This is a genomic window from Thermomonas sp. (genome assembly GCF_046293095.1).
Lineage (GTDB): Bacteria > Pseudomonadota > Gammaproteobacteria > Xanthomonadales > Xanthomonadaceae > Thermomonas.
In genome coordinates this window covers 504,027-547,403 of the sequence record NZ_JBKBPN010000002.1, presented here as the reverse complement: position 1 = coordinate 547,403, position 43,377 = coordinate 504,027, and the positions used below count along the sequence as shown (strand labels likewise).

The 43,377-nt window shown below is 70.1% G+C and carries 50 protein-coding genes and 1 pseudogene (1 of these 51 cut by a window edge); 27 read left to right on the top strand and 24 right to left on the bottom strand.

The window, feature by feature from the left end:
• The first annotated feature begins 121 nt into the window (after window positions 1-121).
• Window positions 122-673, top strand: coding sequence for a peroxiredoxin (locus ACK4SG_RS06015; RefSeq protein WP_409600685.1), 552 nt, complete (start codon window positions 122-124; stop codon window positions 671-673).
• Window positions 674-691: 18 nt separating this feature from the next.
• Here ACK4SG_RS06015 and ACK4SG_RS06010 read toward each other — a convergent pair whose 3' ends face one another.
• Both ACK4SG_RS06010 and ACK4SG_RS06005 read right to left on the bottom strand, forming a co-directional pair.
• A complete protein-coding gene (locus tag ACK4SG_RS06010; RefSeq protein ID WP_409600683.1) occupies window positions 692-1,159 on the bottom strand; it encodes a YciI family protein in 468 nt (155 codons plus the stop codon).
• A 105-nt stretch (window positions 1,160-1,264) separates the two neighbouring features.
• Window positions 1,265-3,331 (bottom strand): M13 family metallopeptidase, encoded by a 2,067-nt coding sequence (locus tag ACK4SG_RS06005; RefSeq protein WP_409600681.1) that lies wholly within the window; start codon window positions 3,329-3,331, stop codon window positions 1,265-1,267.
• A 156-nt stretch (window positions 3,332-3,487) separates the two neighbouring features.
• Here ACK4SG_RS06005 and ACK4SG_RS06000 point away from each other — a divergent pair, with 156 nt between their 5' ends.
• Entirely contained in the window at window positions 3,488-5,290 is a 1,803-nt protein-coding gene (locus ACK4SG_RS06000; protein ID WP_409600679.1) for a DUF885 domain-containing protein, read from the top strand.
• Between the two features lie 63 nt (window positions 5,291-5,353).
• Here ACK4SG_RS06000 and ACK4SG_RS05995 read toward each other — a convergent pair whose 3' ends face one another.
• The 3 genes from ACK4SG_RS05995 to ACK4SG_RS05985 all read right to left on the bottom strand — a co-directional run bounded on the left by ACK4SG_RS05995 (window position 5,354) and on the right by ACK4SG_RS05985 (window position 6,504).
• On the bottom strand, window positions 5,354-5,698 hold the full coding sequence (locus tag ACK4SG_RS05995) for a RidA family protein (RefSeq protein WP_409600677.1): 345 nt from the start codon (window positions 5,696-5,698) through the stop codon (window positions 5,354-5,356).
• A gap of 66 nt (window positions 5,699-5,764) precedes the next feature.
• Window positions 5,765-6,016, bottom strand: coding sequence for a helix-turn-helix domain-containing protein (locus ACK4SG_RS05990; RefSeq protein ID WP_409600675.1), 252 nt, complete (start codon window positions 6,014-6,016; stop codon window positions 5,765-5,767).
• Window positions 6,016-6,504 carry a DUF2975 domain-containing protein gene (locus tag ACK4SG_RS05985; RefSeq protein WP_409600673.1) on the bottom strand — a complete coding sequence of 163 codons (489 nt, stop codon included), beginning with the start codon at window positions 6,502-6,504 and terminating at the stop codon, window positions 6,016-6,018. The genes ACK4SG_RS05990 and ACK4SG_RS05985 overlap by 1 nt, the downstream gene beginning before the upstream one ends.
• Window positions 6,505-6,612: 108 nt before the next feature.
• Between ACK4SG_RS05985 and ACK4SG_RS05980 the strand changes: the two genes are divergently transcribed.
• A complete protein-coding gene (locus tag ACK4SG_RS05980; RefSeq protein WP_409600671.1) occupies window positions 6,613-7,560 on the top strand; it encodes an ABC transporter ATP-binding protein in 948 nt (315 codons plus the stop codon).
• Window positions 7,561-7,574: 14 nt separating this feature from the next.
• A complete protein-coding gene (locus ACK4SG_RS05975) occupies window positions 7,575-8,339 on the top strand; it encodes an ABC transporter permease (RefSeq protein ID WP_409600669.1) in 765 nt (254 codons plus the stop codon).
• Window positions 8,340-8,351: 12 nt separating this feature from the next.
• On the opposite strand, the gene ACK4SG_RS05970 is transcribed toward ACK4SG_RS05975, so the two are convergent.
• From ACK4SG_RS05970 to ACK4SG_RS05960, 3 genes are all read right to left on the bottom strand, one after another.
• Window positions 8,352-9,272 (bottom strand): M14 family metallocarboxypeptidase, encoded by a 921-nt coding sequence (locus ACK4SG_RS05970; RefSeq protein ID WP_409600667.1) that lies wholly within the window; start codon window positions 9,270-9,272, stop codon window positions 8,352-8,354.
• 99 nt (window positions 9,273-9,371) lie between these two features.
• On the bottom strand, window positions 9,372-9,605 hold the full coding sequence (locus tag ACK4SG_RS05965; RefSeq protein ID WP_409600665.1) for a hypothetical protein: 234 nt from the start codon (window positions 9,603-9,605) through the stop codon (window positions 9,372-9,374).
• Window positions 9,606-9,712: 107 nt separating this feature from the next.
• Window positions 9,713-10,195 (bottom strand): cytochrome b, encoded by a 483-nt coding sequence (locus tag ACK4SG_RS05960; protein ID WP_409600663.1) that lies wholly within the window; start codon window positions 10,193-10,195, stop codon window positions 9,713-9,715.
• Between the two features lie 12 nt (window positions 10,196-10,207).
• On the opposite strand from ACK4SG_RS05960, the gene ACK4SG_RS05955 reads away from it, so the two are divergent.
• Complete coding sequence (locus ACK4SG_RS05955) at window positions 10,208-11,467, top strand: NAD(P)-binding protein (protein ID WP_409600737.1); 1,260 nt, start codon at window positions 10,208-10,210, stop codon at window positions 11,465-11,467.
• 35 nt (window positions 11,468-11,502) lie between these two features.
• On the opposite strand, the gene ACK4SG_RS05950 is transcribed toward ACK4SG_RS05955, so the two are convergent.
• Complete coding sequence (locus ACK4SG_RS05950) at window positions 11,503-12,384, bottom strand: acyltransferase (RefSeq protein ID WP_409600661.1); 882 nt, start codon at window positions 12,382-12,384, stop codon at window positions 11,503-11,505.
• Between the two features lie 78 nt (window positions 12,385-12,462).
• Here ACK4SG_RS05950 and ACK4SG_RS05945 point away from each other — a divergent pair, with 78 nt between their 5' ends.
• Together ACK4SG_RS05945 and ACK4SG_RS05940 are read left to right on the top strand one after the other, a co-directional pair.
• On the top strand, window positions 12,463-13,299 hold the full coding sequence (locus ACK4SG_RS05945) for a class I SAM-dependent methyltransferase (protein WP_409600659.1): 837 nt from the start codon (window positions 12,463-12,465) through the stop codon (window positions 13,297-13,299).
• A 102-nt stretch (window positions 13,300-13,401) separates the two neighbouring features.
• A complete protein-coding gene (locus ACK4SG_RS05940) occupies window positions 13,402-14,238 on the top strand; it encodes a hypothetical protein (protein ID WP_409600657.1) in 837 nt (278 codons plus the stop codon).
• A gap of 10 nt (window positions 14,239-14,248) precedes the next feature.
• Here ACK4SG_RS05940 and ACK4SG_RS05935 read toward each other — a convergent pair whose 3' ends face one another.
• On the bottom strand, window positions 14,249-14,863 hold the full coding sequence (locus ACK4SG_RS05935; RefSeq protein WP_409600655.1) for an FmdE family protein: 615 nt from the start codon (window positions 14,861-14,863) through the stop codon (window positions 14,249-14,251).
• 270 nt (window positions 14,864-15,133) lie between these two features.
• Between ACK4SG_RS05935 and ACK4SG_RS05930 the strand changes: the two genes are divergently transcribed.
• Window positions 15,134-15,976 carry a diguanylate cyclase domain-containing protein gene (locus ACK4SG_RS05930; protein ID WP_409600653.1) on the top strand — a complete coding sequence of 281 codons (843 nt, stop codon included), beginning with the start codon at window positions 15,134-15,136 and terminating at the stop codon, window positions 15,974-15,976.
• A 9-nt stretch (window positions 15,977-15,985) separates the two neighbouring features.
• Here the strand turns inward: ACK4SG_RS05930 and ACK4SG_RS05925 are convergent, their stop codons facing one another.
• Window positions 15,986-16,705: a hypothetical protein gene (locus ACK4SG_RS05925; RefSeq protein WP_409600651.1), complete on the bottom strand. Its 720-nt coding sequence runs from the start codon at window positions 16,703-16,705 to the stop codon at window positions 15,986-15,988.
• A 316-nt stretch (window positions 16,706-17,021) separates the two neighbouring features.
• Here ACK4SG_RS05925 and ACK4SG_RS05920 point away from each other — a divergent pair, with 316 nt between their 5' ends.
• Entirely contained in the window at window positions 17,022-17,300 is a 279-nt protein-coding gene (locus ACK4SG_RS05920; protein WP_409600649.1) for a hypothetical protein, read from the top strand.
• A 15-nt stretch (window positions 17,301-17,315) separates the two neighbouring features.
• Entirely contained in the window at window positions 17,316-17,510 is a 195-nt protein-coding gene (locus tag ACK4SG_RS05915) for a hypothetical protein (protein ID WP_409600647.1), read from the top strand.
• Between the two features lie 22 nt (window positions 17,511-17,532).
• Here ACK4SG_RS05915 and ACK4SG_RS05910 read toward each other — a convergent pair whose 3' ends face one another.
• Window positions 17,533-18,090, bottom strand: a complete 558-nt coding sequence (locus ACK4SG_RS05910; protein ID WP_409600645.1) for a hypothetical protein — start codon at window positions 18,088-18,090, stop codon at window positions 17,533-17,535.
• 98 nt (window positions 18,091-18,188) lie between these two features.
• A pseudogene (locus ACK4SG_RS05905) lies at window positions 18,189-19,430 on the bottom strand (CynX/NimT family MFS transporter).
• A gap of 189 nt (window positions 19,431-19,619) precedes the next feature.
• Here ACK4SG_RS05905 and ACK4SG_RS05900 point away from each other — a divergent pair.
• Window positions 19,620-20,672: a hypothetical protein gene (locus tag ACK4SG_RS05900; protein ID WP_409600643.1), complete on the top strand. Its 1,053-nt coding sequence runs from the start codon at window positions 19,620-19,622 to the stop codon at window positions 20,670-20,672.
• Between the two features lie 14 nt (window positions 20,673-20,686).
• Here the strand turns inward: ACK4SG_RS05900 and ACK4SG_RS05895 are convergent, their stop codons facing one another.
• The 3 genes from ACK4SG_RS05895 to ACK4SG_RS05885 are packed head-to-tail and all read right to left on the bottom strand — an operon-like array spanning window position 20,687 to window position 23,260.
• Window positions 20,687-21,616, bottom strand: a complete 930-nt coding sequence (locus ACK4SG_RS05895; RefSeq protein WP_409600641.1) for a TIGR03915 family putative DNA repair protein — start codon at window positions 21,614-21,616, stop codon at window positions 20,687-20,689.
• Window positions 21,616-22,845: a putative DNA modification/repair radical SAM protein gene (locus tag ACK4SG_RS05890; RefSeq protein WP_409600639.1), complete on the bottom strand. Its 1,230-nt coding sequence runs from the start codon at window positions 22,843-22,845 to the stop codon at window positions 21,616-21,618. The genes ACK4SG_RS05895 and ACK4SG_RS05890 overlap by 1 nt, the downstream gene beginning before the upstream one ends.
• A gap of 58 nt (window positions 22,846-22,903) precedes the next feature.
• The gene (locus tag ACK4SG_RS05885) at window positions 22,904-23,260 is read right to left on the bottom strand and encodes a helix-turn-helix transcriptional regulator (protein ID WP_409600637.1); all 357 of its coding nucleotides are present in this window, start codon (window positions 23,258-23,260) and stop codon (window positions 22,904-22,906) included.
• A gap of 37 nt (window positions 23,261-23,297) precedes the next feature.
• Between ACK4SG_RS05885 and ACK4SG_RS05880 the strand changes: the two genes are divergently transcribed.
• From ACK4SG_RS05880 to ACK4SG_RS05840, 9 genes are all read left to right on the top strand, one after another.
• Window positions 23,298-24,800, top strand: a complete 1,503-nt coding sequence (locus ACK4SG_RS05880; protein WP_409600635.1) for an NADP-dependent isocitrate dehydrogenase — start codon at window positions 23,298-23,300, stop codon at window positions 24,798-24,800.
• Window positions 24,801-24,826: 26 nt separating this feature from the next.
• The gene (locus ACK4SG_RS05875; RefSeq protein WP_409600633.1) at window positions 24,827-25,822 is read left to right on the top strand and encodes an L-threonylcarbamoyladenylate synthase; all 996 of its coding nucleotides are present in this window, start codon (window positions 24,827-24,829) and stop codon (window positions 25,820-25,822) included.
• A 10-nt stretch (window positions 25,823-25,832) separates the two neighbouring features.
• Window positions 25,833-26,699 (top strand): DUF6671 family protein, encoded by an 867-nt coding sequence (locus ACK4SG_RS05870; RefSeq protein ID WP_409600631.1) that lies wholly within the window; start codon window positions 25,833-25,835, stop codon window positions 26,697-26,699.
• Window positions 26,700-26,750: 51 nt separating this feature from the next.
• Window positions 26,751-27,191 carry a hypothetical protein gene (locus ACK4SG_RS05865; protein ID WP_409600629.1) on the top strand — a complete coding sequence of 147 codons (441 nt, stop codon included), beginning with the start codon at window positions 26,751-26,753 and terminating at the stop codon, window positions 27,189-27,191.
• Window positions 27,192-27,283: 92 nt separating this feature from the next.
• Window positions 27,284-27,838: a BLUF domain-containing protein gene (locus tag ACK4SG_RS05860; RefSeq protein ID WP_409600627.1), complete on the top strand. Its 555-nt coding sequence runs from the start codon at window positions 27,284-27,286 to the stop codon at window positions 27,836-27,838.
• A gap of 189 nt (window positions 27,839-28,027) precedes the next feature.
• Entirely contained in the window at window positions 28,028-28,273 is a 246-nt protein-coding gene (locus ACK4SG_RS05855) for a hypothetical protein (RefSeq protein ID WP_409600625.1), read from the top strand.
• Window positions 28,274-28,335: 62 nt separating this feature from the next.
• The gene (locus ACK4SG_RS05850) at window positions 28,336-28,548 is read left to right on the top strand and encodes a hypothetical protein (protein WP_409600623.1); all 213 of its coding nucleotides are present in this window, start codon (window positions 28,336-28,338) and stop codon (window positions 28,546-28,548) included.
• A gap of 128 nt (window positions 28,549-28,676) precedes the next feature.
• Entirely contained in the window at window positions 28,677-29,174 is a 498-nt protein-coding gene (locus ACK4SG_RS05845) for a hypothetical protein (protein WP_409600621.1), read from the top strand.
• The gene (locus tag ACK4SG_RS05840; protein WP_409600619.1) at window positions 29,171-30,511 is read left to right on the top strand and encodes a GAF domain-containing protein; all 1,341 of its coding nucleotides are present in this window, start codon (window positions 29,171-29,173) and stop codon (window positions 30,509-30,511) included. Before ACK4SG_RS05845 ends, ACK4SG_RS05840 begins: the two co-directional genes overlap by 4 nt.
• A 7-nt stretch (window positions 30,512-30,518) precedes the next feature.
• On the opposite strand, the gene ACK4SG_RS05835 is transcribed toward ACK4SG_RS05840, so the two are convergent.
• Window positions 30,519-31,214 (bottom strand): hypothetical protein, encoded by a 696-nt coding sequence (locus ACK4SG_RS05835; RefSeq protein ID WP_409600617.1) that lies wholly within the window; start codon window positions 31,212-31,214, stop codon window positions 30,519-30,521.
• A gap of 218 nt (window positions 31,215-31,432) precedes the next feature.
• Here ACK4SG_RS05835 and ACK4SG_RS05830 point away from each other — a divergent pair, with 218 nt between their 5' ends.
• The 3 genes from ACK4SG_RS05830 to ACK4SG_RS05820 are packed head-to-tail and all read left to right on the top strand — an operon-like array spanning window position 31,433 to window position 34,598.
• Window positions 31,433-32,674 carry an efflux RND transporter periplasmic adaptor subunit gene (locus tag ACK4SG_RS05830; protein WP_409600615.1) on the top strand — a complete coding sequence of 414 codons (1,242 nt, stop codon included), beginning with the start codon at window positions 31,433-31,435 and terminating at the stop codon, window positions 32,672-32,674.
• A 3-nt stretch (window positions 32,675-32,677) separates the two neighbouring features.
• The gene (locus tag ACK4SG_RS05825) at window positions 32,678-33,880 is read left to right on the top strand and encodes an ABC transporter permease (protein WP_409600613.1); all 1,203 of its coding nucleotides are present in this window, start codon (window positions 32,678-32,680) and stop codon (window positions 33,878-33,880) included.
• Entirely contained in the window at window positions 33,873-34,598 is a 726-nt protein-coding gene (locus ACK4SG_RS05820; protein ID WP_409600611.1) for an ABC transporter ATP-binding protein, read from the top strand. Before ACK4SG_RS05825 ends, ACK4SG_RS05820 begins: the two co-directional genes overlap by 8 nt.
• A 114-nt stretch (window positions 34,599-34,712) precedes the next feature.
• Here the strand turns inward: ACK4SG_RS05820 and ACK4SG_RS05815 are convergent, their stop codons facing one another.
• Window positions 34,713-35,132 carry an Lrp/AsnC family transcriptional regulator gene (locus tag ACK4SG_RS05815; RefSeq protein WP_409600609.1) on the bottom strand — a complete coding sequence of 140 codons (420 nt, stop codon included), beginning with the start codon at window positions 35,130-35,132 and terminating at the stop codon, window positions 34,713-34,715.
• 129 nt (window positions 35,133-35,261) lie between these two features.
• On the opposite strand from ACK4SG_RS05815, the gene ACK4SG_RS05810 reads away from it, so the two are divergent.
• Window positions 35,262-36,305 carry an ornithine cyclodeaminase gene (locus ACK4SG_RS05810; RefSeq protein WP_409600607.1) on the top strand — a complete coding sequence of 348 codons (1,044 nt, stop codon included), beginning with the start codon at window positions 35,262-35,264 and terminating at the stop codon, window positions 36,303-36,305.
• A 236-nt stretch (window positions 36,306-36,541) separates the two neighbouring features.
• Here ACK4SG_RS05810 and ACK4SG_RS05805 read toward each other — a convergent pair whose 3' ends face one another.
• The 5 genes from ACK4SG_RS05805 to ACK4SG_RS05785 form a co-directional block, all read right to left on the bottom strand.
• The gene (locus tag ACK4SG_RS05805; RefSeq protein WP_409600605.1) at window positions 36,542-36,826 is read right to left on the bottom strand and encodes a hypothetical protein; all 285 of its coding nucleotides are present in this window, start codon (window positions 36,824-36,826) and stop codon (window positions 36,542-36,544) included.
• A 71-nt stretch (window positions 36,827-36,897) separates the two neighbouring features.
• Window positions 36,898-37,980, bottom strand: coding sequence for a dihydroorotase (gene pyrC / locus ACK4SG_RS05800; protein WP_409600603.1), 1,083 nt, complete (start codon window positions 37,978-37,980; stop codon window positions 36,898-36,900).
• 164 nt (window positions 37,981-38,144) lie between these two features.
• Window positions 38,145-38,612 carry a hypothetical protein gene (locus ACK4SG_RS05795; RefSeq protein WP_409600601.1) on the bottom strand — a complete coding sequence of 156 codons (468 nt, stop codon included), beginning with the start codon at window positions 38,610-38,612 and terminating at the stop codon, window positions 38,145-38,147.
• A 199-nt stretch (window positions 38,613-38,811) separates the two neighbouring features.
• Window positions 38,812-38,994: a DUF2892 domain-containing protein gene (locus ACK4SG_RS05790; protein WP_409600599.1), complete on the bottom strand. Its 183-nt coding sequence runs from the start codon at window positions 38,992-38,994 to the stop codon at window positions 38,812-38,814.
• A 198-nt stretch (window positions 38,995-39,192) separates the two neighbouring features.
• Entirely contained in the window at window positions 39,193-40,050 is an 858-nt protein-coding gene (locus ACK4SG_RS05785) for a PA4780 family RIO1-like protein kinase (protein WP_409600597.1), read from the bottom strand.
• Between the two features lie 103 nt (window positions 40,051-40,153).
• Between ACK4SG_RS05785 and ACK4SG_RS05780 the strand changes: the two genes are divergently transcribed.
• The 3 genes from ACK4SG_RS05780 to ACK4SG_RS05770 all read left to right on the top strand — a co-directional run bounded on the left by ACK4SG_RS05780 (window position 40,154) and on the right by ACK4SG_RS05770 (window position 43,144).
• Window positions 40,154-40,876 (top strand): rRNA pseudouridine synthase, encoded by a 723-nt coding sequence (locus ACK4SG_RS05780; RefSeq protein WP_409600595.1) that lies wholly within the window; start codon window positions 40,154-40,156, stop codon window positions 40,874-40,876.
• A 424-nt stretch (window positions 40,877-41,300) separates the two neighbouring features.
• Window positions 41,301-42,395, top strand: a complete 1,095-nt coding sequence (locus ACK4SG_RS05775; RefSeq protein ID WP_409600593.1) for an esterase/lipase family protein — start codon at window positions 41,301-41,303, stop codon at window positions 42,393-42,395.
• Window positions 42,396-42,583: 188 nt separating this feature from the next.
• Entirely contained in the window at window positions 42,584-43,144 is a 561-nt protein-coding gene (locus ACK4SG_RS05770) for an SOUL family heme-binding protein (RefSeq protein WP_409600591.1), read from the top strand.
• 36 nt (window positions 43,145-43,180) lie between these two features.
• Here the strand turns inward: ACK4SG_RS05770 and ACK4SG_RS05765 are convergent, their stop codons facing one another.
• Window positions 43,181-43,377, bottom strand: partial view of a PAS domain-containing protein gene (locus ACK4SG_RS05765; RefSeq protein ID WP_409600589.1) — the end only. The gene runs 1,438 nt beyond the window's last position; 197 of the gene's 1,635 nt are visible here — the last part of the coding sequence; the start codon falls outside the window, past its right edge; it ends in the stop codon at window positions 43,181-43,183.

Genomic DNA, 43,377 nt, shown 5'->3' with positions numbered 1-43,377 from the left:
GCTACCAGACCGCGCCGTGCCCCGCACCGGCAGCGGCGATCACGGGACGGTGCCGGCGCCTGCATCCAGTCGCAACGCTTCGTGCGTACCATGAGCATCCACCCGTCCCCCGGAGTCCGCCATGCGCCGTCTTGCCACCGCCTCGCTGCTCACCCTCGCCCTGCTGCCGGCGATCGCCCTGGCCGCCCTGAAACCGGGCGCCGCCGCGCCGGCGTTCACCGCGCCCGCCTACCTCGCCGGCAAACCGTTCACCTTCGACCTGAAGGCCGCGCTGGCGAAGGGCCCGGTGGTGCTGTACTTCTTCCCGGCCGCGTTCACGCCGGGCTGCAACGCCGAGGCCGCCGCCTTCTCGCAGGCCATCGACAAGTTCAAGGCGCAGGGCGCCAGCGTGGTCGGCGTCACCGCCGGCAATACCGAGCGGCTGGCGGAGTTCTCCAAGGACACCGAGAAGTGCGCCGGCAAGTTCCCGGTTGCCGCCGATGATGGCGCCAAAATCGCCAAGTCCTACGACGCCACCATGATGATGAAGCCGGACCTGTCCAGCCGCACGTCCTACCTGATCGGCAAGGACGGCCGCATTGTGGCGGAGTTCGACTCCATGAACCCCAACCAGCACGTCAAGCAGATGCTGGACGCCCTGGCGGCGCTGCAGGCCAAGCCTGCCCAGCGTTGACCGCCCCGCGCACCGGGCTCAGAGCGCCTTGCGTGCCAAGGTCTCGTGCAGCCCCGCCACCAGCAAGGTGGCGGCCGAGCCGTACCAGCGGTGGTACTCGGCCACCATCTCGCCGCTGGCGATGACCGGATCGGTGGCCACCAGTGCGCGGGCCTGGTCGATGTCGTCCACCGCGAAGACGAACAGCCCGCGCCAGTCGCCACCGGTGTCGTCGAACGGGCCCGCCAGCGCCAGCTGGCCGGACTTCGACAATCGCTGGATGTTGGCCATGTGGCCCGCGAACATCGCCTTGCGGGCCTCCGGATCCATCACCGGCGTCGGGCCGGTCCGCAGGATCACCAGCACGTAGCGGCGCATGCCGTAATCGTCCGCACCGGTGCGCTGCGCCAGCGCGGCATCGAAGCCCGGCTTGTCGGGCGCCGTGGCCGGCTCGCCGGCGCTCGCCAGCGTGGTGCAGGCCAGCAGGAACAGGGACAACAGGCGCATGGTCGCTCTCCGCGAGGCTGTTTCCCGCGGAGCCTAACGCAGGCCGAGGGGCAACGGAGATCCGTCCTGCAGGCGCCTGACGACGCCTACCGGACATTACGAGCTTTACCAGATGCGCACGCGCTGCTCCGGCGGCAGGTACATGGCGTCGCCCGGCTTCACGTCGAACGCGCGGTACCAGGCATCCAGGTTGCGCAGCGGGCCGTTGGCGCGGTACATCACCGGCGAGTGCGGGTCGGTCTTGATCAGGCGCAGCAGGCTCTCGTCACGGTACTTGCCCTTCCACACCTGCGCCCACGCCAGATAGAAGCGCTGATCGCCGGTCAGGCCGTCGATCACCGGCGCCGGCTTGCCGCCCAGGCTGAGCTGGTAGGCGGTGTAGGCCATGGACAGGCCGCCAAGGTCGCCGATGTTCTCGCCCATGGTCAGGCCGCCGTTGACGCACTGGCCCTCCAGCGGGCAGTAGGCGTCGTACTGGGCGCCCAGCGCCTTGGTGCGCTGCTCGAAGCGGGCGCGGTCCTCGTCGGTCCACCAATTGCGCTGGATGCCGTCGGCATCGGACTTGCTGCCCTGGTCGTCGAAACCGTGGCCCATTTCGTGGCCGATCACCGCGCCGATGCCACCGTAGTTCACCGCCGGGTCGGCATTCACGTCGAAGAACGGCGGCTGCAGGATGGCGGCCGGGAACACGATCTCGTTGAACGCGGAGTTGTAGTAGGCGTTCACCGTCTGTGGGGTCATGCCCCACTCCTCGCGGTCGGTCTTCTTGCCGACGCGGCTGTTCTGGTCGGCGCGGTTGAATTCGCGCAGGGCGATGGCGTTGCCCAGCAGGTCGTCGGCCTTGATGGTGACGCTGGAATAGTCCTTCCACTTCGACGGATAGCCGATCTTCGGGCGGAAGGTGGACAGCTTGCGGAAGGCCTCGGCCTTGGTGGCATCGCCCATCCAGTCCAGCTGCTCGATGTTCTTGCGCAGCGCGGTGCGCAGGTTCTCGACCAGCTGGTCCATCGCCGCCTTGGCTTCCGGCTTGAAATAGCGGGCGACGTACAGCTCGCCCAGCGCCTCGCCCAGCCCGTTGCGCGCACCCACCATGCCCAGCGCGCGCTTCCAGTCCTCGCGCTGCGCCTTCTGGCCGGCCAGCACCTTGCCGTTGAACTCGAAGGACGCCTGGTCGATCTCGGTGCTCAGCAGGTCGGCGTTGCCGTCGATGGCGTGGAAGGTCAGGTAATCGCGCCAGGTCGTAAGCGGGGTCGCCGCGATTACGTCGATGACCGGCTGGATCACGTCCGGGGTGGACACGTTGAGCTTGTCCGGCAGCGGCATGCCCTGCGCGCGCAGCTGGCCGGCCCAGTCGTAGCCCGGGAACTTCTGCTGCAGCTCGGCGAAGGTGTAGACGTTGTAGGTCTTGTCGCGGTCGCGCAGCTTCACGCGGTCCCACTGCGGCTTGGCCAGCGCGGTCTCCAGCGCCAGCACCGCCTCGGCACGCGCCTTGGCATCGGCGCCGGACACGCCGGCGAACCCCAGCATGCGCTGGATGTGGGCGACGTAGGCCTCGCGGATCTTGGCGAAGCGCGCATCCGGGTTGAGGTAGTAGTCACGGTCCGGCAGGCCCAGCCCACCGACGCCCAGGCCCACCTGGTAGCTGTCCGGATCCTTGCGGTCCACACCGAGGTAAAGGCCGAACGGTGCGTTGCTGCCGTCGATGCCGGCGTTGCCGAACGCGGCGACCAGCTTGTCGCGGGAGTCGATCGCGGCGATGCGATCCAGCACCGGCTTGAGCGGCTTGATGCCGGCGGCGTCGCGGGCGGCGCGATTGGTGAAGCTGAGATAGTAGTCGCGTAGCTTCTGGGCATTGCTGCCCGGCGCCAGATCCTTGCGGGCCAGCAGCTCGTCCATCAGGGCGCGGGTCTGCTCCTCGGCGCGGTCGCGCAGCTGGTTGAACGAGCCGTAGTTGGTCTCGTAGTCCTTGAGGACGTAGGTGTCGATCCAGTGGCCGCTGGCGTAGCGGTTGAAGTCGTCGCCCGGCTTGACCGACAGGTCGCGCGCGGACAGGTCCACGCCAAAGCTGCCCAGCTGGGCCTTGCCCTTGGTGGCGGGAGTGGCGGCGATGGCGGAGGAAATGGCGACGGACAGCAGGCCGGCGGCACCGAGGACGAGCAAAGAACGCTTCATGTGGAGGCTTTCATGGCGGCGATGGGAACCCCGAGCCTACCCTGCCCACCCTCCCGGCGCCCGTGACTTTGGTTGGCCCGGCTGCCGCCCTTCGGCACTGTCGGCAAGCGGCCTTCGCCCGTATCGTCTGCGCTTTCCTGTTTCCGGACCCTGCCGATGCGCCCCACCCTGCTCGCCATCACCCTGACCGCCCTGCTTGCCGGTTGCAGCGACGGGCAGGCGCCTGCTGCGTCCCAAGCCACGGCCCCGGCCGCCAGCGACGCCGCGGCCGACGCCATCTTCGCCGCGCTGTCCAAGGAAGCGCTGGACACCTGGATGCGGCTGTCGCCCGTGTCCGCCACCCAGATCGGCGACCACCGCTACGACGACCAGCTGGACGACCTCAGTGCCGAAGGCCGCCAGCGCCGGATCGACGCCAACAAGGCGCTGCTGGCCAAGCTTGACGCCCTCGACGCCAGCCGTCTGTCGCGTGCCAACCAGGTGGACGCCGCGATCCTGCACAACCAGCTGCAGGCGGACCTGTGGACCGCGGAAGTGCTGCAGGACTGGGCCTGGGACCCGCAGATCTACGGCGGGCTTGCCGGCAGTGCGATCTACGGCCTGATGGCGCGCGAGTTCGCGCCGCTGCCGGACCGCATCCGCGCCGCCACCGCCCGCATGGAGAAGCTGCCCGCGCTGTTCGCCCAGGCGCGCGCGAACCTGGACCCGGCGCGGGTACCGAAGATCCACGCCGAAACCGTGGCCAAGCAGAACGCCGGCATCCTTTCGATCGTCGAAACCTTCATCACCCCGCATCTGGGCGAGCTGCCCGCGGCCGACGCCGCGCGCACCCGCGCCGCGATCGATGGCCTCCAGCAGGCGGTGGCCGGGCAACAGGCGTGGCTGGACAAGACGCTGGTGCCGAACGCCAAGGGCGACTTCCGCATCGGCACCGACAAATACGACCAGAAGCTCAAGTTCGCGCTGTCCTCCTCGCTGTCACGCGCCGAGATCAAACAGCGCGCCGAGGCCGAGATGCAGCGCGTGCGCGGGCAGATGTACGGCATCGCCCGCACCGTGCTGGCGGGCAAGGCCGGCGCGCCGCCGCTGCCGGAACAGCCGACCGAGGCGCAGCGGCAGGTGGCGATCGAAGCCGCACTGGAACTGGCCTATGCCGATCACCCGGCGCGCGACAAGGTGGTGGACGCTGCCAAGGCTTCGCTGCAGGCGGCCACCGGTTTCGTGCGTGAAAAGAAACTTGTCACCCTGCCGGATGCCCCGGTGGACGTGATCCTGATGCCGGAGTTCCAGCGCGGTGTCGCCGTGGCCTATTGCGATTCGCCGGGCCCCCTCGACAAGGGCCTCAAGACCTTCTACGCGATCTCGCCGATCCCGGACGACTGGAGCCAGGCGCAGGCGGATTCGTTCCTGCGCGAATACAACGGCCGGATGATCCACCTGCTGTCCATCCACGAAGGGATCCCGGGCCACTACCTGGAGGGCGGCCACTCGGCGAAGTACCCGTCGGTGCTGCGGGGCGTGCTGCGCTCCGGCCTGTTCGCCGAGGGGTGGGCGGTCTATACCGAGCGGATGATGCAGGAACAGGGCTATCTGGGCGGCGACCCGCTGTTCCAGCTGGTGCAGCTGAAGTTCTACCTGCGCACCATTGCCAACGCGCTGCTGGACCAGGGGGTGCACGTGGACGGCTGGAGCCGCGAGCAGGCCATGCGCCTGATGACGCATGATGCCTTCCAGCAGGAGAGCGAGGCCGCCGGCAAGTGGGTGCGCGCCCAGCTCACGTCCGCCCAGCTGCCCACCTACTTCGTCGGCGCGCAGGAACATTTCGACCTGCGCAAGGCCATGCAGGACAAGCTGGGCGACCGCTTCGACCTGAAGGCCTACCACGACCAGGTGCTGTCCTATGGCGCGCCGCCGGTGCGCTACGTCCGCGAACTGATGCTGGACGAGCCGATCCGCTGACGGCGGCGTCCACCCGCGCACGGCCCGCCAGCCGGGCCGCGCGTGGCCGGGTCACTGCGGTGCTTACACCACCGCAGTGACCACGATCTCCACCTTCCAATCCGGATTGGCGAGCCGCGCCTCCACGGTGGCGCGGGCCGGCGCCTGGCCGGGCGCCACCCACGCGTCCCACGCGCGGTTCATGCCGGCGAAGTCGGCGATATCGGCCAGGTACACCTGCGCGCGCAGGATGCGGGTCTTGTCGCTGCCGGCCTGCGCCAGCAGCGCGTCGATGGCCTCCAGCACCTCGCGGGTCTGGGTCTCGATGTCGGCGCCCGGGGTCTCCGGGACCTGGCCGGCCAGGTAGGCGATGCCGCCATGCACGCAGGCCTCGGACATGCGCGGGCCGGCATCGATGCGTTCGATCATGGGGATGGTTCCTGCTGTGGGCTGCGCACCATCGCCCGCGGACGCGATGCGCGCAAGCTCCGCCGGTCAGGCCTCGCCGTCCCCGCCCTCGTGGGCGTCGCGCAGGTCGTCCGCATCGTAGGCATAGTCCAGCAAGTCACCGGGCGCGCAGCCCAGCGCCGCGCACAGCCGCGCCAGCGTGCGGAACCGGATGCCCTTGACCTTGCCGCTGCGGAACAGCGACATCTGGGTCTCGCTGATGCCCACCGTGGCCGCCAGTTCCCGCGCGGTCATGCCGCGCCGGGCCAGCATCGCGTCCAGCGTGATCCGGATCGGCATCAGAGGATCTCGTCCAGCTCGGCCTGCAGCGCGCGTGCGCGGTCGATCACCTGCGCAAGCAGCATCAGCGCGGCGCCGACCACGCCCAGCACGATGCCGGACAGATCGAAGTAAAGCACGCTGCCGTGGCTGCCCAGGATCCAGCGCGAGAGGTTGGTCACCGCGAACACGCTGAGCAACGCACCGGCCAGCACGCCGATGCCGACATGGCGCAACGCCCGCGCCAGGGTGGCGTGGAACAGCCGGCCGGCAGCCAGATCGCCCAACGCCCGCTGCACTGCCCACAGCGCCCATAGATAGCCCAGCCCCGGGAGCAGCCGGACCAGCATCAACAACAGTCGTGTTCCGAGGTCGCCGTCGGCACGCGACGGGAACCACGGCAACCCCCCAGCGCCCAGGGCAAGCAACAGGAACAACCCCCAGAACACCACCAGCGTGACGATACGGAGCAGACGGCATTGCTGCCGGAAACGATCGGGGATGGACATGGCGAGGGGCGTCTTCGGGTGTCGGCGGCCAGTGGAATTTTAATCTTGACTTAAATTATAGGGTTCGTGCAAACTTTATGTATGACTTAAATATCCCGAGGCGATGCCATGCACTACCAACCGCCCCTTGCCATCGAAACCCAGGGCCTGACCCGCCGCTTCGGCGACCGCACCGCGGTCGACCGCATCGACATGACCGTCCCCGCGCGCAGCGTCTATGGCTTCCTCGGCCGCAACGGCGCCGGAAAGACCACCACGATCAAACTGCTGCTGGGCCTGCTGCTACCGGATGCTGGCAGCGTCCGGATCCAGGGCCTGGACGTCACCCGCGATCGGCTGGCGGCTGCCCGCCAGGTCGGCGCGCTGCTGGAGGCACAGGGCTTCTATCCACACCTGACCGGCCGCGAGAACCTGGACCTGTGCCGGCGCCTGCTGGGCCTGCCCGCTACCGAGATCGACCGCGTGCTGGCCGCCACCGACATGGCCACGCACGGGCGTCGCCGGGTGTCCGACTATTCGCTGGGCATGCGCCAGCGGCTGGGGCTGGCGCGGGCGATGCTGGGCGCCCCGCCGGTGCTGGTGCTGGACGAGCCCACCAACGGCTTGGACCCCGAGGGCATCGCTGACATGCGCCGCTTCCTGCGCGAACTGCCCGACCGCGCAGGCGCCACGGTGCTGGTGTCCAGCCACCTGCTGGGGGAAATCGAACAGGTCGCGACCCACGTCGGCATCGTCAGCCACGGCCGGCTGGTGCTGGAAGGCGCGCTGACCGCCCTGCAGGCGGGCATGGCCGCCGAGGTGGAAATCGGCAGCGATGCGCCCGAGCGCGCGCTGGCCGTGGTCCGCGATCATGGCTTCATGGCCGAGCGCGAGGCCGACGCCGATGCCGATGCCGTGGTGGTGCGTTTGTCCGCGGGCGACGTGCCGCAGGTCGTCGCCGCCGCACTGAACCACGCGCTGTGCGCGGCTGGCGTGCGCGTGCATGCGCTGGCACCGCGCCGCCGCAGCCTGGAAACCCTGTACCGGCAAGCCGCGCAGCCCGCGGCCGCCGCCTGACGAGGACCCCCGCCATGACCACCCGGACCGTTGCCTTCGCCCCGCCCCGCTTCGCCACTGCACTCGCGGTGGAAGCCTACAAACTGCGTCGCTCGCTGGCCCTGCTGCTGGCCGCCGTCGCGCCGCTGCTGATCGCCGTGTTCGTGTTCTTCAACCTGCTTCGCATTGGAAAACCGGTCCCATGGACGATGCCGTTGCAGTCATCGGCGGCGATCTGGGCCTTCTTCATGCTGCCGATGTGCGCCACCGCGCTCGCCGCGCTGCTGGCCCAAACCGAACACGGCCCACGCACTTGGGACCACCTGCGCGCACTGCCGCGGCCGCGCTGGCACTTCTACGCCGCCAAGGCGGCCTGCGCGTTGGGGGTGGTGGCAGGCATGAGCGTGCTGCTGGCCGTGCTGGCACCGCTGGCGGTCCTGCTGGTCGGCGCACTGAAGCCGGCCATGGCGGCCACGGGCGCGCCGGACCTGCCTGCATTCCTGCTGCTGCTCGGGCGGATCTTCCTGGCCGCCTGGCTGCTGGTGGCCGTACAGCTGTGGCTGGCGCTGCGCTATGCCAGCTTCGTGCCGGCGCTCGCGCTAGGCATCGCCGGCACCTTCTTCTCGGTGGTCGCCACCTCCGCCAAGGCCGGCGTGGCGATGCCCTGGCAGATGCCGGTCAACCAGCTGGCCAGCAATCCCGCCCGCGCCGATCTTGCACTGGCACTGGGCTTCATCGGCGGATTGGCCTGCTTCGCGCTGATGCTGTGGCGGATGGGCCGGCAGGAGGTGCCACGCTGAACCGTACCGCCGTCAGGCATGCGCCAGCGCGAAGTCCAGCGCCGCACGTACCGCGACGGCCTGGGCATCGTTGCACTGCTGCGGCGTTGCGCGCGGACTGTCGGGATAGACCTCGGTGGTGGTGACGTACGGCGCATCGGTGATGCCGGCGCACAGGCCCAGCGCGCGGTAGTCGTACTCGATGACGCCTGGCGCCACCACCTTTGATCCAATGATGGTGCCGTCCGGGTCGGCGGGCGCGATGTGCGTCACCTCTGCCACCGCCGCATTGATTGCCTGCTGGAACGCCGGCGCCGGCCGGGCGCTGTCGGCGCACAGGTAGAAACCGTCGGGGATTGTGCCGGGCAGGAATGGCTTGCCATCGCGCGCGGCAAGCGCCGGACGGAACTCGGTTTCGTCACTGTCCGTGGTTTCGTGCAGGTCGATGTGCATCCGCACGCGGTCCGCCAGCGGGCGCACCCAAGCCCACAGCGCCGCGGACTCTGCGCAAGGACTGTCCGCCACGAAATTGCGGTTGGGATCCAATGCCTGCGGGTTCCAGCGGTGGATGCGCTCGTATGCCCACGGAGAGACGCAGGGCACGATCAGGATGTTGGCACGGCCCGCGTAATCGGCGGCATGACGCTCGGCAAACTGCAACGCGCCGTGCACGCCGCTGGTCTCGTAGCCGTGCACACCGCCCGTGACCAGCGCCACCGGCAGGGCGTCATCCCAGCCGCGGCTGCGCAGTGCGAACAGCGGGTAGCGGCCGTCGTCGCCCCAATCCACTTCGCCGTATCGGATCACCTCGAACGCCTCGCGCAGGGCATCGATCCGGACCAGCACCTCGTCGGCGTAGCTGCGCTTCTTCGATTGCAGCGCCCGCCACTGCGTTCTTTCTGTATTTCCCCAGGCCAAGCCGGGGGTACCGATGGTTCCGATGCGGGTGGACATCCGAGGGGCTCCCGAGAGGTCGAAGCGTCGATTCTCGCATCCCGCGCAGGCGCAGACCTCAACCCGGCGTCACCACGCGGCAGCGGACCGCCCGACGCCTCAGCCGCTGCAGTCACCGCAGCAGACCGAGGCCAGCTGTTGTACCTCGCTGGGGGGATAACCGGCCTGCGCCAGCACCGCTGCCAGCTCGTCGCCGCCCAGCCACACCGTAGCGCGCAGCGCGCCGCCCGCCGGGTCGCGATCAATGATCGCCGCGGGATCGACCTGGCGCAGCGCCTCGTCGATGGCGGTCATGTCCGGCGTTTCCGACGCCAGCCGGATCCGGAATTCCATGGACGATCTCCGCGACGCGCCCCTGTTGGCGCATAGCTAAAGCCTGCGCCGTCGGGACACGGCCCGCCCTGATCCCGGTCAAGCCAGACCCGGACCAGACCGTGGAATCAAAGCATCCGCCTGAGCGTGTCGTCGCGACGCACCCAGTGGTGATACAGCGCGGCCAGCACGTGCAAGCCGATCACCCAGTAGAAAGCCTCGCCGATGGCGCCATGCAGATCTTCCAGCTGGTGCGCCAGCGCTTCGTTCTCAGGCAGCAGCGCCGGCAGGGCCATGCCGGTGAACGGGATCATCACCGCCTTGCCGTCGCTCCACGCCGTGGCCATGCCCAGCAGCGGCATCACGATGAAAAAGGCGTACAGCGCCAGATGCAGCAGCTTCGACAGCAACGCGCTGACCTTGTCCAGCGGCGGGGTAATTGGCGGCGCACCATGCCGCAACCGGCTGGCGATCCGCCACCAGGCCAGCAGGAAGATGGTGATCCCAGCCCAGAAGTGGCCCTGCATCATCGCAAAGCGGCCACCACTGCCCCGCGGGAACAGGCCGCGCTGCTCGATCAGCACATACGCCAGCACCACGAGCAGTGCCATCCACCAGTGCAGATGCCGTTGGATTCGACTGTAGCGCGCAACGATCGGATTGAGCATGGCCAGAGCTTCCTGATGAATTGGATTTACGCTAACGCATTCAACGTTGCCGACGCCATCCCCTGCCTGGCCCCGCCCCCTTCTGCATCCCACACCATGCCCACCCGCCCCCATTTCGACATCATCATCGCCGGCGCAAGCTTCTCCGGCGTGGCCTGCGCCATTTCGGCAGCCCGCCGCGGGCTGCGGGTATGCGTACTGGAACGCAAGCAGGATCCAGGAGAGAAACTTCATACCACCGGCATCATCGTCAAAGAAGCTGCGGAACAGACCCTGCTCAACGCCTTGCCCACCAACGCCACGCGGCGCGTGGAGAGGGTCTGCCTGTACTCGCCTCGTCTGAAGCAACTACGTCTGACTGCGCCTGGCTACTATTTCCTGACCACGGATACCCCCCAGGTCATGCGCTGGCTGGCCAGCCAACTCCATGAACACGGGGTCGAGTTGCGCCTGGGCCAGCCGTTCCGCGACGCCTGCCGCCGCGCCGGAGGATGGGATGTCACCGACGTCGGCACCACGCACTATTTAGTGGGCGCCGATGGCGCCCGCTCGCAGGTCGCACGCAAATGCGGGCTTGGGCTGGTCCGGAGTTTTCTTTATGGCGTCGAATACGAATTCCAAGGCGCCGATCTTGTCGATTCCGACGCACTGCACTGTTTCATCAGCAAGCGCTATGCGCCGGGCTATATCGGCTGGTTTGCGCAGAATCCTTGCGGCGTGCAGGCAGGGCTGGCCCTTCGACACAACCCCGCACATGCGCGCCTCCCCGATATCGACGGCTTCCTTGCGCACACGAGCGCGATGACCGGACTCCCCCTGTCCATGAAACCGCATCATGTGCGCGCCGGCTTGATTCCCTGCTCCGGCCCAGTGCGCGCCCTTGCCAACGACCGCGCCATTCTCACTGGCGATGCCGCAGGCATCGTCTCACCGGTCACCGCAGGCGGCATCCACTCAGCCTGGGATCATGGCTGGCGGGTCGGTGCCGCCATTGCTGCACACCTGCTCGATCAGGGCCCGCCAGCCGAGCAGGCCGCCATCGACGCTGCACCCCGTTTTTACACCAAGCGGCTGCTGCGCTGGGCATTCGACAAGTTTCAAATGGATTGGCCATTCGACCTGCTTCTGCATTCCTTGCCGCTGCGCTGGGCGGCAGAAACCGTATATTTTCACCACCGTCGGGCAGACCAGAAACATGTGCCTGCGCAGCCATGAGTGCTGGGTGACTTTGGCAGAACGCCAGCGCTGCCTCACTTAGCCTTCAGCAGCGCGTCCAGGTCATCGTCCTTTTCTCGCCACACGCCGTTCATCCACTGCTGGAAACGCACCCGGAACGCACGGTCGTTCTGGTAATCACCGCCCACAAGATCGGCCGGGATCGGCCGCTGGCGGATGCGCACGCGAACTTCGGGGACGCGTCCGGCCATGAGGTCGGGCAGTGCGGGTATCCCTGCCGGATAGGCGATGGTGACGTCCAGGATGGCATGCAGCCCCTCGCCCATCGCGTCCAGCACGAAGGCGACACCCCCCGACTTCGGCTTCAGCAGGTGCCGGTACGGCGAGCCCTGGGAAGCGTGCTTGGCCGCGGTGAAGCGGGTGCCCTCGACGAAATTCATCACCGCCACCGGGATCGCGCGGAACTTGGCGCACGCGCGACGGGTGGCGGCGATATCGCGGCCTGCCAGCGCCGGATTGCGGGCGATCTGCTTGGGCGTGTAGCGGCCCATGAACGGGAAATCCAGCGCCCACCAGGCCAGCCCGAGCAGCGGCACCCAGAACAACTGCCGCTTGAGGAAAAACCGCAGCAGCGGGATCCGCCGGTTGAACACCTTCTGCAGGACCAGGATGTCCACCCAGCTCTGGTGGTTGGCCAGCACCAGGTAATGGCCATCCTTGCGGAGCGTGGCATCGCCATCCACCACCAGCCGGGTATCGGTGCAGACGTCCCACAGCCAGTTGTTGACGCCGATCCAGCTTTCCGCCAGGCCCGTGAGCAGCGGATTGCAGGCGACCCGCAGGCGAGGCAGGGGCAGCAGTCCCTTCAGTAGCGCCACCAGCAGCAGGGGCACCACGTGCAGGACAGTGCTGGCGGAGATGACCAGCAGGACCAGGACAAAGCGAAGCAGCGGCATCGTTTGGAGCACGACGGAAACGGGCCACCATTGTCGCGGAAAACCCGACGCACTTCAGTCCGCCGTTATCATGGCCCGATGCCTCGCATCGCCACGCCCCTGCTCACCCGCCCGCTGGGCGAGGCCCTGCTGGCTGCACGCGCCGCCGGCCAATCCACCTGGCAGGGCTCGCTGGACCTGGGCCGCCACCAGGACACCGTGGCGATGCTGGAGGACCACTGGACCTGGCGCGGCATGGCCTATCCCTACCCCGCCAAGCTCAAGGACCGCACGCTGTACTGGTGGGATGGCGAATCGTTTTCGGCGGTGTCGCGCTACGCCGGCCAGCTGATCAAGCTGGTGCCCACCGGGTGGGACGTGCCAACCTTCGAGATCGACGGCATCAAGATGCTGCCGACGTCCAGGCAGTCGCCGCTGGACGACGCGCGCCGCAAAGTGGCGCTGGTGCAGCCCGCGGGCAAGACCGTGCTGGACACCTGCGGCGGGCTGGGCTACTTCGCCGCCTGCTGCCTCGAGGCGGGCGTGGCGGCCATCCAGTCGTTCGAGAAGAACGAGGACGTGCTGTGGCTGCGCACGCTCAATCCGTGGTCGCCCGACCCCGACGACAGCGCGGGTCGCCTGCGCTTGGCGCATGCGGACGTCGTGCAGGCGATCGCCGGCCTGCCGGATGCGGCGTTCGATGCCGCCCTGCACGATCCGCCGCGTTTCGGCATCGCCGGCGAGCTGTATTCACTGGCGTTCTACCAGCAGCTGGCGCGGGTGCTGCGGCGCGGCGGCCGGCTGTTCCACTACACCGGCAGCCCCAACAAGCTGACTTCCGGCCGCGACGTGCCGCGGGAGGTCGCCAAGCGGCTGGAGACAGCCGGCTTCCGCGCCGAGCTGGCGCTGGACGGCGTGCTGGCCACGAAACGCTGAAGCCGTGCGCGGCGCATGGGCCGGTGGTCATCGTGCCGGCCGGCACTGCCTCGCGCCAACCGACCGCGGTGCAATGGCGACCTCCCATTGCGAGACCACCCCATGCGCGCTTTCCGCCTGTTGCCGCTTGCCCTGGCCCTGTGCCTGCCCTTCGCCGCCTCCGCGGCCGACCCCGTGCGCGTCACCGCCGCCGACCTCCATCTGGAGGCGCTGCGTCCGGCCACGATGACCTACCTGGTCTATTTCCACGGCACCGCCGGCAGCGGCGCGAAGCGCGCCATGCTGGCCACCAGCACCGTGAAACGCGAGCGATCGGGAGGGATCGACGCCTGGGTGATCGACCAGTCCTGGGAGGACGAGACCGGCATCGTCCACACCGCGCACACGGTCCACGCGGCAAAGGACGCCGCCACGCTGGCGCAGACCAGCCAGTGGAACCGCGCGGGACGCCAGTTCACCACCCGCATCGATGCAGCCAGCGGCCATGGCGAAATCGACGGAGACCTGCCGGACGCCGCTCGCACCATCATGGAGGCAGGCTTCGCCGCCATGCGCGAGGGCTGGTGGATGAACTGGCATTCCGACCTCACCCTGCTGCCGCTGCTGCCCTACGAGAAAGGCGGCACCCTGCGCATCCGCCTGTTCGACGTGGGCATGGCCGCGCCGATGGACGTGGACTACGTGGTGCTGGGCGAACGCAGGCTGGCGGGCGCCGATGGCGCGACGCGCGCCTGCTGGCTGGTGGAAACCGACAGCGGCAAGCCGGGCAGCGGCAACGTGCAGCGCTTCTGGATCGACAAGGCGCAGCGGGTGGTGGTGAAGGAAGAGGACATCTTCAATGGCAGCTACCGCTCGAAGGTGCTGCTGGCGACGCCGGCGATCATCGCGTTTCCGTTGCCGGCCCCGCCGGCAACCGCGCCGCAACCGGCGAAGTCCTGAGCCTGAAGGCTCAGGGGCGCCGCTCGGCGCGGATCACCACCGGGTCGTCCGCATGCTCCAGCAGCAGCTGGCGCACCCGGTCCTGCCACAGGGAGGCGAACGCGGCGCGCTCCTCCGGGCTGGCGTCATCCGCCAGTGCGCGCGCCATCAGGGCGCGCAGATGCGGCGCCGGCGGCACCGCCGCGAGATCCATCGACACGTGCACGGCGTCGCCATTGTCGAGGCGCCGGAATGCCGCGACCGAGCGCAGGTCGCCCCCGCCGTAGCGCAGCAGGCCGTGGCGGACGAAGCGCCCGGCGAGGCCCTGGAAGCCGTTGTTGGCCGCCGCCCCGGTCAGCAGGGTGAACACCTGCGCCACCACGCCGTTGCCACCCTCGACTTCCGCGCCGCTCATCGTCACCTGGATCGCGCCGCGCTCGGGCACGGCGTCCGGATACAGCAGGCGCAGCCCGGCGCGCGCCATCAGGTAGGCCCCGGCGACGGTGGGACAGGAATGCCCGGCCAGCCGCACGGCATCCGGATAGCCGTACTCGATCAGGCCATCGTCGGCGGCGCCAAGGAACGCGGCCAGCGGGTCGCGCAGCAGCAGGCGCGGCGCGTGCAAGTAGAAGGCAGGCAGGTGCATGGCATCGCTCCGTGGGGGTCAACCTTCCGCCGGGCCGGCAATCCGGATGTCGATCACCGCGCCGTCCGCGTCGCCCCGACGATACGCGATCGTGATCGGTTCGCCGAGCCGCATGCACGCATCAAGGCGGGGCCGCGGCTCGCGCCTGCGGACAAAGTGCACCCCCCACCTTTGTCATTACCCGCCGGCTGCTCCCAACGCACAGATGCCATCACGCACGCCGATGGCGTTTTCCATTACAGTCGGGCCGTCCTTCGGCCTAGGCTTTCCATGCCCGCCCACCTGCCACCGCTTTCCGAGGTCCTGGACCTGTTGCCCGACGCCGTCTGCATCGTCGATGCGTCCGGCCGTATCCAGTTCGTGAATGCAGCCTTTGAATCCCTGCTGGGCCGCCGTCTCGTGGAGATCAGGGGCCACGACCTGTTCGATTACGTGCATCCGGAGGACCGCGAGGCCACGGCCCACCAGGCGCGCGCGCTCATGGCGGGCGGCGGACAACGCCATTTCCGCAACCGCTACCTGCACCGCGATGGTCAGGCCGTGGACCTGCTGTGGTCGGCGCACTGGCTGCCCGACCGCGGCGTGCGCATCGGGGTGGCGCGCGAGATCGGCGACATGCGCCACGCCGAACGCGAGCTGGAGTACCGGGCCAATCACGACCCGCTGACCGGCCTGGCCAACCGGCACCGGCTGCAGCAGGCACTGGAGCAGGCATTGCAGCAGGCCCAGTCACAGGTGGGGCAAGTCGCGCTGCTGTTCCTCGACCTCGACGGCTTCAAGGAGGTGAACGACCGCGGCGGCCACGAAGTCGGCGATCGCATCCTGTGCGAGGTGGCTCGCCGCCTGCACCTGGGCCTGCGCCGGATCGACCTGGTGGCGCGGATGGGCGGCGACGAGTTCGTGGTCCTGCTGCCTGGCTGCAGCGCGTCCGACGCCAGCGCCATCGCAGCCCAGCTGCGCGACCACCTGCGCGCCCCCTGCGTGCTGGACGATGGCCCGCTGCAACTGGACGCCAGCATCGGCATTGCCAGTTACCCCGAGCACGGTGAATCCGCCGAGGCGCTGGTGCGCCATGCGGACGCCGCGATGTACGCCCTCAAGCGCCGGCGCTGACGACGCAGCTCAGCGGATGTTCGAAATGCTGTTCTTGGCGGTCTCGTGGCGGGTGTGCAACACGCCATCCTGCACCTGGAAGGCCAGCTCGATCCGCACCCGGGCCGGCGCCATTGCCATCGTGCGCACCTGGGTCTTCAGCGTGTCCTTCAGCCCGCTGGTGGCCTTCTCCACCACCAACGACAGCTGGTAGTCGCCGTCGGCCAGCGGCTGGGTCACGTCGATGCGATCGGGTGCCACGGTCCGGGCCGGCAACGCGGCAGGCGTGCCGGCCATCCGGCCCCTCGCGGCGTAGCTGGCCGCCGCCGCGCCGCCTGTCGCCCCGCCCAGCGCGGAGACCGACGACACAGCCGCCGACACGATGCCCGCACCGGGCACCACGCCCTGCAGTGCGGCCGGCGGCGCAACTTGACCGTCCACGGGCGTCAGCGTCATGGCCTGCAGGTCCGCGCGCACCGCCTGCCCGTCGGGGAAGGCGATGAGGCAGGTGCGCCCATCGCAGGCGATGTCGATGCGCAGGCTGGCGCCCTGCGACAGCGCGCCCCCGGCCGCGTGCAGCCCGGCATTGACCTTCTCGCCGAACGTCGCGCCCTGGGTCTGCTTGGGCACGGTCACGTTCATCGAAATGCGGTTCGGCATGCCGCTGTTGATGCCATTGATGCCGCTGGCGGAGTGCGCAGGCGCCGCCAGGAGCGCAAGGACCAGGCCCATCGGAACGAACGCCTTCATGCCCCACCCCGCGATGTGTCGGAATGGGCCGATCCTACGCCTGCCGGGCCCGACGTGCATGGCGCCCCCCGGCACATTCGCGTAGGATGGGGAGAACACGGTGCCACCCAGCGCCAAAACCTGCTGGTTCCAGCCGCTGCTTGCATCCACCGCGCCCTGCATGGCGCATCGATCGTCCCGCCCGTACGGGCGCGCTCCAGCCCCCCGGGCACCGCAAGGCACCGCGTCCTTGCCCCCGCCGGGCGCACCGCCGCTTCCGCCGCGCGCAGCCCTTCGCCCTCGGCACACGTTCCGCCATCAGGCCCAGGAGGCCCGCATGCCGCGCACCAAGACCGCCGAAACGCCCCCGCAGGCCACCGCTTCCCCGGGCGGCCGCACCAGCCCGCTGTTCCAGGCCCGCAAGCCGGCCGAGCGTGGCGGTGCGCTGACCCGGGAACGGATCGCCGAGCACATGGATGCGTTCCGCAAGGCCGGCGGCACCATCGAAGTGTTGGGCACCACCCGTGCCCTGCAGCGCATCGGGCTGCCCGCCGATGCTGTGCCGGAGCCGCCCGCGCCGCAGGGCAAGGGACGCCCGCGCAAAACCCCACGCTGACCCCAGGAGTCCGACTTGCCGAAGCCCAATTACGCGTTCGAGAAGCGCCAGCGCGAGCTGGCCAAGAAGAAGAAGCAGGACGAGAAAGACGCGCGCAAGCGCGAGGCGCGCGAAGCGGCGCAGCCGCAAGACGCTGCCACCCCCACGACCGAAGCGGTGATGCCGGCGGCGGACGCTCCCCGCGTGCACCTGCGCAAACCGGCCGGCTGAGCGCGCTGGTTGTCACCCGGGCTCAACGCGCCGCGCGTCCGAACAGCCCCGCCGACAGCAGCCACGGCAGGGCGAAGCCGGCCGTGAGCAGCAGTTCGCGCGGCAGGAAGCCGCCCAACGCCAGCGCCACGCCCACCACGGCCAGTTGCGCCAAGGCGGTGACCACCATCGCCTTCGCCATGCCCGCCGCGCGGAACCGCGCCAGCAGGCTGCCCACCGCCGCGATCGCCAGCACGCCGGCAAACAGGGCGTTGGCGGGATCGCCCTCGCCGCCCAACATCCCCACGGCCAGGTTCGCCCAGATCGTGGCGAAGCCGGCCAGCACCGCGACGGCGAACCCCGCGCGATAGGCCGGGGATCCGTCCCGGCGCAGGCCGAAGTCCAGCAGGCCGCAGACCGCGGCCAGCAGCACGCCCATCACCGCGAAATCCAGCGGCGACCAATCGACGCCCGCCTGCGGGCAGAACCGCATCGCCAGCGCCGGCAACAGCAGCAATCCCACTGCTCCGCCCCACAGCCAGCCGCGCCACCCGCGAATGGATCGCCTGCCGCCCTGCCCACGGGTTTCGATGGTATGCATGCTCGTGCCCTCGACGTCGATGGAGTGTCGCCAGTATCCGGCGGCGCCATGGCCGCGGCGCGGCGCCTGCGTGAAGCGGGCGAGAAGTCCGCCCGGACTCAGCCGGCGGCGTCTTCCAGCATGCGCTCGCGGCAGGCCTGCCAGCTGCCCGCCACCATCACCAGCGTGCACAGACCGAGGAACGCGAACGGCAGCCCCCAGCCGCCGCTGCGATCGTTCAGCACGCCGAACAGGATCGGCCCCGCGCAGCTCAGCGTGTACCCCACGCCCTGCATGAAGCCGGACAGCTTGGCCGAGCCGGCGGGCGTGCGCGTGCGCAGGTTGATCAGGGTCAGCGACAGCGGGAAGGTGCCCGGGCCGATCCCCAGCAGCACCACCCACAGCACCGGCGCGGCCATCGGCGCCCACAGCAGGCTCGGGAACGCCACCGCATAGGCCGAGGCACACACCAGCACCAGCGGGAACGGGTTGCGCATCCGGACCGCCACCGCGGGCATGGTGAGCGCACTGCCCAGGCCCAGCGTCGCGAACAGCGCGACCATGGTGCCGCCGAACGCCGGGCTGGCGCCGGCTTCGGTCATCAGCCTGGGCAACCAGGTGAACATCGAATAGGTGACCAGCGAGGTCATGCCGAACATGAGCGCCATGCCCCAGGCCAGCGGCGACCGCCATGGACGCAGGCGCAGGTCGGGCTTGGCCAGTTCGGGCGCCGCATCGCCGGCCTGCACCGCGCGGTCGTGCAGCGGCACCAGCACGGGATCGCCGTGGCGCTAGCGCCACAGCACGCCCAGCCAGACCAGCCCGGCCGCCACCGCCGGCAACGTCCACACGCCCAGCGACACCCGCCACCCGGAACTCTCGGCCAGCGGCACCGCCAGCAGCGCCGGCGCGATGGTGCCCACCTGCAGCAGGGTCAGGTACAGCGTGCTGACCGTGCCCACGCGCTGCGGGAAATAGCGCTTCACCAGTGGCGGCAGCACCACGTTGCCCATACCCATGCCGGCCAGCGCCACCGCGTAGCCCACCGCCAGCGCAAGCGGCCCGGTCGCGAACGGACGCACGGCGAGGCCGGCAGCGACCAGCGCCATCGACAGCAGCGCGGCCTGCTCCAAGCCAATGCGATGGGCGATGCTCGGCATGGCCACGCCGAGCAGGGCAAACGCGGCCGGCGGCAGCATGCCGAACAGACCGGCAACGGCGGGGCCGAAGCCGAAGCGCGTGCCCAGCAGGTCCAGCAGCGGCGTCAGCGAGGTGACCGCGGTGCGCAGGTTGAGGGCGGACAACAGGATGCCGGCGAGGACCAGCACGCGGCCGGCCCAAGGGGATGCGGGGGAGGACATGCCGAATTATCTCAGAGCGGCACCAAGCACGATGTGACGTTCGCCACGCGCCAAGCCGCCGACAGAGCGCCATCGTGGCTGGCACCGCCCTGTCAACGGACGCCGCCCATGCCACGCCTCGCACTTGCACTTGCTTGCCTTCTTGCGCTGTCCGGCCCCGTACCGGCGGCGGACCAGACGCCGGTGGGGATGACTTCCATTGCCCTGACCGATCCCTCCCGCACCGACCCGCTGGCCGGTGGCGCGCGCCAATGGCGAGTGGATCTCTATTACCCGGCCGTGGCCGGCACCGGGCAAGCCCGGCCCTACGCGGACGACCCCATCCTGCTCGCGCGCATGACGGAGTCCGGCTATTACGACATCCCGGCCGAGGACATCCGTGCATGGGCGGCGCGTCCTGCGCCGGCCCGTCGTGATGCCCGCGCCGTCGAAGCAGCGCTGCCGCTGGTGACGCTATCACCGGGCTCCGGCGTGGCGGCCTTCCACTATGCGGAACTGGCCAGCGCAATCGCCCGCCGCGGATATGCCGTGGCGGTGGTCGATGCGCCCTACCTCGGGCTGTCGCGGCTGGCGGACAGTCGGATCGTGTCCGGCACCGATGATCCTGTGCAACAAGCCGACGACCCGCACGCCTGGCAGCCGCGTGTCATCGCCTGGGCGCAGGACATCGGCAAGACGCTGGACGCCTTGCCCGCCTCACGGGGCGTGCGCGCCACCGGCCTGACGCTGGACATGGCCCGCATCCTGGCCGTCGGCCACTCGCTGGGCGGTACGGTCGCGGTGGAGGTCTGCTCGCACGAACCGCGGGTCTCCGCATGCGCGGATTTCGAAGGCGTGGTCGATGGCACCACGGCCTACGCCGAAGGCCCCGTGCGCCCGACGCTGCTGGCGCTGAGCCGGTCTGCCAAGCCGGAGCGGCCGGTCACCGTGCCCGACTTGGGCCGACCGCCATTCGACTTCCTGTCCCGCGGCCAACAGGACACCCATTGGGGCGTGTCGATCAGCGGCGGCAGCCACATGAGCTTCTCGGATGCACCGCAGGTGATGCCCAGCACGTTGACCCGCTTCGGCGGCACATTGATGGATGCAGGCCGCTCGCAGCAGGTCTACGTCGGAATCGTCGACGCGCTGGGCCGCGCCTTTTTCCCGGGCGGTGGCGGCAATGCGGTCCTGGCGGCGTACTTCGAAAGCGTTCCGGAAGCACGCGCGACCCACGCCGCACCGACATCCCTCAAGCCGTAAGCCCCGCGCGACGCTCAGGCGGCCGTATCGATGCGATGGCTGCCGGTGCGCCGTGGCCGCGTGCGCGGCCACGGCATCCGCCCGCCCGATGCCACATCACCACCCGTCCCCCTCGCGCCGATGCCTGCGGCGGCACGGCGGCCATCGCTCGACATCGCGCCCATGCGTGCGCCTGCATCGCGCACCAGGGCCGGGATCAGCCGCGCCTCCGGCAGGTGCTTCCAGTAGCGCACTGGCATCTCCTTGCGCATCGCGGCCACCTTCAACCGCGCGGGGTTGAAGGTGCTTCCGTAATACACCCGCCACAGCTCCTCCAGCGCGTCATCGCCTGGCGCATCGGAACAGCTTGCGCCTGACCCAAGATGCAGCACGACGCCGTCCCAGTAGGCGCTGCGCAATGGGGTCAGGATCGACCAGCCCATCCCGGCGAAGCGGCGGGCGAAGAACGGCGCGACCAGCGGCAGCACGTCGTGCGCGGGCTCGAACCAGGCCACGTACACCGGGCCGTCCGCGTCCGCGACCTCGCGGAAGCGCACGAACGCCTTCATCTTGTGGCGCTCGCGCCGCACCGCCGAGGCTGCCGCCCGCGCCCACGCCACGTCGGGATCGGTGACGATGCCCAGCAGGGCGCGCTCGCCGAGCACCAGGCGCCACAGCAGGCGGTACAGCAGCGCATGCCGCTGCGGATCCGCATGGGCAAGCACCAATTCGGCCAACGCGAGGAATTCGCGCGGCACCCGCACATCCGGCATCGGCCCGGCGCATTCGGCTGCGGCGTTGCCGGCCGCTGGTTCCAGTGGCTCCGCGAGCGTCTCGAGCAGATCACCCTGCATCCCGCACGCCCACTGCACCTGCGGCGGTGGTACCCGCGCCGCCAGCAGCGTGCGTGCGGCGGTCCGCCACTCCGCCAGATCTCCGCCATCGGCCAGCACGACCCGGCGCATCAGAAGCCGAACAGGTCCGGCTGGCGCGGCCGCTGGGCTGCCACCAGCGCCGCGCGCAGGGTCACGCTGTCGAGGTCGGCCTGCGGACGGTGCTCCAGCGCGGCGAGGAACGGCCCCGCCTTGGCCATCGGCACACGCAGGCGCACCAGGTCGTCGTGGCGCACGCGGCGATGGCGGCGCAGCCGCAGCAGCTTCCCCACCGTGCGCACGCCCAGCCCGGGCACGCGCAGCAGCAGCTCGCGCGGGGCGGTGTTCACGTCCACCGGGAAGCGGTCGCGGTGGCGCAGCGCCCACGCCAGCTTCGGGTCGATGTCGAGGTCCAGCATGCCACCGTCATCGTCGGGCGCGATCTCGGCCACGCCGAATCCGTAGAAACGCATCAACCAGTCGGCCTGGTAGAGCCGATGCTCGCGCACCAGCGGCGGCGCCTGCAGCGGCAGCGCGCGCGAGGCGTCGGGAATCGGGCTGAACGCGGAGAAGTACACGCGGCGCAACCGGTAACCGCTGTACAGCGCATCGCTGGCACGCAGAATGTCGCGGTCGTTGGCCGCATCCGCGCCGACGATCATCTGGGTGCTCTGCCCGGCCGGCGCGAAGCGCGGGGCGCGGCGCTCGGCGCGGGCCTCGTCGATGCCGGCGCGCAGCCGGCCCATGGCCTGGCGGATGCCGCCGGCGTCCTTCTCCGGGGCCAGCGTCTTCAGGCCCGTCTCGGTCGGCAGCTCGACGTTGATGCTGAGCCGGTCGGCCCAGCGCCCGGCCTCGGCCAGCAGCTCCGGCGAGGCGTCGGGAATGGTCTTGAGGTGGATGTAGCCGCGGAAGTGCTCGTCCTGCCGCAGCTGGCGCGCCACCCGCACCAGCATCTCCATCGTGTAGTCGCTGGAGCGGATGATCCCCGAGGACAGGAACAGGCCTTCGATGTAGTTGCGGCGGTAGAAATCCATGGTCAGCCGCACCACCTCGTCCACCCCGAAGCGCGCGCGCCGCACGTTGGAACTGCGCCGGTTGATGCAATAGGCGCAGTCGAAGATGCAGAAGTTGGTGAGCAGGATCTTCAGCAGCGAGATGCAGCGGCCGTCCGGGGTATAGGCATGGCAGATGCCCATCCCACCGGTGGAGCCGATGCCGCCCTTGCTGCCGCGGGCATCGCGGCGCGTGCCGCCGCTGGAGGAACAGGACGCGTCGTACTTGGCGGCATCCGCCAGCACCGCGAGTTTTTCTTCGATCCGCATGCCGGCGAGTCTCGGCGGGCGCCGTCTCACCCGTTGAGACGACGCGACGCGGGGCGCCTCACCCGCTGCCAACCACCGTGTCGATCAGCATGCCGACCGTGCAATGCGCCTCGTTGGGATGCCTCAGCGGCGCGCGGGGATCGATGGTGTAGCGGTTGCGGCGACCGTCGCGCTGGCGCAGCAGCACGCCCGCCGCTTCCAGGTCGGCCACGATCCGCTGCACCGCGCGCTCCGTCACCCCCACCCGCGCGGCAACCTCGCGCAGCAGCATTTCCGGCTCGCGCGCCAGACAGAACAGCACGTGGCCGTGGTTGCTGAAGTAGGTCCAGTCCCCGGGCGCCGCCACCGGCGCCGACGCGCGCCTGGCCGACGGCCGCTTGACAGCCTTCCCTGCTTGCTTTTCAATATGCGACATGTGTTTCGTGTTTTAAATTACGTGAATAGGAGAACGCATGAACGCCCAGCTGTCGCCCCTCCACCATACCGCCCCGGCCGCCGTGCCGTCCCTCCGCACCATCGCGGTCGCCCACGGTGACGGGATCGGCCCCGAAATCATGGACGCCGTGCTGCACGTCCTCCGCCATGCCGTGCCGGACCTGCGCATGCAGCCAGTGGCGATGGGCGAAGCGGCGTACCGCAGCGGCCACATGAACGGGATTCTCCCACAGACCTGGGACGCGCTGGCCCAGTATCCGGTGCTGCTGAAGGGCCCCATGACCACCCCGCAGGGCGGCGGCTACAAGAGCATCAACGTGACCCTGCGCAAGACGCTGGGGCTGTTCGCTAATGTGCGTCCCTGCGTGGCCTACCACCCCTACGTGGACACGCTGCACCCCGGCATGGACGTGGTGATCGTGCGCGAGAACGAAGAGGACACCTACGGCGGCATTGAACACCGCCAGACCGACGAGGTCGTGCAGTGCCTCAAGCTGATCACCCGCCCGGGCTGCGAGCGCATCGTCCGCTACGCGTTCGAGTACGCGCTGGCGCACGGACGGCGCAAGGTCACCTGCATGACCAAGGACAACATCATGAAGCTCACGGACGGGCTGTTCCACCGCGTCTTCGACGAGATCGCGGCGGAGTATCCGCAGCTGGAGGCCGAGCACCGCATCATCGACATCGGCGCCGCGCGCATGGCCTCGCGCCCGCGCGACTACGACGTGGTGGTCACGCCCAACCTCTACGGCGACATCCTGTCCGACATCGCCGCGGAGGTGGCCGGCTCGATCGGCCTGGCACCGTCGGCCAACATCGGCCTGCATGGCGCGATGTTCGAGGCGGTGCACGGCTCGGCGCCGGACATCGCGGGCAAGAACATCGCCAACCCGTCCGGCCTGCTGCTGGCGGCGGTGCAGATGCTGCTGCACATCGGCGAAACCGACGCCGCCCGCGACATCCACAACGCCTGGTTGCGCACGCTGGAGGAAGGCCTGCACACCCGCGACCTGTTCAATGAGCGCACCAGTCGCCGCTGCTTGGGCACCCGCGAGTTCGCCCATGCGGTGGTCGAGCGCCTCGGCCAGATGCCGCAGCACCTGCCGGCGGTGGACTACCGGCAGGCGCCGGCCACCCCGGTGCAGGCACCGCAAGACGCCGCGCCGCGCGCGCGCCAGGACAAGGTGCTGGAAGGCGTGGACGTGTTCCTTGACTGGGACGAGGCAAACCGCGACCCCAAGGCCCTAGCCCAGCGCCTGCAAGCCGCCGCACAGGACGGCCTGCGTCTGGCGGTGATCACCAACCGCGGCGTCAAAGTGTGGCCGGACGGCCACCCGGACACGTTCTGCACCGACCACTGGCGCTGCCGCTTCAAGGCGGTGGACGGCACGCTGGCGCCGGCACAGGTACCGGAACTGCTGGCGCGGCTGCTGGACCACGACCTGCCGGCGGTGAAGACCGAGAACCTGTACCGCTTCGACGGCCAACCCGGCTACTCCGTCGCCCAAGGCGAATGAGCCCGGCGGATGGCACCATGGCGGGCATGGATCCTGTCTTGCCCGCCTCCACCGAGGCCAACCTCGCTGCCGCCGCGGCCCTGCTCATGCAGGGCCGCTTGGTCGGCCTGCCCACCGAAACCGTCTATGGCCTGGCCGCCGACGCCCGTAACCCGGACGCGGTGCGCGCGATCTTCGCACTCAAACAGCGCCCGGCCGACCATCCGCTGATCGTGCACATCGGCGCCGTGGACGAGCTGCAGGAATGGGCGACCGAGGTACCGCCCGCCGCGCTGGCACTGGCGCGCGCGTTCTGGCCCGGCCCCCTGACCCTGGTGCTGCCGGCACGTCCCGACGTGCCCCGCGTGGTCACCGGCGGGCTGGATACGGTGGCGCTGCGGATGCCGGCGCACCCGGTGGCACTGGCGCTGCTGCGCCGCCTCGGGCGCGGGGTCGCCGCGCCATCAGCCAACCGCCACCTGCGGGTCAGCCCGACCACCGCCGCCCATGTGCGTGAGGAGTTCGGGGATGCCCTGCCGCTGGTGCTGGATGGCGGCCCCTGCACGGTCGGCATCGAATCCACCATCGTCGATTTGAGTCACGACAGGCCGCGCATCCTGCGCCCAGGTGCGATCAGCGCCGCCCAGATCGCCGACTGCCTGCAGCGCGAGGTTCGCCTGCAACCCGCCGCCGGCACCCGCGCGCCCGGCCTGATGAAGCGCCACTACAGTCCGCGTGCGCAGGTGGAATGCGTCGCCACCCATGCCCTGCCCGAACGGGTTGCACACCACCTGATGGCCGGCCGGCGGGTTGCGCAACTCTCAGCCACAGCGCCCGCCCAGCCCCACCCTGCGCTGGTCTGGTTGGCCGCAGGCGAGACGCTTGATGCCCGCATGCAGCGGCTGTATGGCCTGCTGCGCGAGGCCGACATGCTGGGCGTCGATGTGGTGGTGGCGGAACTGCCGGAAGGCGACGGCCCCGCCGACGCCCTGCGCGACCGTCTACTGCGTGCCGCCGGCCAGGGCAGCGTGCCGACCGACTGAGCACCCCCCCATGTCATCGCCCCCACTGGACGCGCTGGCCGGCCGCACCGCAGTGCTGGCCACCCTGCACGGCAAAGAAGCCGCGATCGGGCCGGTGCTGGCACGTTTCACCGGGCTGCACGTGGTCGTGCCCGAACACTTCGACAGCGACCGCTTCGGCACTTTCAGCCGCGAGATCCCGCGCGCCGGCAGCGCACTGGACGCTGCACGGGCCAAGATCGCTGCCGGTTTTGCCTGCTGCCCCGACGCCACGGTGGGACTGGCCAGCGAAGGCAGTTTCGGCCCGCATCCGGCACTGCCGTTCGTGCCGCTGGGCACCGAGCTGGTCTTGCTGATCGACCGCGTGTACGGGCTGGAGCTGGCCGGCTGGCACCGCGCACCGGCGCCCTATGCCCGCGGTGAGCGGGTCGCCTCGGTTGAGGCCGCGCTGGCGCTGGCGCAGCAAACGGGATTTCCGGCACAAGGCCTGATCGTGATGGCGATGGCCGACGGCGCACCGGCACCGCAGCTCGGTCTGTACAAGGCGCTTGATGACCAGGCCGCACTGGTCGCAGCGGTGGACCACGAATTGGCGGCACGCGGCGAGGCCTGGCTGGAGACCGACCTGCGTGCACACCGCTGCCCGCGGCGGATGCGCCGGATCCGCCGCGCCGCGCTGGCCTTGGTGCGGACATGGCGCAGCCGCTGCCCGGCCTGCAGCCGGCCGGGCTACGTGCCGGCTATGGCGATACCAGGCCTGCCCTGCGGCTGGTGCCGGCGTCCCACCGCGCTGGCGCGGGCGCATCGCCTGCAGTGCGACGGCTGCGGCCACGCGGCGGAACGACCGGTCCGGCAGAGTCTGGCCGACCCGGCCCACTGCGACCATTGCAATCCCTGAGCGGGGGCCTGGCCCTGCATCCTGTAGGCCACCCGCTGCGTAGGAAGCACCATGACCCATGCCGAACGCCTGGAACTTGCGCTGATCCCCATGGGCGCCGCCGCAGCGTGGGCCATGGGCGCGCGCCTCCCGGCAGCGCCCGGCGTCGGCACGCTGCTGCTGGTCGGCGCGGTGCTGCTGCTCCTGCAGGGCCTGCTGCGCGACCTCTGGTTGCTGTGGCGGCGCCGGACCGCGCCGACCGCGGGTCAGCCGCGGCGCATGGCTTGCCTGTGCCTGGAATCCGCCCTCGGCAGCACCGGGGTGCTGGCCGGACTGGTGGTGCTGGGCAGCGGCTTGCCGTGGCGCATCGTGCTGCCGGCCTGGGGCTGGGGCCTGCTGGTCGGCAGCGTGCTGGCGCTGGGCTTCACCATCAAGGACCTGGTGATCGCCCTGCGCCCGCTGCGCCTGGTGCGGGACCACGAGCATCTGAACATCGTGGTCGGCTGGCGCTGACCGGGACGTCCCGATCTCCCGCCTCCGCGCAGCCGCATCCGGCCCGGCCGCGTTGCCGTATGCGGTATGTCGCCGCTATCGGGGGTATCACCGTGTCCGATCTCGTCCGGATCGTCTACGTCAGCCGCTCCACCTTCACCCCGATGCCGGCCGAGCGCGGCATCGAACCCAACGTGGCGCGCATCCTGTCGCAGTCGCGGCTGAACAATGCCCGGCGCGGCTTGGTGGGAGCGCTGTATTTCGGCGACGGCTGCTTTTTCCAGTGCCTCGAGGGGCGCGCGCAGGACGTGGATCGGCTTTACGCCGCGCTGCAGCGCGATCCGCGTCACACCGACCTGAAGGTGCTGGACCGCCAGCCCATCGATCGCACCAGCTTCGCCGCATGGTCGATGAAATACGTGCCGCTGGACGCGCCGATGCAGGCCCTGCTGCAGCGCCAGGGCCTGGTGACGTTCGATCCCTACCGTTTCGACGCCGCCACCGTGGCCGCCGTGCTCGACATGCTGCGCACCGGCGGCGATGCCGCGCCGGAACCGTCGGTGGCGCCTGCCCCCGCGCCGGATGCCGGCGCCGCGCGCGCCTTCCGGCTGGCGGCGGTGGCGCTCGCCGTGGCGCTGGTGGCGCTGCTCGTGGCGGTGCTGACCTGAGCGCAGTTCCCGGGCGGATACACGGGAACGCGGCGGAGACGCGATCGACTCGCCGCATATCGGGCCGCCGGTTTTCGGGCAGCGCCTGCTACCACCATCCGGCGCGATGACAGACCCGCTGTCCGCCCGGCCCATCGTCGTCGTCCCCTGCGCAGCCCGCACCCTCTGGCCGTAGTCGTGGTCTCCAGCATGCTGGTCGCCAGTGCCCTGATGCTGGCCGGTTGGGCACTCCATCAGCCGGACCTGGCCCGGCTGATGGCCGCCGCGACGGCCATGAAAGCCCGCCCGGCCATCTCCTTCTTCGCCGCGGGGATCAACCTCTGGATCGATCATCTGCTGCCCGGCCTGGAAACGCTGCTGCTGGGCAATCCGCTGGGACAGAGATCGCAAATGACCGCGGTGGCGCAACGGGAACTGTTACGGCCATCGCGCTAATTGACTAACTTATTGATTTTGAATATAATTTTAAAACACTCGCCCCACAGTTAAGGAGAAGCATGGCCCGCAAGCCAACGCCACCCGCTGTCGACACCCGAGAGGCCACCCACCAGAGCATCGCCGCCGATATCGCCGAGTTCCGCCGCCGCGGCGGGCGCATCCAGGTCCTTGGCAATACCCCGCTACGCAAATACACGCCGACCTCGTTCCGCTCCAACGCAGCCCAACGCAAGCCCCCGACGCCGCCACCCAAGACCCGCGCCGCGCGCTAGCTAGCTGACATCGCCGCAGGGGAACCGCACCGACAGTTCCCTTTTCCGCTCAGACCTCGCCGTTGCGCACGCGGCCAAGTCGATGCGGCGCTATGATCCGCGTCCGTCCCATCGCTGCCCACCCCGCGATGCCCCAGCCCGACCTCCCCGCCTGGTTCGACGCGGACCGCGCCGCCTTCATGCAGTCCGGCGTGTCCATGAGTCTGGGCGCGCGCGATGCGCGGCTGCGGCCGTCGGTGACGCGCGGCGTGGGCTGCCGGGTGCTGCCGGGTGGTGAAGTGCGGCTGTTCGTGAACGGCCCGCAGGCCGGGACGCTGCTGGACGACATCGCCGCCACCGGCCAGGTCGCCGTGGTGTTCTCCAACATCGTCAGCCACCGCACCCTGCAGCTCAAGGCGACTGATGCGCGCCTGCAGGCACTCGACGCGGACGACCATGCCGCGGTGGACGCCTACACCCGGGCGTTCGCGGCCATCATCGTCGACTACGGCTATCCGGCAGCCATCCCGCAGGCGATCCTGCACGCGCCCCCGGCTGATCGCATCGCCATCGCCTGCCATCCGCACGAAGGCTTCGAGCAGACCCCCGGGCCACAGGCCGGTCAGCGCCTGGAGGGCGGCCGGTGAGCATCGACCTGTTCGCCATCCGCGAATGCATGGAGGGCGGCATCCCGGCGGTGGTCGCCACCTGCGCGGCGGACGGTACGCCCAACATCAGCTATGTCTCGCAGATCCATCTTGTGGATGCACGGCACGTGGCGCTGTCGTTCCAGTTCTTCAACAAGACCCGCCAGAACGTGCTGGCCAACCCGCAGGCCACCGCGTTCGTCATCAATCCCGAAAGCGGCGCGCGCTACCGGTTGCAGTTGCGCTACCTGCGCACGGAAAGCGAAGGCCCGCTGTTCGAGACCATGAAGGCGCGGCTGGCCGGCATCGCCTCACACTCGGGCATGAGCGGCGTGTTCCACCTGCGCGGCAGCGACGTCTATGCGGTGGAGGACGTGGCGGCGGTGGACGACGCCCCGGCCGCCCCGCTGCGTCACAAGCGGCTGCTGCCGCGCGTGCGCGAGGCCGCCGCGCAGCTCGCGCGCGCGGACACCATGTCCGGGCTGTTCGAAACCCTACTGGAAGCGCTGGACGCCCGCTTCGACATTCACCACGCGATGGTGCTGCTGCGCGACCGCGGCCGCGGGCGGCTGTTCGTGGTGGCCAGCCGCGGGTATGCCAGCTCGGGCGTGGGCTCGGAGATCCCCGACGGTGCCGGCGTCATCGGCGTCGCCGCGCAGCAAGGCGTACCCATCCGCATCAACTACAGCGCCGCCGACTACGCCTACGGCCGCGCCGTGCGCGACAGCGCGCTGGCGCGCGGGCTGGCCGACCCGCTGGAGATGGCCATCCCGTTCCCGGGCCTGGCCGAACCCGGCAGCCAGCTGGCCGTGCCGGTGCTGCTGGGCGACGAGGCGATCGGCCTGCTGTATGTGGAAAGCCCGGAGGAAGGCCGCTTCAACCACGACGACGAGGACGCGCTGGCCAGCCTGGCCGGCACGCTGGCGTGGGCGATCCGGGCGCTGGAGGACTGCGCAGACGCCGAGGACGACGCTCCCGCCGCGCAGGCCGCGGCGCCGGATGCCGCCGACGCCGCGCCGCTGCAGGTGCGCCGCTACGCGCGCGACAACAGCCTGTTCCTCGACGACGACTACCTGATCAAGGGCGTCGCCGGCGCCATCCTGTGGCGCCTGCTGCAGGCCTACACCCGCGACGGCCGGGTGGATTTCTCCAACCGCGAACTGCGACGCGACCCGGCCATCGGGCTGCCGGACATTACCGACAACCTCGAAGCGCGACTGATCCTGCTGGGCAAGCGGCTGGCCGAGCGCGGCGGCGCCCTGCGGCTGGAAAAAACCGGCCGCGGGCGCCTGCGCCTGCACGTGGACCGGCGGGTCACCCTGCTGGAGATGGCCTGAGTCCCGCTCAGGCGGCGTCGGCCAGTGCCACGGGCTCGCCCAGCGCCGCGGCCAGGTGGCGCTGCGCCGGGGCGTCCAGCAACGGCAGCACCGACGCATACAGCCCCGCGAACGCCTCTGGCGGCAGCGCCTGGCGCAGCCCGCCCAGCAGCTTGGCACGGTCGCGGGTGGGCACTGCCGGCAGCATGGCGTGCAGGTACAGCGCCTTTTTCTCCGGCGGCAGCGCGGCCACCAGCGCCTGTTCGATGGCCAGGATCTCAGCGTCGCTGTACATCGCCCACAGCACCGCGTTGTGGTGGTCTTCTTCGTGGCGCATGTGGGTGAGATTGTCCTGCACGAACAGGTCGAACATCACGTACAGGCGCTGCGCCAACGGCTCACGCTCGCCCGGCGCGGCAGCCACCAGGGTGGCGCAGGCCGCGGCCAGCACGTCGATGTCGTCCTCGTGGTGCGCGTGCTCCTCTGCGATGCGGCGGGTAGAGCCGGGCGCGCGGGCCTCCATCGCGGTGTGCACGAAGGCGTTCTCGGACGCGAGGTGGCCGCGCATCATCGCCAGCGTGGTGGCAACCTCGGCCTCCAGCTCGCGCAAGCTGGGCTCGTCGTCCACGTCCAGCTGGCCGATGGCGACCAGCGTGCGGGACAGGCGGGCGCGCAGCGCCTTGTGGATGACTTCGTACATGTTGTAGCGGGACTGCGATTGCATGGGAACTCCAGGGAAAAGCGATCGAAAAGGGATCCGACCGGACACAGCCGGCCAGCGCGAGCAGGCTATCGACCTGCTTCCGGTTTCGTTGCTAAGGAGTGCCTAAGGGTTTCCTAAATCTTTGCTAAAACGCGGAACGGCGCGCCTGCCGCGGCCACGCATCGACACCCGCGCCCCGCGTCGGCAAGAATGACGGGTCGCCCCACTGGATCCTCGCCATGCCCCTTGCCCTGCCCCGCCGCCTCGGATGGCTCGCCGCCACGGTTGTGGCAATCGGGTTGCTGGCGCTGTGGGGCGTGGCCAAGTTGCGTGGGCCGGTCCTACCGGGCTACGCGGTGCAAGCCGGCCCGCTGGTGCAGAACGTGGTGGCCACCGGCCGCGTGGCCGCACCGTCGCGGGTGCAGGTGGGCCCGGAGATCACCGGACTGGTGCTGGAGCGCCGGGTGATGGAGGGCGACCGGGTGGCACCGGGCGATGTGCTGGTCGTGCTGCGCGCGCGCGACCTGGAAGCCCGCCGTGACCAGGCCCGCGCCGCCCTGGCTGCACTGCGTCAGGCCGAACGCCCCGACGCCGAGGCTCGCCTGCGCCAGGCGCGGGCGCAGCTGGCCCAGGCCGAACGCGACTATGCCCGCCGCCGTGAACTGGGGCAGCGCCAGCTGGTGGCGCCCGAGAGCGTGGAGCAGGCCGCGCAGGCCGTGGTGGCCGCGCGCGCCGCGGCCGAACAGGCGCGGCTGGCGGTGGACGCACTGGCCGGGGGCGCCCGTGAAGCGCTGGCGCGCGAAGAGCTGGCCGCCGCCGAAGCCGCGCTGGCCCGTGCGGTGATCCGCGCCACCGTGGCCGGCACCGTGCTGACCCGCGGCGTGGAGCCCGGCGACACCGTGCGCCCCGGCAACGTGCTGCTGGAGATCGCCGCCGACGCGCCGGGCGAGGTCCTGCTGCCGGTGGACGAGAAGAACATCGCGCGGTTGCGGGTGGGCCAGCGCGCCACCTGCATCGCCGACGCCTTCCCCGGCCGGCCGTTCGCGGCCACCGTGCACCACATCGCGCCGGGCGTGGACCCTGCGCGCGGCACGGTGGACGTGCGCCTGCGGATCGACCCCAAGGCCGACTTCGTGCGCCAGGACATGACCGTCACCGTCACCGTGCTGACCGGCCAGCGCAAGAGCGCCTTGGCGGTGCCCAACGATGCCCTGCTCGACGCGCGCGACGGCAGCGACCGCGCCACGGTCCTCGTCGTGCGCGACGGCCGCGTGCGCCGCACCGTGGTGACGCTGGGCCTGCGCGGGCTGGCGATGAGCGAAGTGGTGGCGGGCCTGCGCGCCGGCGACCACGTGGTGGCCGCCAGTGCACTGGGCGCCGACGCGCTGCCGGCCGACGGCGACCGCGTGCGCATCGCGGCCCAGGCGCTGCCGGCCGGCGATTCCGCCACCCGCCGCGAGCTGCCCGTGAAGTTCAACTGAGCGATGTGGATCGAGATCACCATCGCCATGCGGTTCCTGCGCCAGGGGCGCGGGCAGTCGCTGCTGATCCTGTTCGGCATCGCCGTGGGCGTGTCGGTGATCGTGTTCGTCACCGCGCTGATCTCCGGCCTGCAGGCCAACATCATCCAGCGCACGCTGGGCACGCAGGCGCACATCCGGGTGCAGGCGCCGGATGAAGTGAACCGCATCGCGCCCGCCCCGCCCGGCACCTTGCAGCTGGTGCTGGAAGACCGCCGCGCGCAGGCGCTGCGCACCATCGTGAACTGGCCGCAGGTGCGCGACGTGCTGGACCGGCTGCCCGGCATCACCGCGGTGTCGCCAGTGGTGTCGGGCCCGGCGTTCGGCCGCCGCGGCGAGGCGGTGCAATCCATCGCGCTGGTGGGCGTGGACCTGCTGCGCTACCTGCGGGTGATCCCACTGGACCGCAACATGGTGGACGGCCGGCTGGACCTGGGCTCCGGCAACGCGGTGATCGGCCGCCAGCTGGCCAAGGACCTGGGCCTGCGCACCGGCGGCAAGCTGCGCATCGACGCCGGCAAGGGCCGCGAGGCCATCGTCAACGTCGCCGGCATCTTTGAACTGGGCGTGCGCGAACTGGACGCGCGCTACGTCTACCTCGACCTCAAGCAGGCGCAATCGCTGCTGGCCCTGCCCGGCGGCGTGACCGTCATCGACGTCACCGTGGCCGACCTGTTCGGCGCGGACCGCAGCGCCGCGCGCATCCGTGGCCTGACCCGGCTGAAGGCGGAAAGCTGGATGGAGACCAACGCGCAGCTGATGAACGCGCTGAGCTCGCAGAGCATGTCCACCCGGATGATCAGCGTGTTCGTGGCGATGTCGGTGGCGCTGGGTATCGCCAGCGTGCTGGCGGTCAGCGTGACCCAGCGCACACGCGAGATCGGCATCCTGCGCGCGATGGGCACGCGGCGCGGGCAGATGCTGCGCGTGTTTCTGGTGCAGGGCGCGGTGCTGGGCCTCGTCGGCTCGCTGATCGGCGCACTGGCGGGCCTGGGCCTGGTCGGCGCGTTCAACACGTTCGGCCCGAAGCTGTTCTATATCCCGCTGCCGCCGGCACTGATCCCGGCGGCCATGGCGCTGGCCACGGTGGCCGGCGTGGTGGCCGCGGCCGTGCCCGCATCGCGCGCGGCCAAGCTGGACCCGGTGGAGGCCATCCGCCATGCCTGACCGGCGCGAAGTGCTGCGGCTGGAAGGCCTGCGCAAGTCCTACAACATCGGCCAGCCGAACGAAGTCGAGGTATTGCACGGCATCGACCTGCGGGTGGACAGCGCCGATTTCGCCGCGCTGGTGGGGCCCTCGGGCTCGGGCAAGAGCACCCTGCTCAACCAGATCGGCCTGCTGGATTCGCCCACCGCCGGGGAGCTTTATCTGCTCGGCCAGCCCACCCGCACGATGGACGACGAGGCGCGGACTGCCGCGCGCGGCAGGCACATCGGCTTCGTGTTCCAGTTCCATCATTTGATAGGTGCGTTCACCGCGCTGGAAAACGTGCTGATGCCGCTGATGGTGGCGCACGGCAAGCCCGACCGCGACGCGCTGGATCGCGCCCGCGCCCTGCTGGCTGACGTGGGGCTGGAAAAACTGGCCGACCGCAAACCCGACCAGCTTTCCGGCGGCCAGCAGCAGCGCGTGGCGATTGCCCGCGCGCTGGTTACGCGGCCGGCGCTGCTGCTGGCGGACGAGCCCACCGGCAACCTCGACACCAGGACCGCAGCGGACGTGTTTACCCTGCTGCGCCGGTTCAATGAACAATTCGGCTGCGCCGTCCTCGTGGTCACCCACGATCCGCGCCTAGCCGAGACCTGCGACCGCACGATCCAGCTGGTGGACGGTCGCATCGACAGCGATAGCGCCGGCATGGCAGCCAACCCGCCGCAGGTTTGACGGCACAGGCGCGGCATGTGCCCCATGCCTCACGGGGCGATGCCTCTGCCTTCTTCACGCCCCTGCCCCGCCCCGCGCTGTGGCTCGCCTGCCGGATCTGCGCAACGCAGCGGATCAACCGCGGAAAGTGCGCAGATGCACGCTGGTCTCGGTGGCACTGACGCCCGGGATCCTGCGGATACGCTCCAGCGTACGCGACAGGGCGTCCAGATCGTCGACGCGCAGCTCGGCCAGCAGGTCCCAGCGCCCGTTGGTGTCATGCAGGGCCGCCACGCCGGGCTCGCCCAGCAAAGCGCGCACCACCGACTGCTGGTTGCCCTCAACCGCCACCGACATCCAGGCACGGATTTCGGCGGGCGCGCGGTCCGGCCGCAGACGCACCGTGTAGCCGGTAATCACCCCCTCCCGCTGCAGCCGCTCCATGCGGTTGCTGACGGTGCCACGCGATACACCCAGGCGCTGCGCCAGCGCCGCTACCGGCAGGCGTGCGTCCTGGCGAAGGGCGGCAATCAGCGCGTGATCGAGCTGGTCCATTGCAATATGGCAATCATCATTGTCATTGTGATATACAAATTAGCATTTATTACACATTTTTGCCATTTCGGATTGACAGCAGTCTCCGGGAAAATGACGGCATCACCGCAATCGTCGTCTGGAGGCACTATGACCACCCTACTCACCATCCAGGACATCCGCCGCATGGTGGCCATCCACGGCGTCGCGGAAATGACCCGCCGCCTGGTCGGCTACCTGGAAGCCGATTTCCGGCGTTGGCAGTCCTTCGACAAGACCGCACGCACGGCCGCCCACTCGCCGGTGGGCGTGATCGAGCTGATGCCCGTGGCCGACGACCATGAATACAGCTTCAAATTCGTCAATGGCCATCCGGGCAACACGGCATTCGGCTTGCCGACGGTCATGGCCTTCGGCGCGCTGGCCGACGTGGCCACTGGCCAGCCCACCGTCCTCAGCGAGCTGACCATCACCACCGCCATCCGTACTGCCGCCACCTCGGTGATGGCGGCCAAATGCCTGGCGCGTCCCGACGCATCGCGCATGGCGCTGATCGGCAACGGCGCACAGAGCGAATTCCAGGCGCTGGCCTTCCACACCCTGCTGGGAATCGAGGAAGTGCGCCTGTTCGACATCGACCCGGCCGCCACCGACAAGCTGGCCGCCAATCTCGCCGTGATCGCACCGAAGCTGCGCGTGCTGCGTGCCGCCAGCACGGCCGACGCGGTCCGCGGCGCCGACATCGTCACCACGGCCACTGCCGACAAGACCAATGCGGTGATCGTGGATGCCGCGATGCTGGAGCCGGGCATGCACATCAACGCCATTGGTGGCGACTGCCCCGGCAAGACCGAGCTGGCCCCGGCTGTACTGGAGCGCGCCCGCGTGTTTGTGGAGTTCGAACCGCAAAGCCGCATTGAGGGTGAACTGCAGCAGATGCCCGCCGGGTTCACGGTCACCGAACTGTGGCAGGTGCTGGCCGGCCATGCCGAGGGGCGCCGCAACGCCGACGAGATCACCGTGTTCGATTCGGTGGGCTTCGCCCTGGAGGACTACTCCGCGCTGCGCCTGCTGCGCGATTGCGCCGCCGAGCTGAAGCTGGGCACCAAGATCGACCTGGTGCCGCAGATGGACAACCCCAAGGATCTGCTGGGCCACCTGCTGGGGCATCAGGCGTCGCGCGCCGCCGCCTGAGTAACCGCGGCCCGGCAGCTCGACGCACACCCCCGCCGTCCGCCTGCAGTGCAGCGCCGTTGGCGGACGCGGAAAAGCCGCAGGCCAGAGACAAGGCCCGCCCGGCGATGTGTTGCAACATCGCGATGGTGGACTTCCGTGGCGTGGCGTCCCCGCCTGACGGCAGCGTGGTGGCGCCGCGTTCCGGCTCTTGCGGTGGATGGGCGCGCCTGCCCGGCAGGCCGCTCGCGGCGCCCTCAATCCAGCCGATCGATTTCCCGCGTGGCGATCCGGGCGGCTGCCCGCAGCTGCTCCGCATAGCCGCTGCGGCCGGGTCCAGCATCCCGGGCCGCCATTTCCAGGCCGTTGGCATAAGCGGCCAGCAATTCGCGCGCATTGAACTGCTGGCGCAGGTCCTCCAGCGTGCGGGCCACGGCATCGCGCAGGTGCCAGTCCACGTTGGCCCCGGTTTCGGCCTGTTTGGCGATGTCCAGCAGTCTCAGGATGTGCGGGGTGACCAGACCGACGACGGTGGCTTTCATGGCAACGACCTGCGGGGGAACAGGATCGCGACGATACCCCAACGTGGCGTGGAGGACGCGTCGCGGCGGGATCAACCGGCCAGGCGCCAGCCCAGCGTTTCGCCCTGCGCCAGCGGCACCAGCGTGCGCTCGCCATAGGGCAGTTCGGCCGGGATCACCCAGTCGTCCTTGCGCAGCGTCACCGTGCCGTCGTTGCGCGGCAGGCGGTAGAAGTCCGCGCCGAAGTGGCTGGCGAAGCCTTCCAGACGGTCCAACCGGCCGGCGGCTTCGAACGCCGTGGCGTACAACTCCAGCGCATGCAGGCCGGTGTAGCAGCCGGCGCAGCCGCAGTCGGCTTCCTTGTCGCCGCGCGCGTGTGGCGCCGAGTCCGTGCCCAGGAAGAAGCGCGGATTGCCGCCGGTGGCGGCCTCCAGCAACGCCTGGCGGTGCAACTCGCGCTTCAGCACAGGCAGGCAGTAGTAGTGCGGGCGGATGCCGCCGGTGAACAGCGCGTTGCGGTTGTACAGCAGGTGGTGCGCGGTGATCGTGGCGGCAATCTCGCCCTCGGCGTCACGCACGTAGTGCGCCGCGTCCCGCGTGGTGATGTGCTCCAGCACCACGCGCAGCCCCGGAAAGTCCCGGCGCAGCGGGATCAGGATGTTCTCGATGAACACCTTCTCGCGGTCGAAGACGTCGATGTCGCGGTCGGTCACCTCGCCGTGGATCGTCAGCACCATGCCCGTCTCCTGCATGGCCTCCAGCGCCGCGCGGGCGTGGCGCAGGTCGGTGACGCCGGAATCGGAATTGGTGGTGGCCCCCGCCGGGTACAGCTTCACCGCATGCACGAAGCCGCTGGCCTTGGCGACGCGGATCTCCTCCGCCGGCGTGTTGTCGGTGAGGTACAGCGTCATCAGCGGCTCGAAGTCCGACCCCGCCGGCCGCGCCGCCAGGATCCGCTCCCGGTACGCCGCCGCCAGCGCCGTGGTGGTCACAGGCGGCCGCAGATTGGGCATCACGATGGCCCGGCGGAACTGCGCCGCCGTGTGCGGCAGCACCGCCTCCAGCAGCGCACCGTCGCGCAGGTGCAGGTGCCAGTCGTCGGGCCGGGCGATGGTCAGCGTGGTGCCGGCCGGCACCGCTGCAGGCGCGGGAACGTGATGGGAAAGCGAGGGCATGGGGGCTCCGGGGCCGTAACGGCTGACAGGGCGATTTTGCCAGAGCCGCCGGGTGCAGGACGCAGGAGACCCACGCCCGTGTCCGTCACCGCCGATGCAAGCCATTCCATCCTGAACCCTGCATCGCGGCTTACATGACACAGGGCCTTGCGGCAGTGATGCCGTCAGGAGCGGCTGGAAGAAGATGACCTCCGTCCCTTCACTACCCCGTACACCAGCAATGCGTCCATCAACAAAGCGACGATGCCGAACACGGCGCGGCCCTCCCATTCGGGGACCTGCGACACCGAGGGCGCGGTGAAGCTGCTGGACAGCTTGCGGGTGAAGGTGCGCTGACCGGGGCCGAAGGCGATCCAGTTGAAGGCCAGCAGGAAGGCGAGCAGTGCCACCCCGCCAGCCTTCGCGGCGACGCGCTGGAACCCCAACCCGAACAACACGATGCCGAGGCCGGCGGCGAGGAACACGGTGGACGCGCACAGGCCGAATACCCGGTAGGCGGCGGTCGGTGGCACCTTGCCTGGCAGCACGCCAAGCACCGACAGCAGGGCCACGGTGCCCAGCGCCGCGAAGCACAGGCCGAAGGGCACGGCGAGAATGCGGCCGATGCGGGAGGCGATAGGCGATGGGCGCACGGCGCGGGCTCCAGCCAAGACGGGACTGGCCACCAGCATGCCAGCGAAACGGCCGCATGTTCACGCGCCGGGCGATATCCGGCCCCGGCAACGGCACTGGGCACCTCCGCACCCTGCCCCGCCGCCCACGTCCGGACGGCGCGACGGTCGCCGCCTGGCGGGCAGGCCGCCGCGACGGCGAGGGCCCCGTCCGATCAGGTCAGCGCTTGCAGGTGTTGACGCCGATCAGCCGGTACAGCGGGCAGAAATTGAACACACCCGTGGCCAGCGGCACCACGCCGATCCACGCCCAGACCGGGCCACCGGTGGCGGCCCACGCGATCAACAGCAGGCCGACGATGATGCGCAGCCACTTATCGATGCCACCGACATTGGATTTCATGGGCAGATCCTCCGGAAGGTAGGCACAGCATGGCACGTCCTGAGGGCGGCAGCTTGATCGTGGTCAATCCCGGGCGTCCCTCCGGCGTCTTGGCCGGGCGCGCCGCGCCCGCCCTGCCAGGGCTGCTCGTCCCCGCGGACCGGACATGTGCCCGCTCCGCTGTGGGGAGAGCCTCACTGGACGCGGCCAGCGACCGGCTCAGTCGGCGTCGGCCGCGGCCTCCCGGCCCTGCTGGCGGATCAGGGCTTCCTCGCGCGCGTCGTTGATCGCCTGGCGCACGCCCTCGAGGTCCGGGGTGGTGTCGTCGGGGACGAAGACGCCGGTGAGCTCGGTGTCGGGCCGCAACTCGCCGGCCTCGTACAGCGCCCACATCTCTTCGCCGTACCAGGTGTCCAGCAGCTCGGGCGCGACCGCGCCGAGGTAGGCGGTGAGGTTGTTGACGTCGCGCAGCAACATGGCGCGCGCGGCGTTGTTGCCGGCGGCGCTGACCACCTGCGGGAAGTCGATGACGACCGGGCCGTCCGGTCCCACCAGCACGTTGTAGGCCGACAGGTCGCCGTGGACCAGCCCCACACAGAGCATCCTGACCACCTGCTGCACCAGGAACCGGTGGTACTCGCGCGCCTGGTCGGGCGTGAGGTCCACCTCGCCCAGCCGCGGCGCGGAGTGGCCTTCGGCATCGACCACCAGCTCCATCACCAGCACGCCGTGGAAGTACCCATACGGTTCCGGCACCCGCACGCCGGCATCGCGCAGCTGGTACAGCGCGTCCACCTCGGTATTCTTCCAGGCGGTTTCCTGCTGCTTGCGGCCGTACTTGGTGGCCTTGCCGATCGCCCGCGCCTCGCGGCTGCCTCGCACCTTGCGCCCTTCCTGATACTGCACGCGCTGCTGGAAACTGCGCTGCGCCATGTCCTTGTAGACCTTCGCACAGCGCACCTCGTCGCCCGCGCGCACCACGTAGACCGCGGCTTCCTTGCCGCTTTTGAGCGGCCGCATCACCGCGTCGATCACGCCGTCGTCGATCAACGGCTGCAGGGCTGGGGGCGTTTTCATCAGGTCTCTTAGCAGGGGAGCCAGCGCCGCACTGGCGGGGAACTCCGGGGCGACAGAGTGCCTGATCGCTACACTGTCTGTCCTCTTCCGCCGATGCCACCGCATGTCCGATCCAGTTCGACTGGCCAAACGCGTGGCCGAACTCGCCCACTGCTCGCGCACCGACGCCCAGCATTACATCAAGAACGGTTGGGTCCGCGTGGACGGCCGGGTGGTGGAAGACCCCGCACATCCGGTGTCGTCCGAAGCGGTCGTTGTAGACCCGGCGGCGCGCGTGGAGGCCGTCGAGCCGGCCACCCTCCTGCTGCACAAGCCCGCCGGCTTCGACACCATCAGCGGGCCCAGGCCCGCCGCCGCACTGGTCAGTCCGGCCTCGCGCTGGCCCGAGGATCCATCCGGGGTCGCGCTGCTGGAGCGCCACTTTCACCGCCTGACGCCGCTGGTGCCGCTGGACGCCGAGGCTAGCGGACTGATGGTGCTCACCCAGGATGGCCGGGTGTGGCGGCGGCTGACCGAGGACCGCGACGACATCGAGCAGGAGTACGTGGTGGAGGTACGCGGCGAGATCGCGCCCTACGGCCTGCGCAAGCTCAACCACGGCTTGCACTACAACGGCCGCCCGCTGCCGCCGTGCAAGGTCAGCTGGCAGAACGAAATCCGCCTGCGCTTCGCGCTGAAGGGCGTGCAGGGCGGCCAGCTGCGCCACATGTGCGCGCAGGTGGGGCTGGAGGTGGTGTCGATCCGCCGCCTGCGCATCGGCAAGGTGTCGCTGGCGAAGATGCCGGCGGGCCTGTGGCGCTACCTGCCGGTGGGCGAACGCTTCTAGTCCAGACCTGTCCGCGCCCGTCCGGGCCGGGCGGCCCGGTGCCAAGGGCGCATACTCCGGCAGCCGGCAGCGACCGCTGCCGTGCCAACGCCACGCAAGGAGCCGCACATGAGCAAGGGCATGGACCAGAAGAAGCAGGACAAGAAGAAACCGGCCAAGACGATGAAGGAAAAGAAGGCCGACAAGAAGGAAAAGAAGCTGGCAAAGGGGTGATGCCCGCCGGCCCGGCCCGGAGGCGCACGGTCGCCGCCCTGCCCCCGCACCGCTGCGTCCGTCCCGTCCCCACCGGTCATACGCCGATGCATGCCTTGCCACGGATCGCCAAGCTGCCGCCCCGTCGCTTGCGAACGTCCGACCAGAAGGAAGCGATTGCGATGGAGCACATCGGTGCCAGCATCCCCACGTTGCCTGGAAGGCGTCACCCGTGACGCCGCGCAAGGACCACGCCGCACGCATCGCCCATGACGTCCGCGGCGTCGCCGCGCTGGCAGTGGACGGCGTGGTGGGCGTGACCGGGATCGTCGAGCGCATGCACGCCACCATCGCGTCGATCCGGGCGCCGATCGGCCCACCGCATGCCAAGCCGGCGCGGGGCATCGCCGGCATGGTCTACCGCAATATCCGCGGCATGGCGCGCGGGGTGGGCTGGGGCCTGGACCGCGCGCTGGCACCACTCGCCGACGCACTTGGACCTGCATCCGACCCCCTGCAACGGGCGCACCTGGTCGCGGCCCTCAACGGCGTACTGGGGGACCGCTTGGCCGCGGCCGGCAATCCGCTGGCGATCCCCATGGCCATCCGCCAGGACGATCCCGGCGAACCGCCGCGTCCGCGCATCGCGCTGTTCCTGCACGGGCTGTGCATGCACGACCGCCAGTGGCCGCGCGGCGCGGGCAGCGCCGTTGCCGCGGTGCGCGCGCTCGGCTACACGCCGCTGTACCTGCACTACAACAGCGGCCGGGCGATCGCCGACAACGGCCGTGACCTGTCGGCCGAACTCGACGCGCTGCTGGCCGCGTGGCCCGCACCGCCCGCCGAGCTCGCCCTGGTCTGCCACAGCATGGGCGGCCTGGTCGCGCGCAGCGCCTGCGAACACGCGCGCCAAGCGGATGCGCCGTGGCTGGACCGGCTGCGGCATCTGGTCTTCCTGGGCACCCCGCACCACGGCGCCGTGCTGGAGCGCGTGGGCAAGCGCGTCGATGGCCTGCTGGGCCTCAGCCCGTACACGGCACCGTTCGTTGCGCTGGGTGGCACCCGCAGTGCCGGCATCCAGGACCTGGGGCACGGCCGCGTGACCGCCGACGGATCACCCGCCGCGCTGCCGGCGGGCGTGGCCTGCCACGCGATTGCCGGCACCCTCCGTCGCGGCGGCGACGGCCTGGTCTCGGTGGCCAGCGCACTGGCGCAGCGCGGGCCCGGGCTGGGCCCCATGGACAGGCGGGTCATCTGCAATGCCGGCCACCTCGCCCTGCTGGACCACGGCGAGGCGGTGGCTGCCATCGAGCGCTGGCTGGCCTGACTGTCGCGCCGCGTGCGGTTGCCGCGTCTGTTTGGCCGGCTCCTGCGTAGACCTCTGTGAAGCCCAGCCGCCTGCACAAGCGCCGCGACAGGACCACGCCACAATGCCCCCCGTGAGAGGACAGAATGCAAAGGAAACACGCCCTGCTGGCAGGCGTACTGGCAACTGCGCTATTGGGAGGCCCGGCCATGGCCGTTGAAACACCCCGCTACGCCACCGTCCTGCGCGATGGCGACCACGAACTGCGCGATTACCCCGCCCTGGTGGTGGCCGAGGTCACTGTCGAAGGCGACCAGAAAACCGCGGCCAACCGGGGCTTCCGCCTGCTGGCCAACTACATCTTCGGCGGCAACCGCAAGCGCGCGGAGATCGCCATGACCGCGCCGGTGGCGCAGCAGGCGGTGGGCGAGAAGATCGCGATGACCGCCCCGGTCGCGCAGGTGCCGGGCGCCGCGGGCACCTGGAAGGTGCGCTTCACCATGCCCAGCGCGTGGACGCTGGACACCCTGCCCGTTCCAAACGATGCGCGGGTCAGCCTGCAACGCATCGAGCCGGCCCGGCTGGCTATACGGCGGTTCTCCGGGCTGGCGCGGCCCGACGACGTGCAGGCGCAATCGGCGGCGCTGCTGGCATGGGTGCAGGCGCGCGGATTGCACCCCATCGGGCCGGTCACCCTGGCCCAGTACAACCCGCCGTGGACGCCGTGGTTCCTGCGGCGCAACGAAGTGATGGTGGACGTGGCGCGCTGACGCTGCGTGGCCGGGCGCAGCAACGCACCGGCAGGCTCAGCGGTCGTCCGGCGAAAACACGCAGACACCCAACCCGTCGCTCTTGGCGCGGTACATGGCGGCATCCGCGGCACGCAGGTAGTCATCGATGGTGGCCAGCCCGGCCGTGCTGCTGACCAGCCCGATGCTGGCAGTGACGTGCACGGCGTGCCCACCGATGTAGTACGGCGCGTCCAGCGCGGATGTGATCTGGC

Excerpts from the sequence above, each read along its gene's own strand:
- ACK4SG_RS05965 (WP_409600665.1), bottom strand. The coding sequence starts at position 9,605 with ATGGAATTCCGGATCCGGCTGGCGTCGGAAACGCCGGACATGACCGCC.
- pyrC (WP_409600603.1), bottom strand. The coding sequence starts at position 37,980 with ATGCCCTCGCTTTCCCATCACGTTCCCGCGCCTGCAGCGGTGCCGGCC.
- ACK4SG_RS05885 (WP_409600637.1), bottom strand. The coding sequence starts at position 23,260 with ATGTCGCATATTGAAAAGCAAGCAGGGAAGGCTGTCAAGCGGCCGTCG.
- ACK4SG_RS05850 (WP_409600623.1), top strand. The coding sequence starts at position 28,336 with ATGGCCCGCAAGCCAACGCCACCCGCTGTCGACACCCGAGAGGCCACC.
- ACK4SG_RS05880 (WP_409600635.1), top strand. The coding sequence starts at position 23,298 with ATGAACGCCCAGCTGTCGCCCCTCCACCATACCGCCCCGGCCGCCGTG.
- ACK4SG_RS05950 (WP_409600661.1), bottom strand. The coding sequence starts at position 12,384 with ATGCCGCTGCTTCGCTTTGTCCTGGTCCTGCTGGTCATCTCCGCCAGC.
- ACK4SG_RS05985 (WP_409600673.1), bottom strand. The coding sequence starts at position 6,504 with ATGTCCATCCCCGATCGTTTCCGGCAGCAATGCCGTCTGCTCCGTATC.
- ACK4SG_RS05980 (WP_409600671.1), top strand. The coding sequence starts at position 6,613 with ATGCACTACCAACCGCCCCTTGCCATCGAAACCCAGGGCCTGACCCGC.
- ACK4SG_RS06015 (WP_409600685.1), top strand. The coding sequence starts at position 122 with ATGCGCCGTCTTGCCACCGCCTCGCTGCTCACCCTCGCCCTGCTGCCG.
- ACK4SG_RS06000 (WP_409600679.1), top strand. The coding sequence starts at position 3,488 with ATGCGCCCCACCCTGCTCGCCATCACCCTGACCGCCCTGCTTGCCGGT.
- ACK4SG_RS05900 (WP_409600643.1), top strand. The coding sequence starts at position 19,620 with ATGACTTCCATTGCCCTGACCGATCCCTCCCGCACCGACCCGCTGGCC.
- ACK4SG_RS05810 (WP_409600607.1), top strand. The coding sequence starts at position 35,262 with ATGACCACCCTACTCACCATCCAGGACATCCGCCGCATGGTGGCCATC.
- ACK4SG_RS05835 (WP_409600617.1), bottom strand. The coding sequence starts at position 31,214 with ATGCAATCGCAGTCCCGCTACAACATGTACGAAGTCATCCACAAGGCG.
- ACK4SG_RS05910 (WP_409600645.1), bottom strand. The coding sequence starts at position 18,090 with ATGCATACCATCGAAACCCGTGGGCAGGGCGGCAGGCGATCCATTCGC.
- ACK4SG_RS05995 (WP_409600677.1), bottom strand. The coding sequence starts at position 5,698 with ATGATCGAACGCATCGATGCCGGCCCGCGCATGTCCGAGGCCTGCGTG.
- ACK4SG_RS05945 (WP_409600659.1), top strand. The coding sequence starts at position 12,463 with ATGCCTCGCATCGCCACGCCCCTGCTCACCCGCCCGCTGGGCGAGGCC.
- ACK4SG_RS05805 (WP_409600605.1), bottom strand. The coding sequence starts at position 36,826 with ATGAAAGCCACCGTCGTCGGTCTGGTCACCCCGCACATCCTGAGACTG.
- ACK4SG_RS05780 (WP_409600595.1), top strand. The coding sequence starts at position 40,154 with ATGTCCGATCCAGTTCGACTGGCCAAACGCGTGGCCGAACTCGCCCAC.
- ACK4SG_RS05785 (WP_409600597.1), bottom strand. The coding sequence starts at position 40,050 with ATGAAAACGCCCCCAGCCCTGCAGCCGTTGATCGACGACGGCGTGATC.
- ACK4SG_RS05970 (WP_409600667.1), bottom strand. The coding sequence starts at position 9,272 with ATGTCCACCCGCATCGGAACCATCGGTACCCCCGGCTTGGCCTGGGGA.
- ACK4SG_RS05960 (WP_409600663.1), bottom strand. The coding sequence starts at position 10,195 with ATGGCACTGCTCGTGGTGCTGGCGTATGTGCTGATCGAGCAGCGCGGC.
- ACK4SG_RS05925 (WP_409600651.1), bottom strand. The coding sequence starts at position 16,705 with ATGAAGGCGTTCGTTCCGATGGGCCTGGTCCTTGCGCTCCTGGCGGCG.
- ACK4SG_RS05815 (WP_409600609.1), bottom strand. The coding sequence starts at position 35,132 with ATGGACCAGCTCGATCACGCGCTGATTGCCGCCCTTCGCCAGGACGCA.
- ACK4SG_RS05990 (WP_409600675.1), bottom strand. The coding sequence starts at position 6,016 with ATGCCGATCCGGATCACGCTGGACGCGATGCTGGCCCGGCGCGGCATG.
- ACK4SG_RS05790 (WP_409600599.1), bottom strand. The coding sequence starts at position 38,994 with ATGAAATCCAATGTCGGTGGCATCGATAAGTGGCTGCGCATCATCGTC.
- ACK4SG_RS05930 (WP_409600653.1), top strand. The coding sequence starts at position 15,134 with ATGCCCGCCCACCTGCCACCGCTTTCCGAGGTCCTGGACCTGTTGCCC.
- ACK4SG_RS05940 (WP_409600657.1), top strand. The coding sequence starts at position 13,402 with ATGCGCGCTTTCCGCCTGTTGCCGCTTGCCCTGGCCCTGTGCCTGCCC.
- ACK4SG_RS05825 (WP_409600613.1), top strand. The coding sequence starts at position 32,678 with ATGTGGATCGAGATCACCATCGCCATGCGGTTCCTGCGCCAGGGGCGC.
- ACK4SG_RS05870 (WP_409600631.1), top strand. The coding sequence starts at position 25,833 with ATGTCATCGCCCCCACTGGACGCGCTGGCCGGCCGCACCGCAGTGCTG.
- ACK4SG_RS05875 (WP_409600633.1), top strand. The coding sequence starts at position 24,827 with ATGGATCCTGTCTTGCCCGCCTCCACCGAGGCCAACCTCGCTGCCGCC.
- ACK4SG_RS05830 (WP_409600615.1), top strand. The coding sequence starts at position 31,433 with ATGCCCCTTGCCCTGCCCCGCCGCCTCGGATGGCTCGCCGCCACGGTT.
- ACK4SG_RS05865 (WP_409600629.1), top strand. The coding sequence starts at position 26,751 with ATGACCCATGCCGAACGCCTGGAACTTGCGCTGATCCCCATGGGCGCC.
- ACK4SG_RS06005 (WP_409600681.1), bottom strand. The coding sequence starts at position 3,331 with ATGAAGCGTTCTTTGCTCGTCCTCGGTGCCGCCGGCCTGCTGTCCGTC.
- ACK4SG_RS05955 (WP_409600737.1), top strand. The coding sequence starts at position 10,208 with ATGCCGTTGGATTCGACTGTAGCGCGCAACGATCGGATTGAGCATGGC.
- ACK4SG_RS05920 (WP_409600649.1), top strand. The coding sequence starts at position 17,022 with ATGCCGCGCACCAAGACCGCCGAAACGCCCCCGCAGGCCACCGCTTCC.
- ACK4SG_RS05855 (WP_409600625.1), top strand. The coding sequence starts at position 28,028 with ATGCTGGTCGCCAGTGCCCTGATGCTGGCCGGTTGGGCACTCCATCAG.
- ACK4SG_RS05820 (WP_409600611.1), top strand. The coding sequence starts at position 33,873 with ATGCCTGACCGGCGCGAAGTGCTGCGGCTGGAAGGCCTGCGCAAGTCC.
- ACK4SG_RS05770 (WP_409600591.1), top strand. The coding sequence starts at position 42,584 with ATGGCCGTTGAAACACCCCGCTACGCCACCGTCCTGCGCGATGGCGAC.
- ACK4SG_RS05975 (WP_409600669.1), top strand. The coding sequence starts at position 7,575 with ATGACCACCCGGACCGTTGCCTTCGCCCCGCCCCGCTTCGCCACTGCA.
- ACK4SG_RS05935 (WP_409600655.1), bottom strand. The coding sequence starts at position 14,863 with ATGCACCTGCCTGCCTTCTACTTGCACGCGCCGCGCCTGCTGCTGCGC.
- ACK4SG_RS05845 (WP_409600621.1), top strand. The coding sequence starts at position 28,677 with ATGCCCCAGCCCGACCTCCCCGCCTGGTTCGACGCGGACCGCGCCGCC.
- ACK4SG_RS05890 (WP_409600639.1), bottom strand. The coding sequence starts at position 22,845 with ATGCGGATCGAAGAAAAACTCGCGGTGCTGGCGGATGCCGCCAAGTAC.
- ACK4SG_RS06010 (WP_409600683.1), bottom strand. The coding sequence starts at position 1,159 with ATGCGCCTGTTGTCCCTGTTCCTGCTGGCCTGCACCACGCTGGCGAGC.
- ACK4SG_RS05895 (WP_409600641.1), bottom strand. The coding sequence starts at position 21,616 with ATGCGCCGGGTCGTGCTGGCCGATGGCGGAGATCTGGCGGAGTGGCGG.